This window comes from Sodalis sp. RH14 (genome assembly GCF_047324285.1).
Taxonomy (GTDB): domain Bacteria; phylum Pseudomonadota; class Gammaproteobacteria; order Enterobacterales; family Enterobacteriaceae; genus Acerihabitans.
In genome coordinates, this window is sequence record NZ_CP178739.1 from 2,586,290 (window position 1) to 2,643,960 (window position 57,671).

The following is a 57,671-nucleotide window of genomic DNA, read 5'->3' on the forward strand; positions in this document are numbered from 1 at the left end:
TTTCGCCAGGGTTTCATCCGTTACCGCCGGCACGATGCGATCTACCATGGTGGACGGAAAGGTGGCGTTGCCCTCAATCCAGCGGGCAAGGCCGTCATCCTCCAGCGCGGCCAGTTCAAGCACCACATTGCGCGTGACATGGCCGTTCTCCGGCATGTTGTCGCACGACATGACGCTAAACGCCGGTAAGCCGCGCTGCCGGCGCAGCTTGAGCGCGGCGACGATCACGCCGGCCACCGACTGCGGCTCATCCGGGTGGGCAAGGTCATGCTGGATAAGCGGATGCTGCTGGTTGAGCTTGCCGCTGGCGGGGTGGTGGCAGTAACCTTTCTCGGTGACGGTAATGGAGACGATGGCGATGTCCGGATGCGCCATGGCGTCAAGTATGGCCTGGATGCCGTCCACGCTTTGGTGCATGGCGCGTTTTACCGTGCCCACCACGCGGCAGCTCCAGCCCGTGTCGGCCATTTCCGAAACCGAATACAGCAGATCCTGGCGCTGGATATCGGCGATCTGCTTCTCGCCGCCAATCAGGTTCACCTCGCAATAGCCCCAGTCGCTGCCATGCTCCGCCGCCAGCCGGTCGGCGTATACCCCTTGGTGCGCGCGATGGAACGCGCCGAATCCGAGATGGACGATACGTGTCTTGATGCGGTCGCGATCGTATTTCGGCGTGCTGACGCCCTCGGCCACGGGACTTGTTGCTGATAATGTCATCATAATCATAGGCTCGGTGTTGAAATGAAAAAGGAACAGCGCGGCGATGGCCGGGGGCCATCGCCTGGATCACCACATCAGAATTTCAAGATGACCTTGCAGCAATGGCGCTGATCTTTCTCGAATATCGTCAATGCGGCTTCCACTTCCGCTGCGTCCATATAATGGGTAATCAATTTGGCCACATCGATCTTGCCCTGCACCATCCACTCGATAACCTGGGGAAAACGGTGGCTGTTCAGGCGCGAGGTGAAAATAGAGATTTCCTTACTGGTGATGCTCTGCTGCGTCACGCTGCTCGCCTCGCCGGAAAATCCCAGCAGGCCGATGCGCGCCGCCGGCGAGGCGAGATTGACCGCCTCCTGCAGGATGGCGGGGTGGCAGGCGGCATCAATCACCAGCGTCGGCCGGATGCCCTGTTGCGCCAGCGCGTCCTGCAAGGACAGGCCGGTATTGTTGATCACCTGGTCGGCGCCGCTGTCCAGCGCCATCTCAAGACGTTCCGCGATGCGGTCGGCGACGATTACCCGGCTGACACCATACACCCCTTTCAGCACCTGTACAGCGGTCAGGCCCATCGGTCCGGCGCCATACACCAGCGCCACGTCGCGCGGCGTGGGCTGCAAAAAGGCGGTAATATTGGCGGCGATGGTAAACGGCTCCACCATGCTGGCCACCTGGTCCGGTATTTCCGCCGGGATGACGTAGGCATTTTCAGCCGGCGCGCAGGCGTATTCGCTAAAGCCGCCGTCGCGGTGCACGCCGATAACCGACAGTTCGGTACACACATTCGGCCGTCCCACCGAGCAGGGATAGCAATGGCCGCAGCTGACGACCGGATCGACCGCCACCCGTTCGCCGATACGGCCCGCGTCCACGCCCGCGCCCACCGCGTCGATTTCGCCGAAAAACTCATGGCCGATAACCCGGGGATATTTGGCGAAAGGGTTGTGTCCATGGTAAATGTGCACATCGGAGCCGCAGATGCCGGCATATTTTACCCGCACGCGCACTTCACCGGCGGCGGGTTGCGGGATCGCGCGCTGCTGGATCGCCAATTTGCCGGGTTGTTCGATAACTACGCTGTTCATCGCCGCTTCTCCTGTTACCAGTTCCACAAGGTGCCGTCTTCCAGACGCGCCACCGGTAAATGGGCCGGTTCATAGGGGTATTTCGCCGCCAGTTTTTCATCGAATTCGATGCCCAGCCCCGGCTTGTCGCCCGGATGCATATAACCGTCGTCAAACGTCCAGTTATGCGGGAACACTTCCAGCATCTGTTCGCTATACCCCATATATTCCTGCACGCCGAAGTTAGGCACCCACAGGTCAAAATGCAGCGCCGCCGCCATGCAGACCGGCGAAAGGTCGGATGGGCCGTGCGAGCCGGTGCGCACCTGGTAAAGCGAGGCGAAATCCGCAATCCGGCGCATGCCGGTAATGCCGCCCGCATGGGTAATGGTGGTGCGGATATAGTCGATCAGCTGCTCTTCGATAAGCTGTTTACAATCCCAGATACTGTTGAAGACTTCGCCCACCGCAATCGGCGTCACGGTGTGCTGGCGGATCAGGCGGAAACTGGACTGGTTCTCCGCCGGCGTAGGATCTTCCATCCAGAACAGGCGGTAGGGCTCGACGCTTTTACCGAAGCGGGCGGCTTCGATGGGCGTCAGGCGATGGTGCATATCGTGCAGCAGGTGTTCATTAAAGCCGAATTTCTCACGCACCGCCGCGAACAGCTGCGGGGTAAAATCGAGGTATTTTTCCGTCGACCACAGCTGCTCTTCCGGCCAGCTGCCCTTGGTGGCCGGCTCGTAGGCCAGGCCTTTGCCCTTGGCCATGCCGTAGGTGGTTTTCATGCCGGGCACGCCGCACTGCACGCGAATGGCCTTGAAGCCCATTTCCTGATGTTTGGCGTAATCGTCCAGCACTTCGTCTATAGTATGGCCGGTGGTATGGCAGTACACCATGACGCCGGTACGCGACGCGCCGCCCAACAGCTGGTATAGCGGCATATTCGCGGCCTTGGCCTTAATGTCCCACAGCGCCATATCCACGGCGGAAATGGCGGACATGGTCACCGGCCCGCGCCGCCAGTAGGCGCCTTTATAAAAGAATTGCCAGATATCCTCGATTTGATGGGCGTCGCGGCCGATCAACTGCGGACAGACATGGTCCTTAAGATAGGAGGCTACCGGCAGTTCGCGGCCATTAAGCGTGGCGTCGCCCAGCCCCGTGAGGCCGTCGTCGGTGGTGATTTTCAACGTCACAAAATTTCTGCCGGGGCAGGTGACAAAGACTTCCGCTTTTACAATTTTCATCAATATGACCCTTAGCAACAAACAGGTTGACCACTAATCAATGCATACTACCATACAAGTTACGTTAAGGTATTTTTGCTACATTGATCACATTTTTACGTTTATCTCGCCCTATCCCTCATTCGCCGGGGCGCTATGCCCGCCAACGCCGTGCTACAACACGCACGTGCTAACGCGGGCCCCCCGCTTAATGCCTGGTCCAGTCCTGGTATTCTTGCTTGCGCCGCAGCGGCGCCGTCTCCGGCATCAGCGCCAGGCCTATTACCGACGCCACCCCCAGCACCGTGACATACATCGCCAGACCGTAATAATGCCCGCCGGTGACCTGCAATATTTTTACCGCCACCAGGCCGAGCACGCCGCTGCCGATCAACGAGCCGATTTGCCAAATAAGGGCGATGCCGCTGCAGCGGATATGGGTTGGGAACAGTTCGGGGAAAAAAGACGCCTGCGGCGCGTAGCACATGCTATGCCCAAGGGTCAGCACCAGTATCATCACCAACTGCGTCAGCCAGAAACTGTCCTGGTTAATGGCCAGGAAAAACGGCACGATCATAATCACCTGCAGCAGCGCGCCCGCCATATAAACGGGTTTGCGCCCCAGGCGATCCGACAGATGCCCCATTAGCGGGATGGCGGGGATCTCCAGCGCCACGGCGATAATCATGGTTTCCATCAGCAGGTTGGTACTGAGATTATTGGCCTTGACGTAGGCCAGCACAATCACGGTAAACATGGCGAAGACGCAGGCTTCAATCAGCTTCGCGCACACCCCCTTGACGACGATGCCGGGAAAGTCGCGGATCACTTCCATGACCGGACGCGACTCCACGGCTTTGGTGGCGCGGATTTTAGCGAACACCGGCGACTCGTCGATACGCAGGCGGATAAACAGCCCCACCACCACCAGCAGCAGGCTGAGCAGGAACGGAATGCGCCAGCCGAAGCTCATCATCTGCTCGGGGGACAGGGCGGCGTTCAGCGCGGCAAACAACGCCAGCGGCAATAAAAAGCCCAGCGGCGCGCCGATTTGCACCCAGCTGGCAAAAAAGCCGCGCCGGGCGGGCTGTGAATACTCGGCGGTCATCAGCACCGCTCCCGCCTGTTCGCCGCCGACGCCGAACCCCTGCAATATACGGATTAGGATCAGCAGCACCGGCGCCCAAACGCCGATTTTCTCATAGGTGGGCAGCAGGCCGATGCAAAACGTACCGAGACCGACGATCAAAATGGTGATCACCAGCGCTTTCTTGCGCCCGACTTTATCGCCGATATGGCCGAAGACGATGCCGCCGACGGGGCGCGCCAAAAAGCCCACCGCATAGGTGGCGAAGGCCGCCAGGGTGCTGACCAGCGGGTCGTTGCTGGGAAAAAACAGATGACCGAAAAACAGCACCGCGGCGGTGCCGTAGGCAAAAAAATCATAATATTCCGCCGCCGTGCCGATGGCCGACGCGCTGGCAACGCGGCGTATCAACGACCGTGAGTCTTTTTCGCTGAGCGTTTCTGTCTGAGTCGCCATGTTTTCACCTTTCAGTAGGGGGAGGTCATGCCGGAGGGAATGCAACAGGAAAAATAGTTCTGAACCAACTACCATACAAGTAATAAATGGTCATTTTTCAGCGGCGATCACATTTTTAGCCAAAACCGCCGCCATGGCGTGCACTCATCAGCAGGAAAGGGAAAGCGGCCCCATGCCGGGGCCGGGGGGGTTAAAGAATAAGGCTGCCGAGCAGGAAACCGAACACCACCGAGAAGGTGACGCCCAGGGTGCCGGGAATAAAGAACGGATGGTTAAAGACAAACCGGCCAATACGGGTGGTGCCGGTATCGTCCATCTGTACCGCCGCCACCAGGGTAGGATAGGTCGGCAGGATAAACAGCCCCGAGACAGCGGCAAACGACGCCACCACGGTCAGGGGCGAGACGTTCAGCGCCAGCGCCATCGGCATCAGCGCCTTGGCGGTGGCGGCCTGCGAATACAGTAGTGCGGAGCAGAAAAAGAAAATCACCGCCAGCAGCCAGGGATGGCCCTGGATAACGCCGCCCGCCGTCGTTTTGATCCAATCCAAATTGGCCTGGACAAACGTATCGCCCAGCCAGGCCACGCCCAGGATACAGATACAGGCGCTCATTCCCGCCTTAAAGGTGCTGGAATTGATCACCGCTTCGGTGGCGACGGCGCAGGTGAGGGTAATCAGGGTGGCGACGCTGAGCATAATGATAAGGATGGCGCTGGTGGTGGTCATGACCGGGGTTGCCACCAGGCCGAGGCCGGGACTGTTGATAATGGCGTAGGCGACGACGCCCAGCACGCCGGCAAGGAACAGCAGCACCGATATTTTCGCCCGCGGCTTGATCTGCGTCACCTGGTTGCCGCGCAGGGCGACCAGGCCGTCCTCAAGCCGTTTCAGATAAACCGGGTCATCGGACAGCCTGGCGTTAAACAGTCTCCCGACCAGCAGCGACATCAGCACCACGCCGCAAAAGGTGGAGGGAATGACCACCGACAACAGGTGGATATAGCTCACGCCATGGCTTTCCATCACGGACGACATATACACCACCGCCGCGGATATCGGCGAGGCGGTAATGGCGATTTGCGCGGAGACCACCGCGGTGGAGAGGGGACGGCAGGGTTTAATGCCCTGTTCCTTGGCCACTTCCGCAATCACCGGCAGGGCGGAAAGCGAAATATTGCCGGTGCCGGCAAACAGGGTCAGGAAATAGGTCACCACCGGCGCCAGCAGCGTAATGTGCCGGGGGTTTTTACGCAGTATTTTTTCCGTTTGCTGTACCAGGTAATCCATGCCGCCGGCGACCTGCATGGCGGCGATGGCGGCGATAACCGCCATGATGATGGAGATGACGTCGAACGGGATGCTGCCGGGTTTAACCCCGATCATCGCCAGGACCAGCACGCCGAGGCCGCCGGCAAAGCCGATGCCGATACCGCCCAGGCGGGCGCCGAGGAAAATAGCCAGTAAGACAATGATAAGTTCGACCGCTAGCATAACCGGCCTCCCCGTGGCAGGGGCCTGATCCCTATCGCCGCCGGTCTTATCCCGCCAGGAGAAGAGAGACTGTCATGGAAAAATACCGGAAAGACCTGAAGTGTGAAGCAAATAGGGCCGCTGGGACGAGCGTTTAACATGCAAATCTCCTTTTAAGCATCGTATTGACGAGCAGATCGGTAAAAATAGGGCTATTGGCTGTATTTCCAAACGGATCAACCACGATTATTATTTCTGGCCCAATCATATGCTGTTTTTCCGGCAATACATGTCGCCAGATCACTATCCACGGTCGTGAAAACGACAGAATGTGATATCTGCGATTATTCTCACAAATCCTTCAGAATTATCGCGCCCGTCTAGGGTAAGTTCAGGCATTACCGGCAACGGACAGCGGCTGGCGGGTGTGATGGCGATGTGCGGTATAGGGCTGAAAAAATCCCAACGGTGCGCCGGCGTTACCGGATGGGGGGACGCTGTAGGTTACCGTGCAACAGTATGGCGCTAAGCCGGATACGGTCAGCTCCCTGGAGAGCAGGGTCCGCATTGCAGTGAAAGGGTTTTCCGCGCGGGGTTGGGCCGGCGGGGAGGGCGGTGCGGGTTATGTCAAATCGTGCAGGTCTTTCGCCTGCGGCTTGCCGAGGCGGATATCGTCGAAGGCGACTGTCAGCCCCGCGCGTTCCGGCGTGCAGCACATCACGCCGGCGAACCAGGGCGGCGCGGACGGAAACGGGCAAAGGCGCAGCAGCGGCCAGTATTTCCCGTCGGCGGAATATTGCAGCCGCACGCAGCCGTCGGCGAGCGTCAGACGCAGCCAAAAACAGCCGGCGTCGCCCGCGAACGGCATGCTTGACCAGTCGGAGTCCGGCGCGGTCAGCACGCTGCCCATCATCGGCTGGTCGTCGGTATATTCGATCCCCGCTTTCAGCCAATGCCTATGGTCCTTAAGCACCATCAGGCCGGCCTGATCGTATAACCGGCGATAATCGCCGCGCACGCGCGCCTGCAATGTGAAATCCGCGCGCATATCGCAGCCGAACACATGGCCGGAATGACGCTGGAATCCGTACCAGGTCCGTTGCCAGAAATCCGTCTTGCCGTTGGTCGCCACCCGCAGCACCGACCCGTTCAGGGCCCATTGATCCGGCTCGTTCAACCAGCGCCAGCCTGAAAAATCCATCATCGCCTCTCCCTGGGTTATTGTCCGCAGAAAAGAGTAGCCGACGTCCTTGATACGCGCAAATTAAGCCTAGGTCACCACGGTTTCGACGCTGCCGCGCGCGGTGATGGCGCTGCCCATGCCCGCCGTAATGGAAAATACGACGGCGATAATCTGGGTCGGCGTCAGGGTTTCCGACAGCATGACAAAGGCCACCAGCGCCGCGACGGCCGGCTCCATGCTGACCAGGATACCGAAGGCCTTATGCGGCAGCCGCTTTAAAGCGGCCATTTCCAGCGTCATCGGCAGAGAACTGGAGAGCAGGGCGATAAGCAGCCCCATGGCCAGCAGGTCGGGACGGGTAAGGATGGCGCCGGCATCCATCATGCCCACCGGCAAGGTGACCATCGAGGCGAACACCAGGCCGACGGCCACGGTTTGGCCCGAGTGCAGGTGGCTGACGGTCTTGCCGAACACAATATACAGCGCCCAGCATAACGCGGCGGCCAGCGCAAACAGCACGCCGGACAGCGGCAGCCCGCTGTCGTTGCCGCGCAGCGGCAACAGCAGCAGAACGCCGGTAACGGCCAGGGCTATCCAAATAAAATCGCTGAGTTTGCGGGAATACAGTACGGTAACGGCCAGGGGGCCGACAAATTCAATCGCCACCGCCAGGCCGAACGGGATGCTTTCGAGGGCGAGATAAAAGCACAGGTTCATCATCCCAAGCGTCAGGCCGTAAAGGGCGATGGATTGATATTCGCGCAAGGTGATTGACGCCCGCCAGGGACGCCACAGCAACATCAGGACGATGGCGGAAAACCCCGTCCTGAGCGCGGTGGTGCCGGTGGCGCCGATCAGGGGAAACAGCAGCGCCTTGGCAAGCGAGGAACCGATGCTGAGCGACAATATGGAACCCAATACCAACAGAAAGGGAATCAGTCTGGCGGCGGCGGAGGATGACATGAGACCTTCCCTTTAATGTGATGATTTAACCCGGTGACAGGCGCCAGTTATCTTCCGTGCGCGGCGGTTCAGAGATCTTCCAGCGGCACCTGTTTGAGGGTTTCCACGCGCATCAGCAGCGCGTACAGCGGCTGCAGGCGGGTAAAATCCCGCATCAGCCGCGCAGCCAGCGCCGGTGAAAACAGGGAGGCGATATTATTATCCGTCGTCATCACGGCAAAGGATTTGCGATTGTACCAGCTCGCCAGCGCCGGATCCTGGTCTTTGATAAGCGGGCGTTTATAGCTTTCGCCGGCCAGCGCAAACGGCGCGCGCGCGCAGGCGGCGGCGCGGGCAAACTCTTCCGGCTGGCGCAGCATCAGGTGGCGAAAACGGTCCATGGTGGCTTTGCTGGCGGAGTAATAGCCCAGGCCATAATGAAAAAAATCGGGGGTGATTTCGAAAAAAAACACCGGCGCGTCGGTCCATTCCTTTGAATGGCGTTTAAAGGTCAGCCACATCCGATTGCGAAACAGCGATTTATCGCGGGAAAACCGGGTATCGCGATACATGCGCGACAGCGTTTTGCCCACCGCCGGGCGCGTTTCGACCTTGTCGTCGATGGCCAGCATCGCCGGGGCAAGATCCTCCACCAGGGCGCGAAACGGGGCCAGCAGATGACGCTGATACTCCCCGCGATGAGACTCGAACCACTCCTTGCTGTTTTCCTTGACCACCTGTTGCAGAAATTCCAGCCCGGTGGGCGTAAAACCCTGGAAAGAAGACGACGGCACTGTGACGACCTTAATGTGATTGGGACGGTTTCCCGCGGTTGCTATAGCCATTGTGGCGAGTCGGTCCTGACCTTTCAACCGGATTTTCGCCTGACGGCGTCCGCGGGGATAACGCGATTGGCGCCATGGCCGGCGGATAAATGCCATGGACGGGAAATAATGCGTTAAACATTGTTACAATAAAAAATGAAATTTCCCTGAGGATAGGCAAAATCAGGCGCATCACCCAAAAAGGGTTGATATAGATCAACCTAACCTGCGCGCCGTTTTTTTCTCTTTTTAATTAAAATAAGATTGCATTACTATGTTTGGCAACGTCCTGAAAGGCCTCAGCATGATCCGGCCACGGCAGTATTCAGGAAACAATTTAATAAACCGGATTGACGCATTTTATCAATAACATTTTCTACCCTGTTCAATGAACGATTTAAGGGTGGGTCGTGTTCCGTTCAAATAAGAATTATTCACAATGAAATCATTTTTTAAAATTGATTTCACTCTCGTCAACCTAACGCAAATATAGGAAGAGTTCCGGTGAAGATAAAAACGTCTTATGGCCTGAGCTGGCTGCCCCTGGTGGTGATTGTCGCCATCGCGCTGGCGCTGTGGCCGCTTACGCCGCCAACCGGCCTCAGCGCGGCCGCCTGGCATTCCGCGGTGATTTTTGTCGCCACCATCGTCGCCATCGTCGCTAACGTCCTGCCCATCGGCGCGATTGGCATTATCAGCATCACTATTTTTGCCCTGACGTATGCGGCGGGTGATAAAACCGCCAGCGGCGCCATCGTGACGGCCCTCAGCGAGCTGAACAGTTCGCTTATCTGGCTTATCGTGGTCGCGTTCATGATTGCGCGCGGGTTTATCAAGACCGGGCTTGGGCGGCGCGTGGCGTTGATGCTGATTCGCCTGTTGGGCAAGCGCACCCTCGGCCTGGCCTACGGGCTGGCGTTTGCCGACCTGCTGCTGGCGCCGGCCATGCCCAGCAACACCGCGCGCTGCGGCGGGGTGATCTATCCCATCGCCGATTCCCTGGCGCGCAGTTTTAATTCGCACCCGGACGATGCCTCGCGCAGCAAGATCGGCACCTTCCTTATCGTGTGCATCGGCAATGTCAACGATATTACCTCGGCGCTGTTTATGACCGCGTATACCGGCAATCTGCTGGCGGTCAAACTGGCGGCCAACGCCGGCATCCATATCACCTGGTTCGGCTGGTTTATGGCCGCGCTGCTGCCCTGCGTGGTGTCGCTGCTTATCGTCCCGCCCTGCATTTATTATCTGGTTCGCCCGGAGATCAAAAAAACCCCGGACGCGCCGGTATTCGCCGCCGCCGAGCTGGAAAAAATGGGGCCGCTGGGCAAGGGCGAATGGTTAATGCTGGCAACGGTGCTGCTGCTGCTGGTGCTGTGGATTTTTGGCACCTGGCTTGGCATCGACCCCACCACCGCGTCCTTTGTCGGCCTGTCCTTTTTGCTGTTGACCGGTGTCCTGACCTGGGAAGAGATTAAAAGCGAGAAGGGCGCCTGGGATACGCTGGTGTGGTTCGCCGCGCTGCTGATGATGGCCAACCAGCTGAAAAATCTGGGGTTCACCACTTGGTTCGGCGATCTGATCGGCACCAATATCGGCCACCTTATGGCCGGGACCAGCTGGGTCTGGGTACTGCTGCTGCTGAACGCCGCCTATCTTTATACGCATTATTTTTTCGCCAGCGGCAACGCGCAGATTGCGGCGCTGTACGCGGTATTCCTGGCCGTCGGCATGACGCTCGGCATTCCGGTGCTGCCCATGGCCTTTATGCTGGCGTTTACCAGCAGCCTGTATTGTTCCCTAACCCAGTATACCCATGCGCGCGGTCCCATCCTGTTTGGCGCCGGCTATGTGCCGACCCGTGTCTGGTGGCGCACCGGTTTTGTGGTCAGCGTGATCAACCAGATTATTTTTATGGGCGTGGGCCTGACCTGGTGGCGGGTGCTGGGGCTGTATTAATCCGCATCCAGGGCTTATCCCGGCATTGCCCTAGGGGCGCCGGGATAGTATTTTCCCGGCGCAAACCCCACCGGGCGCGCGTCAGGAGGTCGAGCGGAGTTTAGGGTATTTTTTCAGCCAGCGGCCGCTGGCCAGGCGCCAGTAGAAAAACAGGCCGCGCACAATCCAGTCCAGGAACATTCCCAGCCAAATGCCCACCACGCCGAAACCCAGCACGATCCCAAGCGTATATCCCGCCACGATGCGGCATCCCCACATGCCAAGCATGGATATCCACATGGTGAAACGCGCGTCGCGCGCGCCCTTCAGCCCCGCAGGCAAGACCCATGACGCGGCCCAGAACGGCATAAACGCGGCGTTAAGCCAGACCAGTATTTTCACCACGTGGATAACATCCTCCTCGCGGGTATAAAACGCGGCCAGCAGACCGGCGAACGGCACCGAGAGGAAGGCGATCAGCGATAATCCCAGGGTGGACAGCCAGAAGATATGCTTCAACTGGCGTTCCGCCTGGCCACGCTGGCGTTTTCCCAAACGCGTGCCGACAATAATGGTCGCGGCGGACCCCAACGCATTGCCGGGCAAATTGATCAGGGAAGCGATGGAAAAAGCGATGAAATTGCCGGCAATCACATCGGTGCCCATACCCGCCACGAACACCTGGGTCAGCAGCTTGCCGCCGTTAAACAGCACTGATTCAATACTGGCGGGAATACCGATGCCCAGCACTTCCTTCAGGATGCTGGTGTCCAGCCGGTAAAAATAGCTCTTCAGCGAAATTTTCAGCGCCGGGTTAAACCCGATCATCAGTACGTAAATTACCGCCGCCGCGCCGATATAGCGGGTGATGGTCAGTCCCAGGCCGGCGCCGATAAACCCTAGTCCCGGCCATGAAAACACGCCGTAAATCAGGATAGTGCTGATAATAATATTGAGGATATTCATCCCGCCGTTGATAAGCATCGGGATCTTGGTATTGCCCGCGCCGCGCAGCGCGCCGCTGCCGATAAGCGCGATGGCGGCGGCCGGATAGCTCCAGGCGGTGATTTTCAGGTAGCTTAACGCCAGGGCTTTCACCTGCGGCGCGGCGCTGCCGGCGATCACATCGATAATCGCCTGGCCGTAGAATTCGATACCCAGCGCCAGCAGCACGGCGATCACCGTCATCAGCGCCAGCGATTGCCTGGTGGCGGCGCGTGCCCGCTGGGGATTGAGTTTCCCCAGGCTGAACGCCACCACCACCGTGGTGCCCAGATCCACGGCGGCGAAAAACGCGATGATCACCATGTTAAAACTGTCGGCCAGGCCCACGCCGGCCATGGCTTCCTTGCCCAGCCAACTGACCAGGAACGTGCTCAACACCCCCATCAGCAAGACGCACATATTTTCGAACAGGATCGGCACCGCGAGCGGGGTGATTTCTCGCCAGAACAGCACCCGATAGGAATGCCGTTTGGGATACCACGCCGTACGCTCGATGGCGTGCCGCAACGCTACTGTGATGTTTTGCAAGATAGTTCCAGCTGTAGAAAAAGACGGGCGCTTTACTTGATGATGGTAAAAGACCTGTGAATTTGCAAAGTCTTTTTAATCAGCAGATGTGACGGGCGCTGACGCCCGGGCTAGATGAGGGATTCGTGCACGAGGGATTGCAACACGCTTAACGGTGCCCGCCTGGGATCGCGCATGGCGGACAACGGCAGCATAAAAGTCTGTTCAAGCAGGAATTGTCCGTCCATCGCCGCGTGGGGCGTTTGATCGGAAAAACAGATCCAGGTGCTGCCCGGCGGGAATGCCATCACCAACTGCGGGCCGTCGCGCTGATAGTCCGTATCGGCTTTCATGGCGTCATGCAATTGCAGCATCAGATGATCGTAACGGCTGCGGCGTGTTTGGGTGATGCCAACGGCGTTTAGCCACCAGCTTGCCAAAGGGGAATAGCGCCTGAGCCGCGGCAGAAAACGCTGCGCCAGCGGGGGGAAGGGCTCGCCGATGCGCCAGGTACGGCTTATGCCATAAGGATTGATATTGGTGAAAACGCGCAGTATGCGCTCGCCGCGGTTGGGTCGTGAAGGAAAGGCGTCCACGTGCAGGCGACTATCATCCTTGCGCCAGGAGGCCCTGGCGCGCCAGTCGGTGACCTGATGCAGCCGCAGGGTACCGGCCGGGCTGTGGCAGGCGTCAAGGTAGGCCGGCAGCAATGACGCCATCAGGGCGCGGCAGTCCTGATAATAACGCTGCAGCAGTTGCCGCGCCGCCGGACGCTGCTCCGGCGCCGCCACGCCGTCCAGCCGGTCGCGATCGGGCCGATAGCTGATATTTTTGCGTTCCGGCTCCAGCAGGACGGGATCGAGCAAGGCCTCTTCTTGCGGGGTTAATATAAAAGACAAGCGGGGTAAATACAGAATTTTGCCCTCTTCCAGCGCCGCGACGACGGCGGACGCGTCTGGCCGGTCAAGGTGCCATTGCTGGTAAGGCAGCGTCATCACGGCAAGCTCATAGGCTATTGGGTTCGGCATAATAATTCCTGATATAAACGGAGGATCCGGTTATTTTTTTCGGCGGTCATTGCGACTGGATAATACTTTTATCCAACATTACTATTATTTAGAAATATATTTCGGGAGCCGGAGCAATAATTTGCCAAGTTATTAATTGAATAATTATAATCGTAAATGAGACAAGGAAATAAACAGTCGCCAAATAAGCACCAGATAAATTTATGTTTTACCGCGCTCGCCATCACGCCACGCGGCGTGGAATGACAGGGTAACCAGACCAGTGAAAAATCGCTATGATGGTTACGGTCACCCTTATTAATGTATAACTTCCCGGCGATATATCATTTTAATTAATGCCGTATCCGTCATGCAATAAACCGCGCCGTTACAGGTTCAGTAAATCCACGATGGCGTCCACTACGGCCTGCGGCGCTTCCTGGGGAATATTATGCCCGATGCCCGCTAACAGGCGCCGTTGATAATAGGCGGAAAATTTATCGCGATCGGGATCGGCGGCGCCCGGCGCGCCGGTGTCGAGACCCGCGCCCACGCCGTCGTCAAGACCGCATAGCGAAATGGTGGGCACCGCGATAACCGGCAGGCGTTGTAACCGATCCTCGATCGGCTGCAGTAGGGGATCTCCCGCCATATAGCCGTACCGGTGGCGGTAGGAATGGATCACCACCTCGACAAAATCCGGGTTGTCGAATGAGGCGGCGGTGCGCGCGTAGGCGGCGTCGGTAAAATGCCAGGAAGGCGACCATAACCGCCACAGCAGGCGGCAAAATGCCGCCCGGTTGGCCGTCAGTCCGGCGCGGCCGCGCGGGGTATGGAAATAATATTGGTACCAGTACCGGTGCTCCGCCTCGGGATCCTGCGGCGCGGCTGAAGCGGCGATATCCTGGATATTGTAACCGCCCGCGCTGACCAGGGCCGTCACCCTGGCGGGCCAAAGAGCGGCGAGGATACAGGCCGCGCGCCCGCCCCAGTCATAGCCCGCCAGGACGGCCTTCTCCAGCGACAGCGCGTCCATCATATCCAGCAGATCACGGGCCAGGGCGGCCTGCTGCCCCGAGCGCATGACGCCGTCGTTGATAAACCGGGTGGGGCCGTAGCCGCGCAGATAAGGCACCATCACCCGGTAGCCCCGCGCGACCAGCCCAGGCGCCACGTCATCATAGGCGCGCGGATCGTAGGGAAAGCCATGCAGTAAAATCACCGCCGCGCCGTCCCGCGGACCATATTCCTCATAAGCCAGGTCGAGCATGGGGGTGCGCACGTGCCTTGTCGCGAGAAGTTTCATCAGGGCGCTCCTGTGGTGTATGCCGCAAGGTGATAAGTCAGTATAGAACGGTTGGCAACCGGCGATGATCATCCGTCGTGCTTCGTAATGCGAAATAACATGCGAGTGATTAGTATTTATATTTTATCGCCAGGGGGAGAGCGTTATACCCATAACGGACTTGTTTTTTTAAAAATCTGGCGGGTCGTTTTATTCTTTATTTCGCTTATGGTGGGCCGGGTGCGCCGGCGATATTTTTCGCCATGGGGAGAAAGAACGTCTTTATTCTCCCCGTTGTACGGTCAATAGGGCGAAAATCTGTGCGCAAACTCATATTTTAATTCTTTAATGAATAAATATTATTTAAATCCAAGGAGGGATTTAATAAATAACTAATTGAATTTTACGTATTAATTAATTAAAAAAGTGTTATATAAAATTATATATATCGGTTTTATTGATGCCGGACAATACCCCTGTCTATCCTAAGGGTAATCTCATTGCGAGGATGATTATGCCGCAATGAATTTCCGCCGCGCTTTCTGTGTTCGGTGGCATTTTATGCGTGGCGAGACTGTTCCGGATTGATGTCATCGTTAAACAGGGATTTGAGATCTTCAGGGTGAATTATCATGAAAAGCGAAAATAATAATACTTTACTAAATATCCCCCTAACCCGGCGAAATCTGGTGAAAGATAGCGCAGTGTGCGGACTGGCGCTGGCCGCCGGCGGCGTGGCGCTGCCGTTCAGCCGCCAGGCCCGGGCCGACGGAGATCCGGCAACCCTACCCCCGTCCCCCGCCGCGGAAAAAATCGTCTGGAGCGCCTGTACGGTAAACTGCGGCAGCCGTTGTCCGCTGCGCATGCATGTGGCCGATGGCGAAATCACATATGTGGAAACCGATAATACCGGCAATGACGTGTATGGGGATCTGCACCAGGTACGCGCCTGCCTGCGCGGGCGGTCGATGCGACGCCGGGTCTATAATCCCGATCGGCTGAAATACCCGATGCTGCGGATAGGGCAACGTGGTGAAGGCAAATTCAAACGCATCAGCTGGGACGAGGCGTTCGGTTTAATCAGCGCTAACCTTAAGCGCATTATTAAGGATTATGGCAACGAGGCCATTTACCTGAATTACGGCACCGGCACGCTCGGCGGCACCATGACCCGCTCCTGGCCGCCGGGGAAAACGCTGATTGCCCGCCTGATGAACTGCTGCGGCGGCTATCTGAACCATTATGGCGACTACAGTTCGGCGCAAATCGCGGCGGGATTGAACTATACCTACGGCGGCTGGGCGGAAGGCAACAGCCCGACCGATATCGTTAATAGCAAGCTGGTGGTGATGTTCGGCAATAATCCCGGTGAAACCCGTATGAGCGGCGGCGGGGTGACCTATTTGCTGGAGCAGGCGCGCGAACAGTCCAATACCCGCATGGTGGTTATCGATCCCCGGTATACCGATACCGCCGCCGGCCGCGAAGACGAGTGGCTGCCCATCCGGCCGGGCACGGACGCCGCGCTGGCTTCTGCGCTGGCTTATGTGCTTATTAGCGAAAATCTGGTGGACCAGCCCTTCCTGGATAAATACTGCGTCGGTTATGACGAAAAAACACTGCCTGCCGGCGCGCCGGCCAACGGCCATTATAAAGCTTATATCCTGGGCCAAGGCCAGGACGGGACGGCGAAGACCCCGGCCTGGGGCGCCGCCATCACCGGCATCCCCGCCGCGCGCATCATCCAGCTGGCACGGGAAATCGGCAGCGCCAAGCCGGCCTATATCTGCCAGGGGTGGGGGCCGCAGCGCCACGCCAACGGCGAGACGACCACCCGCGCCATCGCAATGCTGGCCATCCTGACCGGCAACGTCGGCATCAGCGGCGGCAACAGCGGCGCCCGCGAAGGGTCCTATGAAATCCCCTTTGTCCGTATGCCGACGCTGGAAAACCCGGTAAAAACCAGTATTTCCATGTTCTTATGGACCGATGCCATCGTGCGCGCCACCGAGATGACCGCGACCCGCGACGGGGTACGCGGCAAGGACAAGCTTGACGTCCCGATTAAATTTATCTGGAATTACGCCGGCAACTGCCTGATCAATCAACACTCCGACATCAACCGTACCCATGACATCCTGCAGGATGACAAGAAATGCGAGATGATTGTGGTGATCGATAACCATATGACCTCGTCGGCCCAATATGCCGATCTGGTGCTGCCGGATTGTACGGCGTCGGAGCAAATGGATTTTTGTCTGGACGCGTCAAGCGGTGATATGGGGTACGTGATTTTTGCCAGCCAGGCTATCAAGCCGCGGTTCGAATGCAAGAATATCTACGATATGACCAGCGAAATCGCCCGCCGCATGGGGGTCGAGCAGCAGTTTACCGAAGGGCGCACGCAGGAAGAGTGGCTGCGTTATCTTTATCAGCAGTCGCGGCTGGCCGTTCCGGCGCTGCCGGAATTTGAACAGCTCCAGGCCCAGGGCATATTCAAGCAGCGCGATCCGGACGGCCATTTCGTGGCTTATAAAGCCTTTCGCGCCGATCCGGCGGCCAATCCGCTCACCACGCCCTCTGGTAAAATTGAAATCTATTCCGCCGCGCTGGCAACGCTGGCGGCTACCTGGCAGCTGTCACCCGGCGATGAAATCAACCCGCTGCCCGTCTATAGCCCGGGTTTTGAAAACTACGATGATGCGCTGAATAAAAAATACCCCTTGCAGCTGACCGGGTTTCACTACAAGGCGCGCACCCATTCAACCTACGGCAATATCGCTATTTTAAAGGCCGCGAACCCGCAGGAAATCTGGATAAATCCCCTTGATGCGCAAGCGCGCGGGATCAAAGACGGCGACATTATCCGCATATTCAACGACCGGGGGGAGGTGAGGATCAATGCCAGAGTCACGCCGCGCATGATGCCCGGGGTAGTGGGTTTGGGCGAGGGCGCCTGGTATGCGCCGGACGGGAATCGTATCGACCATGCCGGCAGCATTAACGTGCTGACCACGCAGCGCCCTTCTCCGCTGGCCAAGGGTAATCCTTCGCATACCAATTTGGTGGAAGTTGTCCGACTTTAAGGAGTAGTCCATGTCGACACAATATGGATTTTATATTGATTCAAGTCGTTGCACCGGCTGCAAGACCTGCGAAATGGCCTGCAAAGACTATAAAAATCTGGCGCCGGACGTCAGTTTTCGCCGCATTTATGAATATGCCGGCGGCACATGGCGGCAGGAAGCGGACGGCAGCTGGCAGCAGAACGTCTTTAGCTATTATCTCTCCATTGCCTGTAATCATTGCGAGGATCCGGCCTGCGTCAAGGTCTGCCCGAGCGGGGCCATGCATAAGCGCGATGACGGCCTGGTGGTGGTTAACGAGGATGTCTGCATCGGCTGCCGCTACTGCGCCATGGCCTGTCCCTACGGCGCGCCGCAGTATAATGAGGCGAAAGGGCATATGACCAAGTGCGATGGCTGCCAGGAGCGTTTGGCCGTCGGTCTGAAACCGGTCTGTGTCGAATCCTGTCCCTTGCGGGCGCTCGACTTCGGTCCCATTGAGGATCTGCGCCGGCAACACGGTACGCTGGCTCAGCTGGCGCCGTTGCCGCAGGCTCGCTACACCAAGCCTAACATTGTGCTTAAGCCTAACGCCAATAGCCGTCCTTGCGACGATACCACCGGCTATCTGGCTAATCCGAGGGAGGTGTAATATGGGTACGGGATGGCAGGAATGGCCCCTGATTTGGTTTACGGTGCTGGGGCAGTGTGTGGTGGGCGGGTTTATCGTCATGGGGCTGGCGCGGATGGCCGGCCATTACGATGCCGGGCAGCATCTGCGGCTGCATCGCTGGATGAGCGTTCTCTGGCTGCTGATGGGCCTGGCGTTTCTGGCGTCGGTGCTGCACCTGGGCACGCCGCTGCGGGCGCTTAATTCGCTCAATCGGCTGGGTTCGTCGGGACTCAGTAATGAAATCGCCGCCGGGTCGCTGTTTTTCGCCGCGGGCGGCCTCTACTGGCTGCTGACGGTGACCGGCAGGATGCCGCGCGCGCTGGGCAAGGCGTGGCTGGGTCTTGCCATGGCGCTGGGCCTGGTATTTGTCTATGCCATGACCCGGGTTTACCGGATTGATACCGTACCCACCTGGAATAACGGCTATACCGCGCTGAATTTCTTTCTGACGGTGCTCATCGGCGGGCCGCTGCTGGGCGCGCTATTGCTGCGGGCCGCCGGGATCGAGATCCGCCGCCGCCGGATGCTGGTTACGCTTAGCATCGCGGCGTTGCTTGTCAGTATGGGGGCTGCCGTCATGCAGGCGGCCGGACTGGCGGCAATACAGAGTTCAGTGCAGCAGTCCGCCGCGCTGGTGCCCTGGTACGGCGAACTGATGGCGCTGCGGCTGGCGCTGGTCGTCCTTGGCCTGGGCTGCTGGGTCTGGCCGATGCTGCGGCGCGTCAACAGCGGCGTCGCCGGTCTGGCGCTGGGTTTTGCCTTGGTGGTGGCGGGAGAACTGGTGGCCCGCGGGGTATTTTATGGATTGCATATGACCGTCGGCATGGCTGTTGCCGGTTAGCGTGCAAAACGGCTTATTCGGCCGGGGTGCTGCATTCCCGGCCAGGCGAATGCGCACGCTACCCTTAGGCCGTCATCGCCGATACCCGTTTCATGAGCTGGGCGTGCCGCGCTGGCGCCCATCGCCTCAGGACTGATCAATAAGCGCCAGCAATTGCCGATAAACGGCCGGATTGGCCATCAGCACCGCATTACCGTTCATCAACCCCTGGTTATGCATAAAATCATTCGTCACGCCGCCGGCCTCGCGCACCATAACGATGCCCGGCAGGCTGTCCCAGGCGTTCATATGGGGTTCGTAATAGCCGATCAGCCGGCCGGCCGCCACATAGGACGTCATCAACGCGCCGGACCCGTTGCGGATAAACATGCCGCCGGCGCGCAGCAGGTTGCCGATAAAAGGCGTAAACACCCCGGGGGCGACCCGGCCCGAGGTCCCCACGCCCACCAGGCCGTCGCGCACCGCTTGGCCGCCGTGTACCCGCAGCGGCGTATCGTTGACAAAGGCGCCTTTGCCGGCGCAGGCGTGGAAGATTTCATCGTGGTTGGGATCGCAGACCACGCCGATGATGGGTTCGCCCTGGATAACCACCCCGATGGCAACGCACCAGGTATGCAGTCCGTTGAGAAAAGCGCTGGTGCCGTCTATCGGATCGACCACCCAGGTACAAGACGCGGTTTGGCCGCCGCCGGTTTCCTCGCCGAGAAAGCCATCCTGCGGGAACCTGGCGGTGATGGCCTGGTGGATAAGGGCCTCCACGGCGCGGTCGGCAATGCTGACCACATCCTGCAAATCCCCGCCCTTATGCTCCACGTCCAGCCGGTGGCGCTGCTGATAAAAGGCAAACGCGCGGCGGGCGCCGGTTTTCGCCAGTTCACAGGCAAAACGGTAGCGTTCGTCAATATCCTGCTGAGTGACTATGTCCATTTCCGCCTCAATATTATTATCTCGTCTCTCGTCGTCTACCGGCCCTTGCCGGGCGGCGGGGCTGGCAGCAATGATGATATACGCAGGCGCATCACATCACATCCAGATGACGGCAATATGACCCGCGGGATGTCCTGACCCTTTACCGGCCGGCGCATTTGCCCGATGATGTCATCCCCGGTTGCGATTCGCCGGCGCTACCCGCTACCGCCGCCGGGGAAACCCCTCTAACGGAGAAAATACATGATTGTTGAGATGCGTGTTTATCATTGCCTTCCCGGCCGCCTGCCGGCACTTCAGGACCGCTTTAGGAATACCACGCTGGCTTTATTTGCCCAGTACGGTATCGAGCCGATAGGTTTCTGGACCACCCTCATCGGCCCCAGCAACCATAGCCTGACCTATTTGCTGAAGTGGGACAGCCTGGCCGATCGCGAGGTCCGCTGGAGCGCCTTCCAGGCGGATACGGCGTGGATAGCCAAGCGTACGGCCAGCGAGGCGGATAAACCTATTGTCGAACGTATTGAAAATTCCTTTTTAACGCCAACGGACTTTTCCGCTCTTCGCTGACAAGACGACACTCCGGCCCGGTGCGGATTAACATGCGCAGTTTATGCGGTCCGTGCCGGGCTGGCCGCGGAAAGGAGTGCCGGCGGCGGTGAGCGCTATAAAGAATCAGGGAATAAGAGAATTTTTGGCGGTATTCAGTGTGACGATAGCGGGTTGATAGATTTGGATATCCTGGATGATGTCGAAGGAGAAATACTGTCCGTCCCGGCTGGGGACAAACTCTGAATCAGGTATAAACGCCGCGCCCTCCAGACCCGCATTGAGCAGATCCAGAATCAGCCGCGGCTCGGACACCTTCATCAGGATATTCACTTCCTCAATCTCCGCGTAGAGTTTATTCAGCAAGAATTCATAGGTTCCCTCGCCGTCGATACGGTGATGCAATATCAGCGGCAGCTTGCCGATGTCGGATAAATTAACGCGCTTGCCGGCGAACGGGCGGGAAAATGAGGCTGATAATACGGCGATAAGTTTTACCGGCGCCAGTTCGCGCACATAAAAAGAGCTGCATTCCCTGGGGCTTTGGATCAGCGCGATATCCAGCGCCTTTTGCGCCAATAACGCTTCAAGATGGCTGGAATCTGAGACCAGTACGTTAATATCCCAGTCAGGCTGCCGCTGGTAAAAATCCAGCAGGGTTTGGTTAAAATAACGCAAATACAAATAGGATACGCCGATTTTGACCACTCTTTTTTGCCGGGTGGCGATAGCGATGGTCTGTTTTTTCAGCGCGTTAACCTGGCTTAACACCTCGCAGGAATGGCGGTAAAGAAAGGCGCCCGCCTCGGTGAGCAGCATTTTTTTCGGGGTGCGGATAAACAGCGGCGAACCGATTTCCGCCTCCAGCTCGTGCAGCCTTTTGCCCAGCGGCGGTTGGGCGATATTCAGCAGCATGGCCGCCTTGCTGATCGATCCCTGCTCGGCGATAGCGCAAAAATACCGCAGCCTTTTCAGGTCCATTCTACTCTCCCGGTGCCCCCTGACGTGAGCACAGCATAACAGTAAATCCCGGTACCGCTAAGATGCGCCGCGGTATTTGCGTCAGGGGGATGGCCTGGCGATCAGTGAATAAACAGGGTCCAGAAATGGGAAATGGGCAGCACCAGCACCAGCGCCGGTAAGAGATTTCCCACCGGGAACGATTTAATGCCGGCAATACGAAACCCGGTGGCCAGCATGATAAATCCGCCGGCGGCGGTAAAGTCGCCCATCATTTCAGGGGTGGTGTGCGGCATAATCAGCACGGCGGCCGAGGCGATGCACAGCTGGATAACTAACTGCGGCACGGCAATCAGGGCGACGGCGTAACCCAGCACGGTGGCGAAAATCGCCGCGGTGAATATATCCATGATGGATTTAACGAACAGGATATTGGCGTCGTGGGTCATGCCTTCGGTCATGGCGCCGATAATACCGGTGCCGCTGGCGCAAAACAGCACCAGGATCGCCACGAATTTTTCGGTGAATACCGCCGGATCCAGCTTGCCGTCATCCGCTGAAAAACGATTGGCAATGCCTTTGGCGATATTACCCATCATGCCGATACGTCTTTCCAGATAAACCAGCTCGCCGATGGCCGCGCCCACGATAAGCGATAATATCACCACCGGCAGGCTGTGGATTTTGACAATAAGCGCGATACCCAGCCCCATGGAGGAGAGACCGAAGGTCAGCGGTAAGGCAATGCGCAGCCGCTCGGGGATTTTGTCGCCAAAAAATGCGCCGACAATACCGCCCGCCAAAACGGCGCAGCCGTTGACGAATGGACCAATTAACATCAATTATTCCTTAGAATGAAGACTATTTCCGCATCAGCCGCGCGGGATTTCGCCCCAGCGTTTAAGATTGCCGACGTCCAGACCGAATAAATCCAGCGCGCGGGCGGCGCTGTGACGGACGATATCGTCCACGCTTTGCGGGGCCTGGTAAAAGGCGGGAACGGGAGGGAATATTATCCCGCCCATTTCCGTTACCGATTGCATGTTTTTCAGATGGGTAAGATGCAGGGGGGTTTCCCTGACCATCAGCACCAGCCTGCGCCGCTCTTTTAAAATCACATCGGCGGCCCGGGTCAGAAGATTGCCGGCCAGTCCATGGGCAATCGCGGCGAGACTGTTCATTGAACAGGGCGCGATTATCATGCCGAGCGTTGTAAACGAGCCGCTGGCTATCGCGGCGCCCAGATTGGTTACGCTGTGCACTTCATCCGCCAGTTTCACCACCTCCTGGCGCTCATAGGTCGTTTCGAGCGCCCTGGTGGCTTCCGCTCCTTTGCTGATGACCAGATGCACTTCAATATCCTGTTCATGTAGCAGCTCCAGCACTTTCATGCCGTACTGGAACCCGGAAGCCCCGCTGATGCCTACGATAATGCGCCGCTTACTCATCTTAACAACTCGGTTTATTTAAAATCAGGCAGAAATTTCCGCACGTCGACTTTTTTGAATTTGGAACGGACAAAGTGCGATTTCAGATGAAAGGGTACCGTGCAGTCAAAAATGGTTTTACAGGATACGCCCTGCTGCGAAATGCTCGGGCTGTATTCCGGCACCTGCGACGGGTCCAGGGGGTGGCAACGCACGCCGGGGATAAAGATGGTATCGACGTCGCCCTGATAGCGGGTCTGCATCGCCCACAGGATATCGTCGGTATCAAAGATATCGACATCCTCATCGACCAGGATGACGTGCTTGAGTTCCGAAAACGCGGCGAAGGCCAGCAGCGCCGCCTGCCGTTGCCGGCCTTCGTCAACCGGCGAGGCTTTTTTGCATTGCAGCACCGCCAGCAGCTTGCCGCCGCCGGAGGTGTGGGCATGCACGTTCAGCACCCGCCCCGGCATGGCCCGTTCAATCATATCCAGGATACTGGCCTCGGTGGGAATGCCCGCCATGCTGACATGCTCGCCGCTGGGACCGAGGGTGGTTTGCAGGATCGGGTGTTTTCGGTAGGTGACCGCCTTGACCTTGATAACCGGCAGCGCCGCCTTGGCTTCGCCGGTATAACCGGGGAATTCGGGCATGGCTTTACCGGTATGGGTGTTCTGGTCTTCCCGCACGCGTACGTTGGGCAACAGTTCGCCTTCGATAACAATTTCGGCGTGCGCGATGGCGCGCTCGTCGATGGTCAGGCAATTGACCAGCTCGACGGCTTTGCCGCGCAGCGCGCCGGCGATACTGAGTTCGTTAAAGCCAAGCGGGGTGGTGGGCGGCTCGAAGCAGGCGGCGATTTCGATGGCGGGATCGACGCCGATGCTGATGGAAATCGGCAGCGCCTGTCCCAGCCGTTCGGCTTTTTCACGGAAGGCGTCGATATGCCGGCCCGGCGTCAGCCACATGGACAGTTCGTCGCGGCTTTGAATGCAAAGACGATGAATGGTGATATCGGATTGTTTGGTTTCCGGGTCGGAGGCGTAGCATAACCCCATGGTGAAATACGGGCCGGCATCCTCTTCGGTATTGGTCGGCGCCGGTAATAATGTCCGCAGGTCAAACGCCGGATCCGAGGCGAGATGGACCACTTCCTGGCATACCGCCTTTTCCTTGCCGACCACGACCGGCGCTATGGCGTTGGCTACCGATTCCTTTAACAGGAAACCCAATCTTTCCGGTGCGCAGTTAAGCAGATGGCCCACGCGTTCGCGGGTAGACATCAGGCCGGTCACCACGCGCACGCCGGGGAATCCCTTAATGGTATTGAACATCATCGCCGGCCCTTTGCGTGTCGGGCGCTGGCAGGTGCCGCCCGCGCCGACGTAGCGATAGACGCCGGATAATTCAGCCTCGGGATCGACCTCGACATCGGTGCTGACGAATTCACCGGCAATCGTTTCCAGCAGGGCGATGGCCGACCGGAGATCCTGTACGGGTTGCCGATCGGTGTTAGGGTTCTGTTCTGACATTTTTCCTCCGAAAAGACAGTGATATACATCCTGCGAAGACTATATCCCCGGCCACGTAATGGATAAAGTACCGTTTATATTCAGCCGGTAAACCTTTTTGGTTTAGATAAGCTCATGAAAAAACACGCCGCAGCGTATTTCCCGCTCTCCCGCCATGACCGCGGAAACCCGTTTCGTTTGCGGTTGCGGATCTGCTAGATTAATTCGTGTCCAGGATGAAAGGAGCGATATCATGACCCGTCTTACCGCTAACGATTTTGATCCGCAGCTGCTTGAGCTGTATGACTATTACGTCCATGGCAAGATCACCAAGCGTCAATTCCTGGTCAAGGCGGCGCACTTCGCCGTCGGCGGTTTGACCGCCGCCGGCATACTGTCCTTGCTCAGCCCCAATTATGCGCTTGCCCAGCAGGTTGAATTTACCGACCCGGATATCGCCGCGGAATATATTACCTACCCGTCGCCCAACGGCCACGGCCAGGTGCGCGCTTACCGGGTGCGTCCCGCGGCGGCCAGGGAGCCGGTGGCGGGGGTGGTGGTAGTACATGAGAACCGCGGGCTCAATCCGTATATCGAGGATGTGGCCAGGCGCGTCGCCAAGGCGGGATTCGTGGCCCTCGCCCCCGATGGACTCAGCTCCGTCGGCGGTTATCCCGGCAATGACGACAAAGGCCGCGAACTGCAGCAGCAGGTGGATCCCACCAAACTGATGAATGATTTTTTCGCCGCTATTGAGTATCTGATGGGGGGCGGGCAAACCAACGGCAAGGTGGGCATCACCGGTTTTTGCTACGGCGGCGGGGTGGCCAACGCGGCGGCCGTGGCCTATCCCGAGCTTGGCGCCGCCGTGCCTTTTTACGGCCGGCAGCCGAAACCGGAGGACGTGCCGCGCATCAAGGCGCCGCTGCTCTTGCATTATGCCGGGCTCGATACCCCCATTACCTCGGGCTGGCCCGCTTATGAGACGGCGCTGAAAGACGCCGGCAAGACCTATGAGGCCTATATTTACCCCGGCGTGAACCACGGATTCCATAACGATTCCACGCCGCGCTATGACCAGGCGGCCGCCGATCTCGCCTGGCAACGCACCATCGCCTGGTTCCGGCGTTATCTGGCGTAACCGCGGCGGGCCTGATGCCGCGCCAGCGGCCTCTTAAGCTCCGGGGGCGTCGAGGTGGGTGCTTTTCAGCTGGTTATCCTGCTGATGGCGTTCGAGCGCCAGCGTGATCAACCGGGTGATAAGCTCGGCATAGCCGATGCCGCTCGCCTGCCATAATTTCGGGTACATGCTGATATTGGTAAAGCCGGGCAGGGTATTGACTTCGTTGACAATGGCGTCGCCGGCGGCGGTGAGGAACAGGTCCACCCGGGCCATGCCCTGGCACTCCAGCGCCTGGTAGGCCTTGACGGCCATGGCGCGGATGCGCTCGTTGACCAGGGCGGGGATATCGGCGGGGATCGCCACCGTCGCGCCCTGTTCGTTGATATATTTGGTTTCGTAACTGTAAAACGCGTCGCTGAGAATAATTTCTCCGCAGCCGCTGGCCTGCGGCTGGTCATTGCCCAATACCGCGCATTCGATCTCGCGCCCGGTAATGGCCGCCTCCACCACCACCTTATGGTCATAGCGGAATGCCAGTTGCACCGCGTGGTTGAATCCGGCTTCGTCGGCCACTTTGCTGACGCCGATGGAGGATCCCTGGTTGGCCGGCTTGATAAACAGCGGCAGCCCGAGCCGGGCGCTGACCGAGGCGAAATCATGGCTGGCGCTATTGGCCCGGGTCAGGGTCACAAATGGCGCCACCGGCAGGCCGGCATCGCGCAGCAGACGTTTGGCGATGTCTTTATCCATGCAGAGCGCCGATCCCAGCACGCCGCTGCCGACAAACGGAATATTGGCCATGCGCAGCAGGCCCTGTAACGAGCCGTCCTCGCCGAGCGTGCCGTGGACAATGGGAAAAATCACGTCCATCTGCGCCAGCGCGCTGGCGTTACGGCTTTCGATAAGCTGATGGCTCGCCTGTCCGGGCACCAGCGCCACGCCGGTATGGGACGGGTTCAGGGCGATACGGGCCGGATTGTCCTGATGGAGCAGGTAATCCGAGGCATCGTTAACGTGCCAGATGCCCTGTTTATCGATGCCCAACAGGGTCACATCAAATTTTTCACGGTCGATATTGTCAACAATGTTTTTCGCCGATTGCAAAGAGACCTCATGCTCGGCCGATTTCCCGCCAAAAATGACGCCTACCCGAATCTTTTTCATCTGTTGATCCTTATGGTTGCCTGCTTTTATTGGCAGGCCACTGTCGTCTGGCTGGCGTGCGCCGGCAAACCCATGGGTGTTGCCGTCCCGTCCGACCACATTATCACCGATGCCGCACCTTGCGCCAGATGCCGGCGCCGGGGCCGCCGGGCAACCGCTGACGGCGCCCTGGCCTCAGGCCGCATTTTTGCCGCGCAGCCGCCAGCCGGCGGCGAGAAGAATAAACCACAGCGGCGTGACCATCAGCGCCGCGCGGGTATCCTCCTGCAGCGTCAGCAACACCAGCACAAACAGGAAGAAGGCCATGCAAACCCAGCACATCACCTTGCCCAGCGGCATTTTAAAGCGCGACTGCCGATGGCGCTCGGGATAGCGTTTCCGATAGGCCAGGTAAGAGCAGAGAATAATGGTCCAGACAAACATAAACAGAATGGCGGATACCGTGGTCACCAGGGTAAATACCGTCATCACGTTCGGGATCAGGTAGATCAGCGCCACGCCGATAAGCAGGCACAGGCAGGAGAACACCAGGCCGTTGGTCGGCACGGCGCGACGCGATAGCAGCGCGAAACGCCGGTGGGCCACGCCCTGTTCCGCCAGGCCGTACAGCATGCGGCTGGTGGAAAACATGCCGCTGTTGGCCGAGGAGGCCGCGGAGGTGAGCACCACAAAATTCACCACGCTGGCGGCGGCGGGCAGGCCGGTCAGCATAAACATCGACACAAACGGGCTGTGGTCCGGCGCCACGCTGTCCCAGGGCGTTACCGCCATAATGGCCATCAGCGCCAGCACGTAAAACATAATCACCCGCAGGGGGATGGCGTTGATGGCGCGCGGCAATACGGTGTGGGGGTCGCGGGTTTCCGCCGCGGTGGTGCCGACCAGTTCAATCCCGACAAAGGCGAATACCGCAATTTGGAACCCGGCGAAAAAACCGTCGAGACCTTTGGGAAACAGGCCGCCGTGCTGCCAGAGATTCGCAATGGATGCCGTGCCGCCGGCGGGCGAGTGGTAGTGCATCGCCGCCAGCAGCGCGCCGGCCGCGATCAGGGCGACGATGGCGATGATCTTGACCAGGGCGAACCAGAATTCCAGCTCGCCGAACAGCCGCACGGTGGCGATATTCAGCGAAAAGAACACCGCGACGCACAGCAGGGCGCTCATCCAGATGGAGAAGCCGGGAAACCACAGCTGAAAATAGGCGCTGATGGCCACCACGTCGGCAATGCCGGTCACCACCCAGCAGAACCAGTAGGTCCAGCCGGTAAAGTAACCCGCCCAGGGGCCGAGCAGGTCGGCGGCGAAATCGCTGAAAGATTTATAGGCCAGGTTGGAGAGCAGCAGCTCGCCCATCGCGCGCATCACGAAAAACAGCATAAAACCGATAATCAGATAAACGAAAATGATCGAGGGCCCGGCCAGGCTGATGGTTTTGCCGGAACCCATAAACAGGCCGGTGCCAATGGCGCCGCCGATGGCGATCAGCTGGATATGGCGGTTATTCAGGCTGCGTTGCAGCGTATCCGCAGGCGCTTGCGTTGCCGGGCTCTGTGTAGAATGTTCAACCATATAGACCTATTCCTGTCAGTGATGTTGTGTCGGCTCTGCCGGCCGATAGCTGTGAAAGGGGAACCGTTTCGCGGGGCATAAGATAAAGTAATAATGAGGCGGGGGGGTAATGGTTTTTTATTGCGGCGCCGGGGGCTTTTGACCGGCTCAGCGCTTCGCACCCATCATAAAGGCCAGTTTACGGCCGCCGCGGGTCTGTTCCAGCGCCAGTTTAACCGACAGGGTCAGCGGCACCGCCAGCAGCACGCCGGTCATGCCCAGCAGTCCGTCCCATACCACCAGGGAGATGATCACGGTGCTGGTGGTCATATCCAGCTTACGTCCGATGATGTAGGGCTCCAGCATGCATCCCAACAGCAGGTTCAGCGCCAGGAACACCATCAGCACCGCCGCGCCCGCGCCGGCGCCGTTAAAGATAAACGCCTGGATGACCGGCGGTATCGCGGCCAGCACCGAGCCGATGACCGGGATAAAATTCAGCAGGCAGGCCAGCGCGCCCCAGATAAAGGCGAACTTGACCTGCAGCAGCAGGAGGGCGCCCCAGATAATCAGGCCGCTGACCAGGCTGGAGAGCGTTTTTATCGCCAGGTAATGACTGACGAAGCCGATGCCCTGGCGCATGGCCGCCATGCCCGGCGATGAGGCGTGCAGCAGGCGCTGGCTTTTCGCCACCAGGGCGGGCACTTCGATAAGCATAAACAGCACCATCAGGAACACCACCAGTACCGTCGACAGAATGTCCGAAATCCGGCCGAGGGTACGGGTGGCCATCCGCAGCAGCTGGCCCGGGTCGAGATAGGTCATGACGTCGTCCGGCGTCAGCGTGACCCCGGCGCGCGCCAGCGGGGCCAGTCCGGCGGACAGGGGACCGGACAGCAGGCCGCCCGCCTGGCTGCTCATCTGGTTGAGTTCCGGCAGGGCGTCCATGATGTTGAGCAACGTGAACAGCAGCGCGATGAGCAGGCCGCCGCTCAGCAGCGCCACCCCCGCCAGCCGCGGCAGGCCCAGGCGTGTCATCAGGCCGATCAGCGGCTCCAGGACAATCGCCAGAAACAGCGCCAGCAGCAGCGGTACGATAACCGGGGCGGCCAGATGCACGCCCGCCAGCACAATCACCACGCAGGCCAGCAGGCGCAACACGTCAGTCAGGGCTATTTGCTGTTTATCATGAAGGGTCATGCGGTGTGCTCCCGGAGTGCGCCATCGTTGCCGCCGCGCCATGTCGCCGGCATGGAATCCGGCCAATATAGCGCGGGAAACCGGCATTTGCCGTGACGGCCGTCCACCGGTTTTCACTTCATATTGAAAGGGAATGCGGCTGAAGGTTAATCATACAAACCGTCGCGTTGCACGGCGGAATGGTTTTTATTGTCGCGGATGCGGCGCACGGAATCCCTGATCATCAATGTGCCGTTCAGCAGCAGATTGCCCACCGGCGCGTCGGGACACAACAGCCGCTGCTGCAGCGTCCTGACGGCCTCCACGCCCAGTTCGTCGCGCGGCACGTGCACCGACGTCAGCGGGATATCATGGATCGCCGCCAGGTTAAAACCGTCCATGCTCATCACCGACACATCCTGCGGCACGCGCAGGCCGGCCTGGCGCAGGGCGTTGACGGCGCCCACCGCCATAAAATCCCCGCCGGCCAGAATGGCGCTCGGGCGCTGCGCCGGCGGGCAGCGGCGGATAAAATCCCCCAGCGCCCGTTCCGACTCCGCGGTACCGAACCCTTGCACCACCAGCTGATGGCGCTCTTCGTCAAAGGGCAGGTTATGGGCATGCCAGGCTTCGCGTATCCCGTTCATACGCAGTTCCATGGTGTAACGCCGCAGGCATTGCAGGGTCAGGATATTACGGTGTCCCTGCTCAAAGAGGTATTGGGCGGAAAATTCGCCAATCAGCTGGTGATGCGGCGATACCGAGGGCAGGCGCATGCGGCGATCGTAACAGTTAATCAGTACGCAGGGTTTATGCAGTTCGGCCGCCAGGGTATGGATGCGGTCATCATCAATGCCGACCAGCAGCGCCGCTTCCGTCTGCGGCTGGTTCATCCTGGCGAGGAACAGGGCGGCGTCGCTGTCGTTCTCGTCCAACGCGCAGTAGCGCAGCCGCACCTCATGCTGCTCCAGCGCCCGGCTTATTCCCTGGATCACCTTGTAATAAAAAATATCGGTACGCACGTCGAACGCCCGCGGCGGGGCAAACACCAGCAAACTGTTCAACAGCAACCGGCCGGTGGACAAATTATTCATGACCCCCTCCAGCCGGGCGGCCTGTAGTACGCGGGACCGGGCCGCGGGACTGGTATTGGCTTTGCCCGCCAGCACCCGGGAAACGGTACTGATGGACAGTCCCGTTTCCCGGGCGATATCGGTGATTTTCAACTTTCCTTTCATTTTGTGATCGCCTTCAAATTAGCAAATGAAAAAATTTTCATAACGCCTTCGGCAGCGTCCCCGGGCCTCCCGGCGCAGAGAGGCGCCGGATTCACTATCTCATGAAAATCTTTGCAAAAAATGGCCTCGACCCGCGTTTTGGGCTCTTTTACTGTCGGGCGATGGTCACGTTTTACGTCTGGACGCGGGCGGTGTGAATGAGGGTAATCCGATGGACGGCAAGCCGGCGGAACGCGCAGCGTCTCCCGCCTCGCGCCCGCCGTTCGCAACCTGGGGTAAATCATGAATCTTGAAGGCCATACCAAAGCGCTTTCCCTGGCGGGTAAACGGGTAGTGCGAAATTTACGCTGGTGGATGCTGGCCCTGTTCCTGCTTGGGGTCACCGTTAACTACATCACGCGCAACGCGCTGGGGATCCTGGCGCCCGAGCTAAAAGCCAGTCTGCATATGACCACCGAACAGTATTCGTGGATCATCGCCGCCTTCCAACTGGCCTATACGGTGTTCCAACCGTTTTGCGGCTGGCTGATTGATGTGATTGGTTTAAAAATGGGGTTTTTCGTTTGCGCCCTGATCTGGTCGGTCATGTGCCTGCTGCACGCCGGGGCGGGGAGTTGGGTGCAATTGGCCATCCTGCGCTTTTTTATGGGCGCGTCGGAAGCGGCGGCCACACCCGCCAACGCCAAGGCGATTGGCGACTGGTTTCCTAAAAAAGAACGTCCCGTGGCGGCGGGTTGGGCCGGCGTCGGGTTTTCCATCGGCGCCATGCTGGCGCCGCCGATCATTTATCTGGCGCACGCCAGCTTCGGCTGGCACGGCGCCTTTTTTCTCTCCGGCGGCCTTGGCCTGCTATGGGCGGGCATATGGTGGTGGCTTTACCACTCGCCCGCGACCCATCCCAATCTGGGCGAGGATGAGCGCGGGTTTATCGGCCAGGACCATGATCCCGACCCGGTCCGGCAGCCGTTCTGGCAAGCGCTGAAAACCATTGCCCGGCTCAAGCGTTTCTACGGTATCGCCATTCCGGCCTTCCTGGCCGAACCGGCCTGGGGCGTGCTGAGTTTTTGGGTGCCGCTCTACCTGGCCAACGAACGCGGCATGGAACTGAAACAGATTGTGCTGTTCGCCTGGCTGCCGTTTCTCGCCGCCGATTTAGGCAGTATCGCCAGCGGTTATCTTACCCGCCTGTATATTCGCTGGTTTGGCTGCACGCGCATCAATTCGATCGTCGCCAGTTCCATCACCGGCGCTTTTCTGATGCTGTCGCTGGCGTTGATGACGCTGGTGCAAACCCCCTGGCTGGCCATCCTGCTGATTTCCATTGGCGGTTTCGGCCATCAGGTGATCTCCTGCATGCTCAGCGCCCTGGTGGTGGAATCTTTCGATAAGGGCCAGATGGCGACGGTGAACGGCATGCGCGGTTCCTGCGCGTGGATCGCCAGTTTTCTTTTTTCATTAATTATCGGCGTCACCGCCGATACCATCGGCTTTAACCCGCTCTTTGTCGCCATGGGTTTTTTTGACCTGATCGGCGCTATTTTCCTGGTGATGTTTATTGCCGAACGGCGCGTTGGCGCGCCGGTATGACGTAGAGGAAGCAACAAATTATGAAGACGTTGAAACAGTGGCAACTGAACCGGCAAACCGACCACTTTATTGAGCTTAGCGTGGACGGCGCGCATCTTTTCCGCCTGTATGTGCTGGAAAACGGCCTGTTCCGCGTGCTGATCAAAAAGGGCGGGGAGCTGGCGCTCGATCGCACCTGGAGCATCGCGCCGCAGCGGGATGTCCCCTGGGAAGGGCGGGATCGCGAATATATCGATGATTTTGCCTTGCCCGCCTTCGAGCTTGAGCATTGCGACAAGTCCCTGCGCCTGAGCACCGACCGGGTGAGGGTAACGGTGCACCAGCCGCTGTGGCTGGAATGGGAATACCGGATAGCGCCGGGCGGCTGGCTGCCGCTGGCCTGCGATCGTCCCACCGGCGCGTATTTGCTTAACGCCCATGGCGACGGCGCGGAGCATTATCAGCGCCGGTATGGGCAGGACCGTTATTACGGCCTGGGCGAAAAGGCGGGCGATCTTAATCGCCTCGGCAAGCGCTATGAAATGCGCAATCTCGACGCCATGGGGTATAACGCGGCGTCCACCGACCCGCTGTATAAGCATATCCCGTTCACCATCACGCAGCGTGGCGACGCCAGCTTCGGCCTGTTCTACGATAATCTCAGCAACAGCTGGTTTGATTTAGGCAACGAGCTGGATAATTACCATCCGGCCTATCGGCGCTATCGCGCCGAGGCGGGGGATCTGGACTATTATCTGTTTCTGGGCCCGCGCGTGCTGGACGTCACCAAGGCTTTGGTGCGGCTGACGGGCAAAACGGCGTTCGGCCCCAAATGGAGCCTTGGCTACAGCGGGTCGACCATGCATTACACCGACGCCCCGGACGCCCAGCAGCAACTGCTGGCTTTTATCGCCTTATGCCGCGAACATGCCATTCCCTGCGATTCGTTCCAGCTGTCGTCCGGCTATACCTCCATTCACGACAAACGCTATGTTTTCAACTGGAACCGGGAAAAGTTTCCGCGCCCGCGGGAGATGACGCAGGCGTTTCACCAGGCGGGGATCAAGCTGGCCGCCAATATCAAACCCTGCCTGCTGCGGGATCATCCCCAGTATGCCGCGGCGGCGGAGCAGGGTCTGTTTATCCGCGATTCTCAGCATGACGGCCCGGCGAACTCGCTATTTTGGGACGACGAGGGCGCCAATCTCGATTTTACCAACCCGCGTACCCTGGCCTGGTGGCAGGAAAATGTCACCCGGCAACTGCTGGAGGTCGGCATCGACGCCACCTGGAACGACAATAACGAATATGAACTGTGGGACGGCGAGGCGCGCTGCCAGGGGTTTGGCCGTGAAATCGCCATTAAACATATCCGCCCGGTCATGCCGCTGCTGATGATGCGCGCCTCTCTGGCCGCCCAGCAGCGGTTCGCGCCGCAAAAGCGGCCGTATCTGATTTCCCGCTCGGGCTGCGCCGGCATGCAGCGTTATGTCCAGACCTGGAGCGGCGATAACCGCACCAGCTGGCAAACGCTGCGGTTTAATACCCGTATGGGGCTGGGCATGAGCCTGTCCGGGCTTTATAACATCGGCCATGATGTCGGCGGTTTCGCCGGCGACAAGCCGGATGCGGAGCTGTTTGTGCGCTGGGTGCAAAACGGCGTGATGCATCCGCGTTTTACCATCCACTCCTGGAATGATGACGGCACGGTCAACGAACCCTGGATGTACCCGTCGTCGACGGCCATGGTGCGCTCGGCCATCCGCCTGCGCTATCGCCTGATGCCCTATCTGTATACCCTGTTCTGGCAGGCGTGCAGCGAGGACGAACCTATGCTGCGCCCGACGTTTCTCGATCATGAGCACGATGAGCGCGCCTTTGCCGAAACCGATGATTTTATGCTGGGGCGCGATCTCCTGGTCGCGAGCGTCGTGGAGCCGGGCGCGCGTAAAAGGCGGGTCTACCTGCCGGACAACACCACCGGCTGGTATGACTGGCACAGCGGACAATGGTTTGCCGGCGGCCAGGATATCGTCCTGGACGCGCCGCTGGAGCGCCTGCCGATGCTGGTGCGGGCCGGGGCCGCCATTGCGCTTTCCGGCTGTTATCAGTGCCAGGATCCCACCCTGGATGATGAACGCCGCCTGGCGCTGTTTCCCCTGCCGGGGACAGAGGAAAGTTCGGGAATGCTGTACGAGGATGATGGCGAAAGTTTCGCCTGGCGGGACGGGCACGCGCTCTGGCTGGAATGGGATATGCAGGCCGGTCCCGGCCGGGTGGATATCCGGTTCCGGCGGCGCGGCGATTACCGGCCGGCCTGGCGCGAGCTGGTCCTGCAACTGCCCGCAGGCGATACGCGCGCGCTGTATATCGACGGCGCGCGCACCACCCGATACCTGCTGGCCTAGGCCGGCGACGCCTGCAGGTTGGGACGGCGCGTTCGCCCCGTGTCCGCCGCCCGGCAGGTCCCGGCTTTTTATCCGCTGAACGGGCCAGGCCGCATGGCGACGGCGCCGCGGGCCTGGCGCGCATCAGCGCCATGCGGCCTGGCCGCCTGCGCTTAGGGTGCTTTTCGCCGTCCGCTCGGGTGTCACTGGTATGTAAATTAAATGTGATGGAGATCGGTAAACGAATAAAAAATACTTGTATGGTAGTAAGCATCTGCATATCTTTTCACCACATTCATTCGGCGGGCGCCATTGCGCGCCGCTGATGGCATGTATAACGGAGATATCCCCTCTCTGTACCTGAAACTGTGCCTGAGACAATTTGCAGAGAATAACCCTATGAGTATAAAAACAGAGTCAACACGCCTTCAGCCGGTACGAAGCACCGCTGATCTGGTCAAGGTTTCCGTATCCGGCTGGCTGGGCACCGCCCTGGAGTTTATGGATTTCCAGCTGTATTCGCTGGGCGCGGCATTGGTTTTTCATGAGGTGTTTTTTCCGGAACAATCCGCCGCCATGGCGTTGATCCTGGCCATGGGCACCTACGGCGCGGGGTATATCGCCCGTATCGTCGGCGCGTTTATCTTCGGCCGGATGGGCGATACCATCGGGCGCAAACGGGTGCTGTTCATCACCATCGCCATGATGGGTATCTGTACCACGTTAATCGGCGTGTTGCCTACCTACGCCCAGATCGGCATCTACGCGCCGTTACTGCTGATAATCCTGCGTATTATCCAGGGGCTGGGCGCGGGCGCCGAAATCTCCGGCGCCGGCACCATGCTGGCCGAATATGCGCCCAAGGGTAAACGGGGGCTTATCTCCTCCCTGGTCGCCATGGGGACCAACTGCGGCACCCTGTCGGCCACCGCGATTTGGGCCGTGATGTTTTTTGTGCTGGATAAAGAGCAGTTGGTGGCCTGGGGCTGGCGTATTCCTTTCTTATCCAGCATCGTGGTGATGATTTTTGCCATCTGGCTGCGCCTGAACCTGAAAGAAAGCCCGGTTTTTGAAGAAGTGAAGGACAGCGGCGAAGGCAAGGTCGCGGTTACCGACGCGGTGCTTGATACCCATTCCCTGGCGGCGATGTTCGGCAGCAAGGCCTTCTGGCTGGCGACCGGGCTGCGTTTTGGCCAGGCCGGCAATTCAGGATTGATCCAGACCTTCCTGGCCGGCTATCTGGTGCAGACGCTGTTGTTTGAAAAAAAGATCCCCACCGACGCGCTGATGATAAGTTCGGTGATAGGCTTTCTCAGCATTCCCCTGATTGGTTGGCTGTCCGATAAAATCGGCCGGCGGTTGCCTTATATCCTGCTGAATATTTCGGCGATTATCCTGGCGTATCCTATGCTGTCGATGATTGTCGACAAGAGCAACGACGTTAACACCATTATGGCCTGTATTATCATTATCCATAATTTCGCCGTGCTGGGGCTGTTCGCGCTGGAAAATATCACCATGGCGGAAATGTTCGGCTCGCGTAATCGTTTCACCCGGATGGCGATTTCCAAGGAGCTGGGGGGATTGGTCGCCGTTGGGTTCGGTCCCGTCCTGGCCGGTATTTTTTGCAGTATGACCGGTTCCTGGTGGCCGATTACCGCGATGATCGTCGTATATTCCTGTATTGGGCTATTCTCCGCCGCCTGTATGCCGGAAGTGAGGGATCGCGAGCTGAGCACCCTGGAGGATGCGGCGTAATTCGCCTGCGGCGGGCTTATGTTGCCGTGGCGGGGGTTATCGCGGCCGGTAAGGCTTATGTTGCCGCGGTGAGGGTTTCGTTTGTAGTGCGCGTTGAGGCTTATGGTGCCGCGGTGAGGGTTTCGTTTGTAGTGCGCGTTGAGGCTTATGTTGCTGCGGTGAGGGTTTCGCTTGCCGTGCGCAGTGAGGCTCATGCTGCCGCGGCGGTAAGGCTTATGTTGCTGCGGTGAGGATTTCGCTTGCCGTGCGTTTGGGGGTTTATGTAGTGCCGGGTGCCGGCAAGCGACAAAGAGGCCGTACCGCGAGAGCCTGTTTAGGAATCTGTGTAAACGCCTTTTTATAAATGACCACTTAAACGATCTCCAAATTCTATACTAAAACGATTCAATGCCATCTTCCACTCCCTCACCGGCATCGACCATTTTTTTGACGCCGCCTGGATGGCCAGCCACACCACTTTTTTTACCGATTCGTCTGACGGGAATACCTTGCGTTTTTTAATAGCGTGTCGGATCACGCTGTTTAGCGACTCGATGGCGTTTGTGGTGTAGATCGCTTTGCGAATGTCTTCCGGATAGGCGAAGAATGTCGCAAGGTTAGTCCAGTTAGCCTGCCAGCTCCGGCTTACTTGCGGATAACGGGAGTTCCATACGCTGGCGAACGTCTCCAGCGCCCGCTGTCCCGCTTCCTCCGTCGGTGCCTGGTACACTGCCTTCAAGTCTCGCATGACGGCCCTGGCGTCTTTCCAGGAGACAAAGCGCAGGCTGTTACGCACCATGTGTACGATACAAAGCTGAATGCAGGTCCTCGGGTAGACCGTATTAATAGCGTCAGGAAAGCCTTTCAGGCCATCGACGCAGGCGATAAAAATATCCTGTAATCCCCGGTTTTTAAGCTCGGTCAACACGTTTAGCCAGAACTTCGCGCCTTCGTTCTCTGCCATCCACATGCCCAGCAGTTCCTTTTGGCCTTCAATGTTAATTCCCAACGCCAGATACACGGATTTATTGATGACGCGACCGTCGTGGCGAACTTTTACCACGATGCAGTCCAGGTAAATGATGGGATAGAGCGTATCGAGTGGGCGATTCTGCCATTCAGTGACCTGCTCCAGAACCGCCTCAGTGACTTTCGATATCAGTGCTGGTGAGACATCCGCATCGTACATTTCCTTAAACATCGCCGATATCTCACGGGTGGTCATGCCTTTGGCATAAAGCGCCAGGATCTGGTCATCCATTCCGGTAATACGGGTCTGATTTTTCTTCACTAGTTGGGGCTCGAAGGTCCCTTCGCGATCACGAGGTGTCCTCAGCTCTAGCGGGCCATCACCTGTGGTAACCGTTTTAGAGGAATAACCGTTACGGGCGTTGGAACCCGATTTGAGCTGATTTTTCTCATAACCCAAATGGTGAGTCAGTTCAGCTTTAAGGGCAGCCTCAACACTTAATTTTTTTAAAAACCGATCAAATTGGCTCAGATCCTCAGGGGTTTTGAGACTTTTAGCCAGCTCAGTTGCGAGAGCCTGTAGCAATTTTTCGTCCATAAATTCACCTAATTCTAATGATGGATTGAACATATCAAAATCAGGCGATTACACAATCTTATGTACAGGCTCTACCGCGACGGCCTCCTTGACCTCCGCGCGTCCGGCAGATCGTGCGCCGCTGCGCGGTCCCCGGCATCACCCATCCCGGCTTGTGGACCGCCCGGTATGCGCTCCCGGCGCAAACCGGGCTTTCGCCGCTCCCGGCGGCTCATCCAGCCAAGATGCGCGCTGCCGGCGCACTCTATGCCGGCACCACGTCAACACCATCGCCTGTGAGTAAAACAGCGTTTTGGGGTTCATCGCGGTATGTGATTACCGGGAAAAATATCAGTATTTATTTTGGGCTGATGGCTGAAAGCGTAAGGTTTAAGTTGCATGAATGATGAACGCCATATTGTATGACTGCATGACTGCATGACTGCATGACTGCATGACTGCATGACTGCATGACTGCATGACTGCATGACTGCATGACTGCATGACTGCATGACTGCATGACTGCATGACTGCATGACTGCATGACTGCATGACTGCATGACTGCATGACTGCATGACTGCATGACTGCATGTCCAACTTTTCGCTGTGCCAGCTGCATTCCGTACCCGTTGTATTCCAGAACCGTCAATCGCATTCCGACGCCAGACCCTATCCAAAACTACAGCGCCGCTGTTGTTTCATAATATGCAGCGCCAACAGCGACATGGGGACCGGCATAAAGCGCGCTGACGGCGCCTGTGCCCCCGGCATGAGCCGCCGGGAGCGGCGAAAGGCCCGGTGGCGCCGGGAGCGCATACCGGGCCGGTGCATCACGGGGGCATGGGCGACGGAAGGCATCGCGCAGCGACGCGCGACCTGCCGGGCGCGCGGAGGTCAAGGAGGCCGTCGCGGTACGGCCTCTTTGTCGCTTGCCGGCGCCCGGCAATACATATGAACACCTCACGCACGGCAAGCGAAACCCTCACCGCGGCCACATAAACCTCACCACCGCGGCCACATAAACCTCACCACCGCGGCCACATAAACCTCACCACCGCGGCCACATAAACCTCACCGCCGCGGCCACATAAACCTCACCGCCGCGGCCACATAAACTTCACCGCCGCGGCCACATAAACCTCACCGCCGCGGCAACATAAGCCTCACCACCGCGGCAACATAAGCCTCCCCGCTAGCGAAACCCCCTCCGGGTGTCCAATGGCGCTAAATCAAATCACATACCGTGCCATGGGGCGCTACACCGGCTTTAACGCTCCCTGGCGCCGGGCTTTAAGACGCGCCGCGTTTGTCTGCGGTATTGTGCTCGAAATCAGCCGCGTCGTGGCGTTCATGCAACTGCTCGGCGGGATCGCCCCAGGTACGGTTGACCTTGCGTCCGCGCTGCACGGCGGGGCGCCGGCTGATGTCCTCGGCCCAGCGCGTGAAATGCCGGTAGGAGGTAATATCCAAGAACTCGCCGGCGTCATACAGCCCACCCTGCACCAGGCTGCCGTACCATGGCCAGATGGCGATATCCGCAATCGAATAATCCTCGCCGGCGATAAAACGGTGTTCGGCCAGTTGCCGGTCCAGCACGTCGAGCTGGCGTTTGGCTTCCATGGTGAAACGATCGATGGCGTATTCAATTTTTACCGGCGCATAATTATAGAAGTGGCCGAAGCCGCCGCCCAGATAAGGCGCGGAGCCCTGCAACCAGAAAAGCCAGTTCAGCACTTCGGTGCGCGCGGCGCGCTCCTGAGGCAGGAAACGCCCGAATTTTTCCGCCAGATAAAGCAGGATGGAACCGGATTCAAATACGCGGATAGCCGGCGACGCCGAACGATCGAGCAGCGCGGGTATTTTGGAATTGGGATTGACGGCCACGAAACCGCTGGAAAACTGATCGCCTTCGCTGATGCGGATAAGGAACGCATCATACTCCGCGCCGCTTTCGCCCAGCGCCAGCAGCTCCTCCAGCAGGATGGTGATTTTCTGCCCGTTAGGCGTGCCCATGGAGTAAAGCTGCAGCGGATGTTTACCGACCGGCAGCGTCGCCTCGTGGGTCGGGCCGGCGATGGGGCGGTTGATATTGGCGAACGCGCCGCCTTGTTTCGGCTGCCAGGTCCAGACTTTGGGCGGTTGATAGTTATTTTCCGACATAGTGCGGGTTAGCCTTCAGGTAAAAAACGTGAGTTAAGTGTAGCAGCCCGGCGGAAGCAGGTTTAACCCTCTGTGGGATCGCCTGGCAAAAAAGCAGCGGGCGCAGGCCATTCTTCTGCCATGCCGCGAGGCGTTAACCGTTGCGCGCCATAACGCGGCGGGTGAGGATCGGCAGCGAGATCACCGCTATCAGCATCAGGCCGACGATAATGGACATCACGATGCCGGGCACGTTCAGCAGGCTCAGGCCAAAGGTCACCAGCCCCATCAGAAAGGCGGCGATGATGACCCCGGTCATGCTGCCCGATCCGCCCAGTACGTTGACGCCGCCCAGCACCACCATGGTGATGACGCTCAGCTCCCAGCCCAGCGCCAGGGTAGGGCGCGTGCTGCCCAGGCGCGAGGTGAGCAGCACCGCCGCCAGGCCGGATAGCAGCCCCACCAGGACAAAAAGCGTCAGGTTATGGCGTTTGACGTTAATGCCGGAATAATAGGCCGCGACGGGATTATTGCCGATGGCGAAGGTGCGGCGCCCGAAGTTGGTCCGGTGCAGCAGGAAGTAGAACAGTAGGGCCAGCAGGATAAATAACGCGAACTCGAACGACAGCGCGCCGAACACATACCCCTGGCCGAAAAAAGCGAAGCCGGCGGGGTAATGGTTGATGGACTGGTCGCCCAACAGCACATAGGTGATGCCGCGAAATAGGCTCATGGTGCCGATGGTGATCACGATGGAGGACAGATTCAGGCGCGTTACCAGCAGGCCGTTGATCAGGCCGCACAGCAGCCCGACCGCCAGGCCGACGCAGACCAGGCCCGGCGTCGCCAGCCCGGCCTGCGCGCAAAATCCCATCAGGGTGGAGCTGAGCGCCATAATGGATGCGACCGACAGATCGATTTCCCGGGCGATAATCAGCATGGCCATCGGCAGGACGATAATGGCTTTTTCGGTGAAATTAAACGTAGCGTCCGACAGGTTCCAGAGATTGAGGAAATAAGGGGATGCGGCGGCGTTGACGGCGAACACCAGCAGCGTCACGACCAGCAGAAACCCCTCCCAGCTCAGCAGGCGGCGGACCAACGGATGCTGGCGCAGCGGGACCGGCTCGGGCTGCGGATGGGAGGATAAGGTCTTGTTCATATACTGCCCTCTTTTTTCAGCCCCGGCTGCGGCGCCAGCGCGGCGTCATGCAGGATCAGGCGTCCCTTACGCCGGTTGGCGCGTTCATTCATCATCACGGCGATAACAATCACGCCGCCGGAAATCGCCATCTGCCAGAATGGCGATACGCCGATAACCGGCAGGGCGTTATTGATAACCCCCAGGAACAATGCGCCCAACAGGCAACCCGCCACGGTGCCGATGCCGCCCATGGTGCTGATGCCGCCGATAACGCAGGCGGCGACGATCTGCAGTTCAAAACCGTTGGCGACATCCACGTAGGCCACCGCGAACCGGGTGATCCAGAGATAGCCGCTGAAGCCGGCCAGCGCGCCGGAGATGCAGAAGCTGATAAACTGCATTTTGCCGGCGTTGATGCCGGCATAGTACGCCGCGGTGGCGTTGCCGCCGGCGGTATACATGGCGCGCCCCGTGCGGCTGTAGCGCATGAAATAGCCCACCGCGGCCAGGACGGCGAGCGCGCACCACCCAAGGATCGGCAAATGCAGGAACAGGGTGCGGGGCAGGCTCAGGAAACCGGGGCTCATCTGGTGGGCGTTGATCCAGCCGCCGCCGGACAGTAAAAAGATAATGCCGCGGTAAATACTCATGGTGCCGAGCGTCACGACAATCGAGGGAATGCCGAGTTTCCACACCAGCAGGCCGTTAATGGCGCCCATCGCTAAACCACCGGCCGTGGCGATAACCACCAGCAGCCCGATCGGCAGCGCCGGGTAATGAAAGTTCAGCAGCGCCACGATCATGCCGGTCAGCGCCAGGTTGGCGGCCATCGATAAATCGATGCCCCTGGTCAGCAGCACCATCATCTGCCCCAGGGCCAGGATAATCAGGATCGCGGTATCGTTGAACATTTCCAGCAGGTTGCCGGGCTGCAGAAATTCCGGCGCGCGGCCGCCCACCCCCAGGATCATCAGCAGGATCACCACGGCCAGGAACAGTTCGCGGTGTTTAAGTAATGTTTTCATCGTTATGCTACCTCAAGGCCGGCGCCGCTGGCTACACTGACTATCGTTTCCGCCGTGACGTCGGCGGCGTTGAATTCGCCCACCATCAATCCCTCGTGCATCACGATAATGCGGTTCGCCATGCCCATGATTTCAGGCAGCTCGGACGAGACCATAATCACCGCCAGCCCCTGGCCGACCAGTTCGGCCATAAACTGATGCACCGCCGCTTTCGAACCGATATCGATCCCCTTGGTGGGTTCATCGAGGATCACGATGCGCGGCCGCGTCGCCAGCCATTTGCCGATAACCACTTTTTGCTGATTGCCGCCCGAGAGGGTTTCCACCGATTGCCGCCAGCTGAACGCCTTGACCTGCAGGCGCCGGGCGTAGTCGTCGGCCAGGGCCATTTCTTTGCTTTCATTGAGGATGCCGTGCGGATTCAACCGGCTCAACTGCGGCAGGCTGATGTTTTGATAGATGGGCAAAGCGATTACCGCCCCCTGCTGCTGGCGCTCCTCGGGCACGTAAACGATCCCGGCGTCGATAGCCTCGGCGGGGTTGGCGAAGCGCCGCGCTTTGCCGCCGATAATGATGTCCCCGCGGCTGGGCTGGGTGACGCCGAACAGCGCTTTCATTAACTCCGTGCGCCCGGCGCCGACCAGGCCGTAAAACCCCAGGATTTCGCCCTGGCGCAGCTTGAAGGAGATGGCGGAAAACTCGGTCGGATGGCTCAGATCGCGAACCGCCAGCACGGTGTCGCCGGGCTGGTGCGCGGGCGCGGGATAGGCCTGGCTGATTTCGCGCCCGACCATCATGGTGACCATTTTCGCCTCGGTCATATCGCTGATATGTCCCGAACCGATATAACTGCCGTCGCGCAGGACGGTGTAATAGTCCGAGATGGCAAAAATCTCATCGAATTTATGCGAAATAAACAGGATCGCTTTGCGCTCCTGTTTTAACCGCGCCACGATGCGGTAAAATTCGCTGATTTCATGTTGCGACAGCGCCGCGGTCGGTTCGTCGAGGATCACCACCTGGGCGTCGAAGGAGAGCGCGCGGGCAATGGCCACCATATGGCGCTGCGCGATGCTCAGCTCTTTCAACACCGCGCGCGGATCGATCTGCACGTCCAGCCGGCTGAGGATCGCGCGGGTTTGCCGGTGCATCCGCGGCCAGTCGAGACGTTTAAAGACGCCGCTGACCAGGTAGTGGCCGGCAAAAATATTCTCCGTCACCGACAGCTCGTCAAACAGCACGGTTTCCTGATGGATGGCGGTAATGCCCAGCTTATGGGCGGCGTCCGGGGTGGCCAGTTTTACCGGGATGTCTTTATAGAGTATCTCGCCTTCCTCCGGCTGGTAAATCCCGGTCATCACCTTCACCAGCGTCGATTTGCCCGCGCCGTTTTCGCCAATCAGCGCCGTCACTTTGCCGGGATAGAGGTCGACCCGCACATTTTCCAGCGCGCGCACGCCCGGAAAGATTTTCGTGATCCCCTTTAACGCTAACAATGGTGTGGCATCGGCCATGACGTCCTCCGCATTACCCTGCCGCCAGCATAAACGCCGGCTTATCCCGCCCGGGGATAAGCCGGGGCCCACATCAGAATATTTTGGAAAATTTATCGATATTGCCGGCATCATAGACAAACGGCTTCGACATGGCGCCGTTGCCGTCGGCATCCAGCTGCACGTTGCCCAACCGGCCCATGCCGGCCTGGGTGGCGGTGGTTTTGCCTTTCACCAGATCATAGGCGAGATACGTGGCCGCATAACCCAGATCGATCGGGTTCCAGATGGCGAAACTCTTGGTGGCGCCGGATTTGACCGCGCCGGCCATTTCCGAGGGCAGGCCCAGGCCGGTCACGTAGACCTGGCCGATCTTGCCCTGGTCCTTTACCGCCTGCGCCGCGGCGACGATGCCCACGGACGACGGGGAAATGATCACCTTCAGGTTGGGGTAGGTCTTCAGCAGGCCGACGGTTTCACGGTAACTTTTATCAGACAGATCATCCCCATAAGCCACGGTCACCAGGTTGACCGACGGATAGTGCGGCAGCACTTTTTTCATTTCCGCAATCCACAGGTTCTGGTTGGTGGAGGTGGGTGTGGCGCTTAAGATCGCCGTATCCCCCTTTTGCAGGCCCAGGGCGGTGATGGCGTCGGCCGCCAACTGTACGTTCATCTGGCCAATCAGGTCGTTGCTGGACGGATTGAGATGGATCTGGCGACCCTCCTTGGCCACGCCGGAATCCCAGGACACCACTTTGATGCCGCGCTGCATGGCTTTTTTCAATACCGGCACCAGGGCGTCCGGGTCGTTGGCCGACACGGCGATGGCGTCCACGCCTTGCGCAATCAGGCCGTTAAGCACTTCAATCTGCGCTTCCGCGGTGGTGGTGGTGGGCCCGGTATAAATCACCTTCACGTCGCCCAGTTCCTTGGCGGCCTGCTGGGCGCCGACGTTCGCCGCCTCGAAGAAGCCGTTGCCCAGGGATTTTGCCACCAGCGCGATTTTGATTTCGGCGGACGCCGTGCCGGCCAACGCCAGGCAAGACGCCATCAGGGCACAACTGAGTATTTTTTTTAATGTCATCGTATGTACTCCAGCTGATAATACTGCGTGGGAAATACAGGGTAATAAAAAGGACGCGGCATGGTCGTGACGCCCGGCGCAATTGCGGTTCCGGATTGAGGCTGCGGCAAAGCCGCTGTAGGGTCGTGGCCGGCAATCATAAGCATGAACCTTCCTGGAAGGTAGTGTTATGACTCTAGAACCTGGCGCCGCGCGCCGCCTTTACGCCATTGCCATCTCTCGCCGCACAGTGGCAATGACAGAAAGATGCGGATGAGCGGTATCACAAATTAATAACATTTATTTCCGGGCGTAAAACCGGGACAGGATGGCGACGCCGTCACGCGCCTGGCGGCGCCGGCACGCTATCCTGGCGCGGTTAATACCATCCCCCGGCGCATCCCGTTTCCGTGCGGCCGAACTGCCTGCGCCGCGCTTTTCAACGTCATTTCAAGTTGTTAGCTGATAAATATATAAGATATGCTGCGATGATATTTTGCAAATTCCGTCCATTCTGTATGGTGAGGTCATGACAGTCACTCCCTTACCCCGGCAGGAAAAATTATGCAGCGCTTGTTAACCGCCCTGACGTTTTTAACGCTTTTTTCACTCACCGCCGCTTCCGCGGCCTATGCCGGCGCCACCCTGGACCGTGTTAACCAGACCAAGGTGCTGCGCGACGTACTGGTAAACGATTATCCGCCGTTTGGTTTTATCGATGACAATAACCAGCTGGCCGGGTTTGATGTCGATGTGGCCAGGGCCGTGGCGCAAAAACTGGGCGTAAAGCTCGAGCTGGCCACGCCGGGATGGGAGGCCATCGTCGGCGGCAAATGGCGGGGGCGCTGGGATATATGCATCTGCTCCATGACCCCCAATACCGAACGGGCGAAAGTCCTTAATTTTCCGGTGCCATATTACAGTTCGCCGGCGGTGCTGGTGGTGAATAAAGATGAGAAAAATATTAAGGGCGCCGCCGACCTCACCAATAAAAAAGTCGGTGTCGGTATTGGCTCCAGTTATGAAAGTTACCTCAATAAAAGCCTGGTGATCCCCGGCGCCCGTCCCATTGTTTTCCCGTTTGATCATGTGCAGGTGGTGCCGACGGATGAAACCGTCGCGTTCCAGAACCTGGCCCTGGGCGCCGGCGCCCGCCTGGACGCGGTAGTGTCCGACCTGGCCACCGCCAATGCGCGTATCGCCAAAAGCGATCGTTTCCGCATCGCCGGCGAGCTGTATGCCGAGCCAAACTGGGTCGCCACCGATAAAGGGGACGCGCAATGGGATCAGACCGTGGCGGATACGGTAAACGCCCTGCGCGCCGACGGAACGCTGGCGCAGATTTCGCGCCGCTGGCTGGGAGAAGATATTACCCGGGCGCCGCAGTAATGCCGCCGTCGTCCGTCGCCGGCACGGAAAAACCGGCTCCCGACGGCGCCGCGTTCGCGCGGCAGGGCCGCGCCGGGTTCCGGCTGCGCGCCACCCTGACCTGGGCGCTGTTGCTGGCGCTGCTGCTGGGGCTGTTTTCCCGTCTGGATCTGGATTTTGCGCTGATAGGGCAAAAACTGCCGTTTATGCTTGGCCTGCGCCTGTCCCCGGACGGCTTTATCCAGGGCGCGGCCCTAACCCTGGTGATTACCGCGCTGTCGATGCTGTTTTGCACGCTGCTGGGCATAGCGACCGCCGCCGGCCGCTTGTCGTCCAGCGCCGTCGCCTTCGGCTGCGCGACGTTTTATACCTCGCTGTTTCGCGGCACGCCGCTGCTGGTGCAGGTATTGATTATCTATCTGGCGCTGCCGCAGGCGGGCATTGTGCTCGGCGCCTTCAGCTCCGGCATCATAGCCCTCTCGCTTAACTATGGCGCCTACCTGGCCGAAACCATTCGCGGCGGCGTCATTGCCGTGCCCCGGGGCCAGACCGAGGCCGCCATGGCGCTGGGATTGCCGCGCGGGGTGATTATCTTCCATATTATCGCGCCGCAGGCGCTGCGGATTATCGTGCCGCCGGTGGGGTCGCTGTTTATTTCCATGCTGAAAGACTCGTCGCTGGTGTCGTTGATGGGGCTATGGGAGCTGAATTTCCTGGCGCAATCCTATGGCCGCAGCACCTATCATTATATGGAAATGCTGACGACCGCGGCGGCCATTTACTGGCTGATGTCCATGGTGCTCGAGTTGTTCCAGGGGCGGCTGGAACGCCGTTTCGGCCGGGGTTACCCGCAGCGCGGCACGCCCCGGTGAGCCTGCGCGGGCGGCATCACTTCACTTTATTCAGGAGTCGCAAATCATGAGCAACGCCGAGCAAAAAAACACCCGCCGCGGCATCACTGTTCTGGATGGCGGCATGGGCCGCCTGCTGGAACAGCTGGGCGCGCCGTTCCGCCTGCCCGAATGGTCGGCGCTGGCGCTGATCGAGGCGCCGGAGTATGTCACGCGCGCCCATCAAATCTACGCCGACAGCGGCGCCCAGGTGCTGACCACCAATACCTTCGGGCTGGTGCCGCATATGCTGGGGGAGGCGCGTTTTCACCGCCGGGCCAGGTCGCTGGCCGGGCTGGCGGGACAACTGGCGCGCAGCGTGGCCGACCAGGCCGGCGCCGCCCGTCCGCCGTCCGCCATATTGGTGGCCGGCTCGCTGCCGCCGCTGTTTGAAAGCTATCGGCCGGATAAATTCATCCCCGCCCGCGCGGATGAAATACTGACGCCGCTGATCGCGGGATTGGCCCCCTGGATCGACTTTTGGCTGATCGAGACCCAGAGTTCGACGCGCGAGGCGCTGACGGCGCTGAACGCGGTCAGGCGTGTCAGCCCTCTGCCGGTGTATGTCGCGTATACTCTTAAGGACGAGGCCGGGCGCACCGGTCCGCCGGAGCTGCGCTCGGGGGAACCGGTGGCGGACGCCGCGGCCGCGACGCTGCGGGCGGGCGCCGCCGGAATATTGTTTAACTGCAGCCAGCCCGAGGCGATGGGCGAGGCGATCGTCGCGGCCCGGCGCGTCATTGACGCATCGGCAACCCCCACGGCGGCGCTTGGGGTCTACGCCAACGCCTTTATGCCGGAGCCTCCTTCCGATGAACCCTATGCCGGCATTTCGCGCCTCAGGGACGATCTCAGCCCGGAAAACTACCTGAAGTGGATCCGCCGCTGGGTCGGCCAGGGCGCCACCATGGTCGGCGGCTGCTGCGGCATCGGCCCCGCGCATATCGCCGCCATACGCAACGCCGGGAAAGATATTTTTCCCGGCGGGGTTGATGAATCTTAGCGGACATGGGATGCAGACCAGCAGATGTTTGCCAAGGAGGGGGGGCGGAGAAACGGCCGGGCTTCATCAGCCCGACCGCGCCGTTTACTCTACCGAGACGATTTCAAAATGATGTTTGCGATCGACGATATAGCCCTTCACCTCCTTGCGGATCGGCTCGTAGACCGTGGAATGGGCAATCAGCAGCGCGGGCGCCTGGTCGTGCATGATCACCTGGGCCTGCCGGTACAGGGCGGCGCGTTTTTGCGGGTCCGACTCGATCCGGGCGGCCTGGATCACCGTCTCAAAAGGCGGGTAGCACCATTTGGAGTAATTGGAACCATTGTGCGCGGCGTCGCAGCCGAATAACGTGGCGAAAAAATTGTCCGGATCGCCGTTATCGCCGGTCCAGCCCGCCATCATCGTCTGATGCTCGCCGTTTTTTGCCCGTTTCAGGTACTCCCCCCATTCATAGGTGACAATCCTGGCGGTGACGCCGATTTTTGCCCAGTCCGACTGGATCATCTCAGCCATGCGGCGCGCATTCGGATTATAAGGACGCTGTACCGGTATGGCCCACAGGTCGATGGCGAACCCGTCCGCCAGCCCCGCCTCCTTGAGTAATTGCCGGGCCTTGGCCGGATCGTAGGGATAGTCCTGCACGGCGTCGTTATAGCCCCACAGGATCGGGGGGATGAGATTTTTCGCCGCCTGTCCGCCGCCGAGATAGACCGCGTCAAGGATGGATTGCTTGTCCACCGCCTGGATTAGCGCCTGGCGGACCTTAAGCTGGTCCAGCGGTTTTTTTTCCACGTTAAAGGAAAGATAGCCGACGTTCAGGCCCGCCTGTTCCTTTACCACGATGTCTTTATTGTCTTTCATTTTGGCGATATCGGCGGGGTTGGGGAATGACATGACCTGACATTCATTTTTTTGCAGTTTCGCGTAGCGTATGGACGCATCGGGCGTAATGGAAAAAATCAAACGGTCTATTTTGGGTTTCTCGCCCCAATAGCCGGCAAACGCGTTGTAAACAATTTTGGAATCCTTCTGGTATTGCACTAATTGGAAAGGTCCGGTGCCGATGGGCTGCAGATCGATTTTTTCCGGAGTGCCCGCCTTCAGCATCTTCGCGGCATATTCGGCGGAGGTAATGGAGGCGAAATCCATTGCCAGGTCGGCAAGGAACGGCGATTCGGGCCGGTTCAGCACAAAACGGACGGTATCATCATCGACTTTCTCTATCCTGGCGATAAGCTTGTCCAGACCCATGCCGGAAAAGTATTGATAGTTGCCGCCGGAGACATTGTGATAGGGGTTATCGGCGTCTTTCTGGCGATTAAAGGTAAACAGGATGTCGTCGGCGTTAAAATCGCGCGTGGGGGTAAAATCGGCATTACTCTGCCATTTCACGCCATGGCGCAAATGAAAGGTGTAGGTTTTTTTATCGTCGCTGATATCCCATCTCTCCGCTAATCCCGGCTGTGTTTCCGTGGTGCCTATTTTGAACTGCACGATGCGGTTGTATATCGGTATCGAGCTGGCATCGTATGTGGTGCCCGCGGTAAAAAGCTGCGGGTTGAATCCTTCGGGGGAGCCTTCCGAACAATACACCAGCGTTTGCGCGGCAAGCGTTGATGAAAAAAGGAGGATGCCTAAGGGCAATCCGGTCGTTAACAGGCGTGGTTTCACGTCATACCTCGGTGGCTTCAGAGTAGCGTTATCAGTGTGGCGGCAAATGCCGCGCAGCGGTCGTCCGGCGAAACCAGCCTGTCGTGATGCAGGCACAGGCGGGAGTCCCCCAGGCTGGCGCCGAAGGCCGACCCCAGCGCCGACAGCCCGGGCACCTTACGTTCCATCTCGGCCCGGTCGCGCCGGCAAAAACGACAGTGCGCACAGCGGACAGCGTGGTTTTGCCGTGGCATTACAGATTACCCAGCTGGTTCCAAAAGTCCGCAAAGACATGGGCGGAAAGGAAATAACCGAGGATGACATTGACCACGACCCCGAGGGTAAATGCCCAAAACGGCCGCAGGCCGGTGCTGGTCAGGCGGGAGAAGCGGGTGCTCAGGCCAATGCTTAAAAAGCAGAAAATAAACGCCCAGGTGCGCAGCGCCGTGATCGGGGCGATAAAGGCCGGCGTCAGGGTGGTGCGGTATTCCGCCAGAGTGTAGTGGCTGCTTAGCCAGGTAACGAACAGCGAGGCCAGCACAAAACCCAACACGAATTTGGGGAAGCGCTGCCAGATTTCCGCCGCCCCGGTCCTGGCGTCGATGTCATTATCCGCGTTGCGCCAGCGGGTGGTGGCGACGATAGCCAAGGCAAATGCCCAGATGCCGATCCAGATATCGCGGCCAATCACTTTCATCAGGGTAAACGCCTGCACCGCGGCATCCGGTTTGCCGGCGATGGCGCCGGCCGAATGGGCGGCAAAATCACTGTAGGTTTGCGCCGCCGCGATGCCGGCCGCGTCGGCAAATTCCGACGTGCCTATCCAGGCGCCGGCGACGCCGGTGGAAAGCCCGAGCGCGCGCGCCGCAAACGGCAGCACCAGCAACGACACGATAGCCCAGATAATCACCAGCGAAATGGCTACCGAGGCCTGTTCGCGTTTGGCGCGCACCGCGCCCGCCACGGCGATGGCCGCCGACACGCCGCAAACGGCGCCGCCGACGCCCAGCACCGCGGCGAAACGCTGCTCAAGCCCCAGCAGGCGGGCGGCGTAATAGATGACGAAAAAGGTGACCAGCGACACGATAGCCGCCTGTCCGATCGCCACCGGACCGGCCCAGAGGATAAGCGTCAGCGGCAGCGTGGCGCCCAGCAGCACGATGCCGATTTTAATAAAGTATTCCACGCGCAGGCTTTGCGCCAGCCAGTCCGGTATCCGCCAGAGATTGGACACCGCCAGCCCCAGCACCAGGGCCAGCAGCGGCGGTTCCAGATTATAACGCGAGGCGCTGGCCCAGGCGCCGAGCTGGAAAATAAATACCGCCACAATAAACAGCACGGTAAAACCGGCCAGGAACGTGCCGGGCCGGTGGCCGATAATGGCGCCGCTGACGGTAAGCAGCACCGCCCAGACCAGGTACAGCCCCGCCAGCGCGGGCAGGCGGCTGACCAGATCCCGGCCCGCCTCATCCAGGGTGGTCCATTTCGCCGGCGCGGTAGCCAGCCATTTGATACTGCCGCCCTGTGAAAACAGGATAAACGCGGTACCGATTAACGCGAGCGCCAGGATGATCGACCACCAGTCCTCCTGTTGCCACCAGCGGGACGCCCGCGGCTCTTCAGGCGGGACGATTGCCGCGCCGTTATGTTCGCTTATGCTCATTATTCCTGCCCTAATGGAGAAGTGATTATTAGAATAATCAGCGGGTAAAAAGCCGCTGTTCCCCGAAAAATAGCGGAAATGCCCCGGACTGGGTATTACTATTAAGTTATGGTTAATAACTAATGATTATATATTAGGACGTGAGGCTAAATGGCGCCGAAAATAAACAACCCAGGTCCTGCTATTGTCTTAATGTACTTTATAAACCTGAAATCAAGATATAGGCGCCGCGCCGCTAGGCGTTAATTTTTTTCAGCAGCAGGTATTGACGGCCGCGATACAGTATTAACGCCAGCAAAATCAGGCAACAGCCCACGGCCTTTTGCGCCGGCATATTTTCTCCATACCATAGGGTCGCGAGCAGAACGGTCCATACCGGTTCCAATACCATGATAATGGCGGCATTGGCCACGCTGGTTTTTTTCTGCCCCGCCATTTGCAATAAAAATCGTAACGAGGTGGCAATAATCGCGCTGGCCGCGAACCATAGCCAAATATCGGCGCCGATCGCGGCGGGCCATGTCTCGTAGTACCATGAAAGCGCCACGCCGCAGAGGCCGGTGCAAAACAACTGGATACAGGTTAAGGGCAATACCGGCATTAAACGGGCAAAACGGCTGTTCACACAAAAATATACCGCCTGGGCCAGCGCGGCGCAGAGAAACCAGAACTGGCTGACGGAAAGTTGCCAGCCGTGGGTCAGGGTAAGCAGGGCCAGACCCGCCAGCGCCAGCGGCAACGATTCCCAAAACGGGCGCGACGGCGGCATCCTGAATAGAATCCACGCCGCCAACGGCACAAACAGCATGGACAGGCTCATGATAAACGCGCCTTCTCCCAGGGCATGACTGAGCGATACCGCATAGATCCACAGCAATAGCGATACCGCCTGCAGGCAACCCACGCCGATAATGCCGGGGATCGCCGCCGGGATGATGTGGTTTCGCCGGCCGAAGCAAAAGGGCAGCAGGAACGCGGCGGCAAGTAAAAACCGCGCGCCGATAAAACCGAACGTCGGCATTCCCTGTAACGATTCCTTGGAGAAGATCCATCCAAAACCCGCAATTAACGTTGTTGCCACTAATAACAAATCCGCGCGCCGTTGTTGGCTTATCATTATCCGCTTACCAGCCTGTGCTTATATGAATATTTCGCCGTTGTACCCGCCGGAAAAGAACCATCGCCGGCCGTGGTCATTATCTCTTTTACCATAATGACTTAACCCATCCATAAATCAATATCTACGCTTATGGTGTTTGGCGGCGGCCAGCACAGGGCGGACACCCGCCGGCCTGTGAGACCTGGGCATGCCGCTGGATATAAACAGACCTGAGAATTCTTCAGTGCCACATTTTCGACGCACTTCAATGAGGAAATATATGGATATCCCCGCAATCTCATCCGCCGGTCTCTCTCCGGGAATTGTAAATGGATTTGACCACGCTGATACACAACAAAATAACGCTCTGTTGGCCGAGTGGGACAACTGGGCTAAGCTGGCGCCGGACGGCGAGGCTGAATATCGCAACAAAGCCGTGCTTATGCTAAAAGATTGTCTGGAACGCGGCGCGACCTATCTGAACCTGAACTGCCTGAATATTTCAAGCTTGCCGGCAAGCTTGCCGCCGACGCTGACGTCGCTTTACCTTGATAATACGCACCTGGCGAAGTTATCGGATACTCTGCCGGAGGGATTACAGACACTGAGCGTCAGCAACACGCCGCTGGAAAGCATTTCAGCCGGTCTGCCCCAGGGGTTGCAGACGCTTTCCGCCAACCGCACAAACTTGACCGCTTTGCCCGAACTGCCTTCGACGCTCACCAGCCTCGACGTCAGTAACACGATGCTAACTGAGCTGCCCACGTTACCCGAGGGTTTGGCGATCATCCATGCCTCCGATACCCAGTTGGCACGCTTACCCGCCAATCTGTCGGGGACATTAAAGCTGTATATCGCCAATACCCCGCTGGCATCGTTAATCGATAAGATGCTGCCCGGCATCCTGCTGTCCGGTGGGCTGTTCAGCGCCGGCGCATTGCTGGGGGGAGTACTGCCTGGATGGTTAACCGGGGGCTTGCACGGCGATGGCATAATTGGCGACCCCGTCCCAGATTTGCCCGGCGTTGGAATCATTGACGGCCCCGCCGGCGGCTTACCCGGCAATGGGATTATCGAGGGCGCCACCGGCGGCGTGCCCGGCGGCGCGATGGTTGGCGCAATAGCCGGGGAATCCCCGCTTGGCGCGGCAAACGCGGCGATGGCCGGTGCGATATCGGACGAGGGTATTCTCGATCTCAGCAAGGTCCCCCGCAGCCGTTTGGCCAGCAGCGAGGCGACCGTGCCTGCGCATCCCGACACGGAGGCGCTAACCTCATAAAGCGCACCGGGTCGTGATGTTATCCTGAGAAGGCCGCCTGGCGGTCTTCTTTTTTTACGGCGTCCCGCTATCAGCCGGCATGGTCCGGGCGGCTATCGTGGCGCGTGAATGCCGTTGCCGCGGCGACAGTGCGGCCCGGCAACCAGCCCAGCTCCAGCGAAATTTTGTGGGCGGTCTCCATCACCAGCCCGGCCAGTCCCTCCAGGCGGGGGAGGGGCAACCGTTCCGCCGGCCCGGACACACTGAGCGCGGCGAAAACCTGGCCATTGGCGCCGCGTATGGGCGCGCCGACGCAGTGCACGCCAAGTTCATTTTCCTGCAAATCGTAAGCGCAGCCTCGTTCATAAATCAGCCGCAGTTCCGCCAGCAGCAGATCGCCGTCGGTAATGGTGTGCGGCGTGCGTTCCGGCAGGGAATCGCTAATGATTTTATGTATAAGGCCGGCGGATTGCCAGGCGAGAAACGCCTTGCCGACGCTGGTACAGTGCACCGGCGCCGCCTCGATGCGGGTTATCATGGTATTGCCGCTGCTGTTCATGGCCTGCCGTTCCACAAAGGCCATCTGCGCGCCGTCAAAAATGCACAGATGCGTATTTTCGCCGGTGATCAGCTGCAGCCGGGTAGCATAAGGACGGGCATGGCTGTCCAGATCGAGGTTTTGCAATACCAGGCTCCCCAGCTGAAATAATTTCATGCCCAGCTTGTAGGTATCCCGTTTGCCGTTTTGTTCCAGCAAACCGATATCCCGCAGCGACGACACCAGGCGATGGGTGGTGGCGCGCGGCAATCCCGTGCGCGCGGCAATATCCGCCGGCGTCAGATCGGCGTCGCGTTGGGAGAAGCATTCCAGGATTTGCATAACCTTGATCAGGCTTTTGATCGATGCCTGCTGGGCGACCTCAGCGTCGGCGCGTGTTTTCATACCTACTCCCTGCATCAGATAACGGACCACCGCGATGGCTTACCTACCGTCGCTTAGCTTACCATGCCCGGGCCAGGTCCGGGCGTGGCCGCCCTTTGCCAGCGCGCATGCGCCGTTTTTGCTTAAAAAAAACCTTCATCGCCATTATATCCCGAATTGCGGGATGTTCACGCGCTGAGTCAATCACGCCCGGCGCGCCGCCTTATACCGGCGCGGCGCCATGCGGCCGCAGTTCCGGGGGCAGCAGCGCGGCGGGGAAATCCTGGTAACAGACCGGACGCAGGAAGCGGCTAATGGCGCCGGCGCCCACCGACGTGGTGCGCGCATCGCTGGTGGCGGGGAAGGGACCGCCGTGCACCATGGCGTAACCCACGTCCACTCCTGTGGGGAAGCCGTTGACCAGCAGCCGTCCGGCGCGGCGCTCCAGGGTGGGCAGCAGCGCCCGCGCATCGTCGTGATCGGCATCGTCCAGATGCAGGCTGACGGTCAGCTGGCCTTCCAGCGCCTGTACCACCGCCAGCAATTGCCGGTTATCCCGGCAGCGCACCACCAGTGAAGTGGGTCCGAACACTTCCTGGCTCAGCGACGGCTGGGCGAGGAAATCGCCGGCATCCGTCACCAGCACCGCCGCCTGCGCCTGGTTGGGCGCCCGCGCCGGTTGTCCCGCGGCAAGCCGGCCGACGCCGCCGGCAGCGCCGAGCGCCGCGGTGTTTTCCCGCCATGCCCGCCAGATGGCGCCGGTCAGCATGGTGGCGGCGGGCTTCTCTCGCAGCGCCAGTGTTACCTGCCGGCAGAAATGCCGCAGCGGTTCGCCGTCGATGGCCAACACCAGTCCGGGGCAGGTGCAGAACTGGCCGGCGCCCAAGGTCAGCGACTCCACATAGCCGCCGGCGATGGCTGCGCCCCGGTGAGCCAACGCGGCCGGCAACAGGATCTGGGGATTAACGCTGCTCATTTCGGCATACACCGGTATCGGCACGGCGCGTTGCCGCGCCTGGGCCACCAGCGCCAGGCCGCCCGCCCGCGAGCCGGTAAAGCCTACCGCCTGGATCAGCGGATGCGCCACCAGCCGTTCGCCCACGCTGTGTTCGGCGCCATGCAGCAGCGAAAACACGCCGGGCGGCAGCCGCAGTTGCTCCGCCGCCTGCTGGATGGCCCGTCCCACCAGCTCGCTGGTACCGGGATGCGCCGGATGCGCCTTGACCACAATCGGGCAACCGGCCGCCAGCGCCGAGGCGCTATCGCCGCCGGCAACCGAAAACGCCAGCGGAAAATTACTGGCGCCGAATACGGCCACCGGCCCGAGCGCGATATGACGCTGGCGTAAGTCCGGGCGCGGCAGCGGCTTGCGCGCGGGCAGCGCTTGTTCAATGATGACCTGCAAAAATTCCCCGCGCCGCACCACCTCGGCAAACAGCGCCAGCTGTCCAAGGGTACGGGCCCGCTCGCCCTCGATACGCCCGCGCGGCAGCCCGGTTTCCTGTACGGCGCGCGCAATCAGCGCATCGCCCAACGCCTGAATATTGTCGCCGATGCGCGTCAGGAAATCGGCGCGCAGCGTCAGCGGCAGCGCGCGGTAAACATCAAAGGCCTGTTCCGCCAGTTGGCAGGCGCGATCGATCTGCGCGGGCGCGGCATCATAAAAATCAGGTGCCAGCGGCCTGTCGCCGGCGGGATCGGCGGCGTGGAACCGCGTGCCGCCCCCTTGTTGCATTTCGCTGCCAATAATCAGGTTGCCTGTAAGCTCCATCGCCTGCCTCCTCATGAAAACGCGGCGCGTATCTTCTGACCCGGCGCCATAATTATCGCGTAAATCCCATAATGTGGGATATGAATAAATAATTTTACGGTTATATACCGTGATGTAAATAGAACCCGCTGTGATTTTACTGCGGCTACGCTTGGGTTTTCATTTCGTTATTTGATTAAATAGCTATTAATCATAAAGTTGAATGTAATTATTTGATAATAGTGGTTATTTTGTTTGGATTTTATTGCTATTAAATGTGATTTAAATCCCATATTGATGGATTTAGTATTGATCAAAGAAAAATTATCTCACATTAATAGATGTATATCGTATTCGCAACATCCCCATAACAGGAGTGTAAAATGAGTCAGAATAACCATGCTAATCTAAAGGCTAAACTGCGCGGGGTGCTGCCGCCTATCGCCATGCCGTTCGATGCCCGGGGTGAACTGGTGACCGGCGGGCTGAAACCGCAGATTGATTTTATTATCAACAGCGGCGCCGGCGCGATTGTGGTCGGCGGCAGCACCGGCGAAGGCCATACGCTCTCCGACAGTGAATTTAAACAGGCGATGACCGAGGCATATGAAGCCAATAACGGCCGCGTGCCCTTCGTCGCGGGACTTATCGTTAACAGCACCCGCCAGGCGATTGCCCGCGTCAAAATGCTGGCCGGCATGAAACTCGATGCGCTGCAGGTCACGCCGGTGCACTATCTGTTCAAGCCGGATGCCGAGGCCACGGTGCGGCATTTTCGTGAAATCTACGATGCCACCGGCGTTCCTATCCTTATCTATAACGTTATCCCCTGGAACTACCTCAGCCTGGAGCTGATGGGCCGCATTATGGATGAAGTGCCCGGCGTGGTGGGCATGAAGCAAAGCTCCGGCGACCTGAAAGCCGTGTCCGATCTGCTGCTCAGCTGCCCGGATAAAATTATCCTCAGCGGCGTGGATGCGCTGCTGTATCCCGCTTTTGCCCTGGGCTGCCAGGGCGCGATTTCGGCGCTGACCAGCG

46 protein-coding genes (2 of these 46 running past the window's edge) are annotated in these 57,671 nt (G+C 59.1%); 14 read left to right on the forward strand and 32 right to left on the reverse strand.

Features of this window, described 5'->3' with window-relative positions; translation table 11 throughout:
* From ACL2XQ_RS11850 to ACL2XQ_RS11885, 8 genes are all read right to left on the reverse strand, one after another.
* Window positions 1-717, reverse strand: the 5' portion of a protein-coding gene (locus ACL2XQ_RS11850; RefSeq protein ID WP_413733205.1) for a mannitol dehydrogenase family protein. 756 nt of this gene lie to the left of the window's left edge; 717 of the gene's 1,473 nt are visible here — the first part of the coding sequence; it begins with the start codon at window positions 715-717; the stop codon falls past the left edge of the window.
* 77 nt (window positions 718-794) lie between these two features.
* The gene (locus ACL2XQ_RS11855; protein ID WP_410014707.1) at window positions 795-1,808 is read right to left on the reverse strand and encodes a Zn-dependent oxidoreductase; all 1,014 of its coding nucleotides are present in this window, start codon (window positions 1,806-1,808) and stop codon (window positions 795-797) included.
* 14 nt (window positions 1,809-1,822) lie between these two features.
* Complete coding sequence (gene manD / locus ACL2XQ_RS11860; RefSeq protein WP_331123072.1) at window positions 1,823-3,037, reverse strand: D-mannonate dehydratase ManD; 1,215 nt, start codon at window positions 3,035-3,037, stop codon at window positions 1,823-1,825.
* Window positions 3,038-3,224: 187 nt separating this feature from the next.
* Window positions 3,225-4,559 carry an MFS transporter gene (locus ACL2XQ_RS11865; protein WP_413740389.1) on the reverse strand — a complete coding sequence of 445 codons (1,335 nt, stop codon included), beginning with the start codon at window positions 4,557-4,559 and terminating at the stop codon, window positions 3,225-3,227.
* Window positions 4,560-4,749: 190 nt separating this feature from the next.
* Window positions 4,750-6,051, reverse strand: a complete 1,302-nt coding sequence (locus ACL2XQ_RS11870) for an anaerobic C4-dicarboxylate transporter (RefSeq protein ID WP_413723027.1) — start codon at window positions 6,049-6,051, stop codon at window positions 4,750-4,752.
* A 601-nt stretch (window positions 6,052-6,652) separates the two neighbouring features.
* On the reverse strand, window positions 6,653-7,234 hold the full coding sequence (locus ACL2XQ_RS11875; RefSeq protein ID WP_413740390.1) for a DUF1349 domain-containing protein: 582 nt from the start codon (window positions 7,232-7,234) through the stop codon (window positions 6,653-6,655).
* Between the two features lie 66 nt (window positions 7,235-7,300).
* The gene (locus ACL2XQ_RS11880) at window positions 7,301-8,176 is read right to left on the reverse strand and encodes an EamA family transporter (RefSeq protein WP_410014710.1); all 876 of its coding nucleotides are present in this window, start codon (window positions 8,174-8,176) and stop codon (window positions 7,301-7,303) included.
* A 68-nt stretch (window positions 8,177-8,244) separates the two neighbouring features.
* Window positions 8,245-9,000, reverse strand: a complete 756-nt coding sequence (locus tag ACL2XQ_RS11885; protein ID WP_413740391.1) for a DUF2461 domain-containing protein — start codon at window positions 8,998-9,000, stop codon at window positions 8,245-8,247.
* Window positions 9,001-9,483: 483 nt separating this feature from the next.
* On the opposite strand from ACL2XQ_RS11885, the gene ACL2XQ_RS11890 reads away from it, so the two are divergent.
* A complete protein-coding gene (locus tag ACL2XQ_RS11890; protein WP_410014712.1) occupies window positions 9,484-10,938 on the forward strand; it encodes a DASS family sodium-coupled anion symporter in 1,455 nt (484 codons plus the stop codon).
* Window positions 10,939-11,019: 81 nt separating this feature from the next.
* Here the strand turns inward: ACL2XQ_RS11890 and ACL2XQ_RS11895 are convergent, their stop codons facing one another.
* From ACL2XQ_RS11895 to ACL2XQ_RS11905, 3 genes are all read right to left on the reverse strand, one after another.
* Complete coding sequence (locus ACL2XQ_RS11895) at window positions 11,020-12,450, reverse strand: EmmdR/YeeO family multidrug/toxin efflux MATE transporter (RefSeq protein ID WP_410014713.1); 1,431 nt, start codon at window positions 12,448-12,450, stop codon at window positions 11,020-11,022.
* Window positions 12,451-12,560: 110 nt separating this feature from the next.
* A complete protein-coding gene (locus ACL2XQ_RS11900) occupies window positions 12,561-13,457 on the reverse strand; it encodes a Kdo hydroxylase family protein (protein WP_413740392.1) in 897 nt (298 codons plus the stop codon).
* Window positions 13,458-13,824: 367 nt separating this feature from the next.
* Window positions 13,825-14,742 carry an alpha/beta fold hydrolase gene (locus ACL2XQ_RS11905; protein WP_413740393.1) on the reverse strand — a complete coding sequence of 306 codons (918 nt, stop codon included), beginning with the start codon at window positions 14,740-14,742 and terminating at the stop codon, window positions 13,825-13,827.
* A gap of 611 nt (window positions 14,743-15,353) precedes the next feature.
* On the opposite strand from ACL2XQ_RS11905, the gene dmsA reads away from it, so the two are divergent.
* The 3 genes from dmsA to ACL2XQ_RS11920 are packed head-to-tail and all read left to right on the forward strand — an operon-like array spanning window position 15,354 to window position 19,300.
* Window positions 15,354-17,807 (forward strand): dimethylsulfoxide reductase subunit A, encoded by a 2,454-nt coding sequence (dmsA, locus tag ACL2XQ_RS11910; RefSeq protein ID WP_413740394.1) that lies wholly within the window; start codon window positions 15,354-15,356, stop codon window positions 17,805-17,807.
* Between the two features lie 10 nt (window positions 17,808-17,817).
* Window positions 17,818-18,438, forward strand: a complete 621-nt coding sequence (locus ACL2XQ_RS11915) for a DMSO/selenate family reductase complex B subunit (protein ID WP_413723023.1) — start codon at window positions 17,818-17,820, stop codon at window positions 18,436-18,438.
* A 1-nt stretch (window position 18,439) separates the two neighbouring features.
* Window positions 18,440-19,300, forward strand: coding sequence for a DmsC/YnfH family molybdoenzyme membrane anchor subunit (locus ACL2XQ_RS11920; RefSeq protein WP_413723022.1), 861 nt, complete (start codon window positions 18,440-18,442; stop codon window positions 19,298-19,300).
* Window positions 19,301-19,426: 126 nt separating this feature from the next.
* Here ACL2XQ_RS11920 and ACL2XQ_RS11925 read toward each other — a convergent pair whose 3' ends face one another.
* Window positions 19,427-20,227: an inositol monophosphatase family protein gene (locus ACL2XQ_RS11925; protein WP_413723021.1), complete on the reverse strand. Its 801-nt coding sequence runs from the start codon at window positions 20,225-20,227 to the stop codon at window positions 19,427-19,429.
* Between the two features lie 243 nt (window positions 20,228-20,470).
* Between ACL2XQ_RS11925 and ACL2XQ_RS11930 the strand changes: the two genes are divergently transcribed.
* Window positions 20,471-20,797, forward strand: a complete 327-nt coding sequence (locus tag ACL2XQ_RS11930) for an NIPSNAP family protein (protein WP_410014720.1) — start codon at window positions 20,471-20,473, stop codon at window positions 20,795-20,797.
* A 105-nt stretch (window positions 20,798-20,902) separates the two neighbouring features.
* Here ACL2XQ_RS11930 and ACL2XQ_RS11935 read toward each other — a convergent pair whose 3' ends face one another.
* From ACL2XQ_RS11935 to ACL2XQ_RS11950, 4 genes are all read right to left on the reverse strand, one after another.
* Window positions 20,903-21,757 carry a LysR family transcriptional regulator gene (locus ACL2XQ_RS11935; protein WP_413723020.1) on the reverse strand — a complete coding sequence of 285 codons (855 nt, stop codon included), beginning with the start codon at window positions 21,755-21,757 and terminating at the stop codon, window positions 20,903-20,905.
* A 101-nt stretch (window positions 21,758-21,858) separates the two neighbouring features.
* Window positions 21,859-22,575, reverse strand: a complete 717-nt coding sequence (locus tag ACL2XQ_RS11940; protein WP_413723019.1) for a DUF554 domain-containing protein — start codon at window positions 22,573-22,575, stop codon at window positions 21,859-21,861.
* A gap of 33 nt (window positions 22,576-22,608) precedes the next feature.
* Entirely contained in the window at window positions 22,609-23,184 is a 576-nt protein-coding gene (locus tag ACL2XQ_RS11945; RefSeq protein ID WP_410014723.1) for a UbiX family flavin prenyltransferase, read from the reverse strand.
* Window positions 23,185-23,198: 14 nt separating this feature from the next.
* A complete protein-coding gene (locus tag ACL2XQ_RS11950; protein ID WP_410014724.1) occupies window positions 23,199-24,695 on the reverse strand; it encodes a UbiD family decarboxylase in 1,497 nt (498 codons plus the stop codon).
* A 232-nt stretch (window positions 24,696-24,927) separates the two neighbouring features.
* On the opposite strand from ACL2XQ_RS11950, the gene yghX reads away from it, so the two are divergent.
* Complete coding sequence (yghX, locus tag ACL2XQ_RS11955; RefSeq protein WP_413740395.1) at window positions 24,928-25,815, forward strand: YghX family hydrolase; 888 nt, start codon at window positions 24,928-24,930, stop codon at window positions 25,813-25,815.
* Window positions 25,816-25,848: 33 nt separating this feature from the next.
* On the opposite strand, the gene ddlA is transcribed toward yghX, so the two are convergent.
* The 4 genes from ddlA to ACL2XQ_RS11975 all read right to left on the reverse strand — a co-directional run bounded on the left by ddlA (window position 25,849) and on the right by ACL2XQ_RS11975 (window position 30,926).
* Window positions 25,849-26,961 (reverse strand): D-alanine--D-alanine ligase, encoded by a 1,113-nt coding sequence (gene ddlA / locus ACL2XQ_RS11960; RefSeq protein WP_413723017.1) that lies wholly within the window; start codon window positions 26,959-26,961, stop codon window positions 25,849-25,851.
* A 174-nt stretch (window positions 26,962-27,135) separates the two neighbouring features.
* Complete coding sequence (gene cycA, locus ACL2XQ_RS11965; protein ID WP_413723016.1) at window positions 27,136-28,530, reverse strand: D-serine/D-alanine/glycine transporter; 1,395 nt, start codon at window positions 28,528-28,530, stop codon at window positions 27,136-27,138.
* 147 nt (window positions 28,531-28,677) lie between these two features.
* On the reverse strand, window positions 28,678-29,709 hold the full coding sequence (locus ACL2XQ_RS11970; RefSeq protein ID WP_413730311.1) for an AI-2E family transporter: 1,032 nt from the start codon (window positions 29,707-29,709) through the stop codon (window positions 28,678-28,680).
* A 146-nt stretch (window positions 29,710-29,855) separates the two neighbouring features.
* On the reverse strand, window positions 29,856-30,926 hold the full coding sequence (locus ACL2XQ_RS11975) for a LacI family DNA-binding transcriptional regulator (RefSeq protein WP_413723014.1): 1,071 nt from the start codon (window positions 30,924-30,926) through the stop codon (window positions 29,856-29,858).
* 282 nt (window positions 30,927-31,208) lie between these two features.
* Between ACL2XQ_RS11975 and ACL2XQ_RS11980 the strand changes: the two genes are divergently transcribed.
* The 3 genes from ACL2XQ_RS11980 (at window position 31,209) to ACL2XQ_RS11990 (ending at window position 36,637) form a co-directional block, all read left to right on the forward strand.
* On the forward strand, window positions 31,209-32,513 hold the full coding sequence (locus tag ACL2XQ_RS11980) for an MFS transporter (protein ID WP_413723013.1): 1,305 nt from the start codon (window positions 31,209-31,211) through the stop codon (window positions 32,511-32,513).
* A 20-nt stretch (window positions 32,514-32,533) separates the two neighbouring features.
* The gene (locus tag ACL2XQ_RS11985; protein ID WP_413740396.1) at window positions 32,534-34,900 is read left to right on the forward strand and encodes a TIM-barrel domain-containing protein; all 2,367 of its coding nucleotides are present in this window, start codon (window positions 32,534-32,536) and stop codon (window positions 34,898-34,900) included.
* A 378-nt stretch (window positions 34,901-35,278) separates the two neighbouring features.
* Entirely contained in the window at window positions 35,279-36,637 is a 1,359-nt protein-coding gene (locus ACL2XQ_RS11990) for an MFS transporter (protein WP_413740397.1), read from the forward strand.
* Between the two features lie 337 nt (window positions 36,638-36,974).
* Here ACL2XQ_RS11990 and ACL2XQ_RS11995 read toward each other — a convergent pair whose 3' ends face one another.
* The 6 genes from ACL2XQ_RS11995 to rhaS form a co-directional block, all read right to left on the reverse strand.
* On the reverse strand, window positions 36,975-38,183 hold the full coding sequence (locus tag ACL2XQ_RS11995; protein ID WP_413740493.1) for an IS256 family transposase: 1,209 nt from the start codon (window positions 38,181-38,183) through the stop codon (window positions 36,975-36,977).
* Between the two features lie 1,270 nt (window positions 38,184-39,453).
* Window positions 39,454-40,323, reverse strand: a complete 870-nt coding sequence (gene yghU / locus ACL2XQ_RS12000) for a glutathione-dependent disulfide-bond oxidoreductase (protein ID WP_410014733.1) — start codon at window positions 40,321-40,323, stop codon at window positions 39,454-39,456.
* A 133-nt stretch (window positions 40,324-40,456) separates the two neighbouring features.
* A complete protein-coding gene (locus ACL2XQ_RS12005) occupies window positions 40,457-41,464 on the reverse strand; it encodes an ABC transporter permease (RefSeq protein WP_410014734.1) in 1,008 nt (335 codons plus the stop codon).
* Entirely contained in the window at window positions 41,461-42,471 is a 1,011-nt protein-coding gene (locus tag ACL2XQ_RS12010; protein ID WP_410014735.1) for an ABC transporter permease, read from the reverse strand. Before ACL2XQ_RS12010 ends, ACL2XQ_RS12005 begins: the two co-directional genes overlap by 4 nt.
* Window positions 42,472-42,473: 2 nt before the next feature.
* The gene (locus ACL2XQ_RS12015) at window positions 42,474-43,985 is read right to left on the reverse strand and encodes a sugar ABC transporter ATP-binding protein (protein ID WP_413740398.1); all 1,512 of its coding nucleotides are present in this window, start codon (window positions 43,983-43,985) and stop codon (window positions 42,474-42,476) included.
* A 73-nt stretch (window positions 43,986-44,058) separates the two neighbouring features.
* Window positions 44,059-45,018, reverse strand: coding sequence for a rhamnose ABC transporter substrate-binding protein (gene rhaS / locus ACL2XQ_RS12020; protein WP_413723449.1), 960 nt, complete (start codon window positions 45,016-45,018; stop codon window positions 44,059-44,061).
* A gap of 576 nt (window positions 45,019-45,594) precedes the next feature.
* On the opposite strand from rhaS, the gene ACL2XQ_RS12025 reads away from it, so the two are divergent.
* From ACL2XQ_RS12025 to ACL2XQ_RS12035, 3 genes are read left to right on the forward strand one after another with little or no spacing between them, the layout of a single operon-like run.
* Window positions 45,595-46,419, forward strand: coding sequence for a transporter substrate-binding domain-containing protein (locus tag ACL2XQ_RS12025; RefSeq protein WP_413723010.1), 825 nt, complete (start codon window positions 45,595-45,597; stop codon window positions 46,417-46,419).
* Complete coding sequence (locus ACL2XQ_RS12030; RefSeq protein WP_413723009.1) at window positions 46,419-47,270, forward strand: amino acid ABC transporter permease; 852 nt, start codon at window positions 46,419-46,421, stop codon at window positions 47,268-47,270. The genes ACL2XQ_RS12025 and ACL2XQ_RS12030 overlap by 1 nt, the downstream gene beginning before the upstream one ends.
* A gap of 46 nt (window positions 47,271-47,316) precedes the next feature.
* Complete coding sequence (locus ACL2XQ_RS12035; protein ID WP_413728208.1) at window positions 47,317-48,291, forward strand: homocysteine S-methyltransferase family protein; 975 nt, start codon at window positions 47,317-47,319, stop codon at window positions 48,289-48,291.
* An 84-nt stretch (window positions 48,292-48,375) separates the two neighbouring features.
* Here ACL2XQ_RS12035 and dppA read toward each other — a convergent pair whose 3' ends face one another.
* From dppA to ACL2XQ_RS12055, 4 genes are all read right to left on the reverse strand, one after another.
* Window positions 48,376-49,950, reverse strand: coding sequence for a dipeptide ABC transporter periplasmic-binding protein DppA (dppA, locus tag ACL2XQ_RS12040; protein WP_413740517.1), 1,575 nt, complete (start codon window positions 49,948-49,950; stop codon window positions 48,376-48,378).
* A gap of 29 nt (window positions 49,951-49,979) precedes the next feature.
* The gene (locus tag ACL2XQ_RS12045; RefSeq protein ID WP_410014740.1) at window positions 49,980-50,129 is read right to left on the reverse strand and encodes a hypothetical protein; all 150 of its coding nucleotides are present in this window, start codon (window positions 50,127-50,129) and stop codon (window positions 49,980-49,982) included.
* A 65-nt stretch (window positions 50,130-50,194) separates the two neighbouring features.
* A complete protein-coding gene (locus ACL2XQ_RS12050; protein ID WP_410014741.1) occupies window positions 50,195-51,604 on the reverse strand; it encodes a YeiH family protein in 1,410 nt (469 codons plus the stop codon).
* A gap of 235 nt (window positions 51,605-51,839) precedes the next feature.
* Window positions 51,840-52,718, reverse strand: a complete 879-nt coding sequence (locus ACL2XQ_RS12055) for a DMT family transporter (protein WP_410016805.1) — start codon at window positions 52,716-52,718, stop codon at window positions 51,840-51,842.
* 355 nt (window positions 52,719-53,073) lie between these two features.
* Between ACL2XQ_RS12055 and ACL2XQ_RS12060 the strand changes: the two genes are divergently transcribed.
* Window positions 53,074-53,982: a hypothetical protein gene (locus tag ACL2XQ_RS12060; RefSeq protein ID WP_413740399.1), complete on the forward strand. Its 909-nt coding sequence runs from the start codon at window positions 53,074-53,076 to the stop codon at window positions 53,980-53,982.
* A gap of 70 nt (window positions 53,983-54,052) precedes the next feature.
* Here the strand turns inward: ACL2XQ_RS12060 and ACL2XQ_RS12065 are convergent, their stop codons facing one another.
* Both ACL2XQ_RS12065 and ACL2XQ_RS12070 read right to left on the reverse strand, forming a co-directional pair.
* Window positions 54,053-54,904, reverse strand: a complete 852-nt coding sequence (locus tag ACL2XQ_RS12065) for an IclR family transcriptional regulator (RefSeq protein WP_413740400.1) — start codon at window positions 54,902-54,904, stop codon at window positions 54,053-54,055.
* Between the two features lie 202 nt (window positions 54,905-55,106).
* Window positions 55,107-56,654, reverse strand: a complete 1,548-nt coding sequence (locus tag ACL2XQ_RS12070) for an aldehyde dehydrogenase (NADP(+)) (RefSeq protein ID WP_413740401.1) — start codon at window positions 56,652-56,654, stop codon at window positions 55,107-55,109.
* Window positions 56,655-57,016: 362 nt separating this feature from the next.
* On the opposite strand from ACL2XQ_RS12070, the gene ACL2XQ_RS12075 reads away from it, so the two are divergent.
* A protein-coding gene (locus ACL2XQ_RS12075) for a dihydrodipicolinate synthase family protein (RefSeq protein ID WP_413740402.1) crosses the window boundary here: on the forward strand, window positions 57,017-57,671 show its 5' portion. Its footprint extends 248 nt past the window's final position; 655 of the gene's 903 nt are visible here — the first part of the coding sequence; its start codon is at window positions 57,017-57,019; its stop codon lies beyond the right edge, outside the window.

What these genes read in the sequence shown, in the direction of transcription:
- ACL2XQ_RS11945 (WP_410014723.1), bottom strand. Translation starts at nt 23,184, where the DNA reads ATGAGTAAGCGGCGCATTATCGTAGGCATCAGCGGGGCTTCCGGGTTC.
- yghX (WP_413740395.1), top strand. Translation starts at nt 24,928, where the DNA reads ATGACCCGTCTTACCGCTAACGATTTTGATCCGCAGCTGCTTGAGCTG.
- manD (WP_331123072.1), bottom strand. Translation starts at nt 3,037, where the DNA reads ATGAAAATTGTAAAAGCGGAAGTCTTTGTCACCTGCCCCGGCAGAAAT.
- ACL2XQ_RS11990 (WP_413740397.1), top strand. Translation starts at nt 35,279, where the DNA reads ATGAGTATAAAAACAGAGTCAACACGCCTTCAGCCGGTACGAAGCACC.
- ACL2XQ_RS11865 (WP_413740389.1), bottom strand. Translation starts at nt 4,559, where the DNA reads ATGGCGACTCAGACAGAAACGCTCAGCGAAAAAGACTCACGGTCGTTG.
- ACL2XQ_RS12010 (WP_410014735.1), bottom strand. Translation starts at nt 42,471, where the DNA reads ATGAAAACATTACTTAAACACCGCGAACTGTTCCTGGCCGTGGTGATC.
- ACL2XQ_RS11930 (WP_410014720.1), top strand. Translation starts at nt 20,471, where the DNA reads ATGATTGTTGAGATGCGTGTTTATCATTGCCTTCCCGGCCGCCTGCCG.
- ACL2XQ_RS12050 (WP_410014741.1), bottom strand. Translation starts at nt 51,604, where the DNA reads ATGAGCATAAGCGAACATAACGGCGCGGCAATCGTCCCGCCTGAAGAG.
- ddlA (WP_413723017.1), bottom strand. Translation starts at nt 26,961, where the DNA reads ATGAAAAAGATTCGGGTAGGCGTCATTTTTGGCGGGAAATCGGCCGAG.
- yghU (WP_410014733.1), bottom strand. Translation starts at nt 40,323, where the DNA reads ATGTCGGAAAATAACTATCAACCGCCCAAAGTCTGGACCTGGCAGCCG.
- ACL2XQ_RS11985 (WP_413740396.1), top strand. Translation starts at nt 32,534, where the DNA reads ATGAAGACGTTGAAACAGTGGCAACTGAACCGGCAAACCGACCACTTT.
- ACL2XQ_RS11900 (WP_413740392.1), bottom strand. Translation starts at nt 13,457, where the DNA reads ATGCCGAACCCAATAGCCTATGAGCTTGCCGTGATGACGCTGCCTTAC.
- ACL2XQ_RS11925 (WP_413723021.1), bottom strand. Translation starts at nt 20,227, where the DNA reads ATGGACATAGTCACTCAGCAGGATATTGACGAACGCTACCGTTTTGCC.
- ACL2XQ_RS12015 (WP_413740398.1), bottom strand. Translation starts at nt 43,985, where the DNA reads ATGGCCGATGCCACACCATTGTTAGCGTTAAAGGGGATCACGAAAATC.
- ACL2XQ_RS11995 (WP_413740493.1), bottom strand. Translation starts at nt 38,183, where the DNA reads ATGGACGAAAAATTGCTACAGGCTCTCGCAACTGAGCTGGCTAAAAGT.
- cycA (WP_413723016.1), bottom strand. Translation starts at nt 28,530, where the DNA reads ATGGTTGAACATTCTACACAGAGCCCGGCAACGCAAGCGCCTGCGGAT.
- ACL2XQ_RS12045 (WP_410014740.1), bottom strand. Translation starts at nt 50,129, where the DNA reads ATGGAACGTAAGGTGCCCGGGCTGTCGGCGCTGGGGTCGGCCTTCGGC.
- ACL2XQ_RS11950 (WP_410014724.1), bottom strand. Translation starts at nt 24,695, where the DNA reads ATGTCAGAACAGAACCCTAACACCGATCGGCAACCCGTACAGGATCTC.
- ACL2XQ_RS11980 (WP_413723013.1), top strand. Translation starts at nt 31,209, where the DNA reads ATGAATCTTGAAGGCCATACCAAAGCGCTTTCCCTGGCGGGTAAACGG.
- ACL2XQ_RS11885 (WP_413740391.1), bottom strand. Translation starts at nt 9,000, where the DNA reads ATGGCTATAGCAACCGCGGGAAACCGTCCCAATCACATTAAGGTCGTC.
- ACL2XQ_RS11880 (WP_410014710.1), bottom strand. Translation starts at nt 8,176, where the DNA reads ATGTCATCCTCCGCCGCCGCCAGACTGATTCCCTTTCTGTTGGTATTG.
- ACL2XQ_RS11915 (WP_413723023.1), top strand. Translation starts at nt 17,818, where the DNA reads ATGTCGACACAATATGGATTTTATATTGATTCAAGTCGTTGCACCGGC.
- ACL2XQ_RS11975 (WP_413723014.1), bottom strand. Translation starts at nt 30,926, where the DNA reads ATGAAAGGAAAGTTGAAAATCACCGATATCGCCCGGGAAACGGGACTG.
- ACL2XQ_RS11875 (WP_413740390.1), bottom strand. Translation starts at nt 7,234, where the DNA reads ATGATGGATTTTTCAGGCTGGCGCTGGTTGAACGAGCCGGATCAATGG.
- dmsA (WP_413740394.1), top strand. Translation starts at nt 15,354, where the DNA reads ATGAAAAGCGAAAATAATAATACTTTACTAAATATCCCCCTAACCCGG.
- ACL2XQ_RS12070 (WP_413740401.1), bottom strand. Translation starts at nt 56,654, where the DNA reads ATGGAGCTTACAGGCAACCTGATTATTGGCAGCGAAATGCAACAAGGG.
- ACL2XQ_RS12035 (WP_413728208.1), top strand. Translation starts at nt 47,317, where the DNA reads ATGAGCAACGCCGAGCAAAAAAACACCCGCCGCGGCATCACTGTTCTG.
- ACL2XQ_RS12025 (WP_413723010.1), top strand. Translation starts at nt 45,595, where the DNA reads ATGCAGCGCTTGTTAACCGCCCTGACGTTTTTAACGCTTTTTTCACTC.
- rhaS (WP_413723449.1), bottom strand. Translation starts at nt 45,018, where the DNA reads ATGGCGTCTTGCCTGGCGTTGGCCGGCACGGCGTCCGCCGAAATCAAA.
- ACL2XQ_RS11940 (WP_413723019.1), bottom strand. Translation starts at nt 22,575, where the DNA reads ATGTTAATTGGTCCATTCGTCAACGGCTGCGCCGTTTTGGCGGGCGGT.
- ACL2XQ_RS11935 (WP_413723020.1), bottom strand. Translation starts at nt 21,757, where the DNA reads ATGGACCTGAAAAGGCTGCGGTATTTTTGCGCTATCGCCGAGCAGGGA.
- ACL2XQ_RS11920 (WP_413723022.1), top strand. Translation starts at nt 18,440, where the DNA reads ATGGGTACGGGATGGCAGGAATGGCCCCTGATTTGGTTTACGGTGCTG.
- ACL2XQ_RS12030 (WP_413723009.1), top strand. Translation starts at nt 46,419, where the DNA reads ATGCCGCCGTCGTCCGTCGCCGGCACGGAAAAACCGGCTCCCGACGGC.
- ACL2XQ_RS11870 (WP_413723027.1), bottom strand. Translation starts at nt 6,051, where the DNA reads ATGCTAGCGGTCGAACTTATCATTGTCTTACTGGCTATTTTCCTCGGC.
- ACL2XQ_RS11905 (WP_413740393.1), bottom strand. Translation starts at nt 14,742, where the DNA reads ATGAAACTTCTCGCGACAAGGCACGTGCGCACCCCCATGCTCGACCTG.
- ACL2XQ_RS11970 (WP_413730311.1), bottom strand. Translation starts at nt 29,709, where the DNA reads ATGACCCTTCATGATAAACAGCAAATAGCCCTGACTGACGTGTTGCGC.
- ACL2XQ_RS12065 (WP_413740400.1), bottom strand. Translation starts at nt 54,904, where the DNA reads ATGAAAACACGCGCCGACGCTGAGGTCGCCCAGCAGGCATCGATCAAA.
- ACL2XQ_RS12005 (WP_410014734.1), bottom strand. Translation starts at nt 41,464, where the DNA reads ATGAACAAGACCTTATCCTCCCATCCGCAGCCCGAGCCGGTCCCGCTG.
- ACL2XQ_RS11855 (WP_410014707.1), bottom strand. Translation starts at nt 1,808, where the DNA reads ATGAACAGCGTAGTTATCGAACAACCCGGCAAATTGGCGATCCAGCAG.